Source organism: Nocardia sp. NPDC052254 (assembly GCF_040679495.1).
GTDB lineage: Bacteria > Actinomycetota > Actinomycetes > Mycobacteriales > Mycobacteriaceae > Nocardia.
The window spans coordinates 881,110-936,605 of sequence record NZ_JBFAUW010000002.1; the positions used below are offsets into that span (position 1 = coordinate 881,110).

57 protein-coding genes, 1 tRNA gene, 2 pseudogenes and 1 riboswitch (2 of these 61 only partly in view) are annotated in these 55,496 nt (G+C 67.4%); of the genes and pseudogenes, 27 read left to right on the plus strand and 33 right to left on the minus strand.

The window, feature by feature from the left end; genetic code table 11:
- On the plus strand, positions 1–83 hold the 3' end of the coding sequence (locus AB0L57_RS08915; protein ID WP_364959119.1) for a TetR/AcrR family transcriptional regulator. It extends 547 nt beyond the left edge of the window; the window shows 83 of its 630 coding nt (coding positions 548–630); its start codon lies off the left edge, out of view; the stop codon is at positions 81–83.
- A 41-nt stretch (positions 84–124) separates the two neighbouring features.
- On the opposite strand, the gene AB0L57_RS08920 is transcribed toward AB0L57_RS08915, so the two are convergent.
- Positions 125–856 carry an SDR family oxidoreductase gene (locus tag AB0L57_RS08920; RefSeq protein WP_364959121.1) on the minus strand — a complete coding sequence of 244 codons (732 nt, stop codon included), beginning with the start codon at positions 854–856 and terminating at the stop codon, positions 125–127.
- A gap of 231 nt (positions 857–1,087) precedes the next feature.
- Here AB0L57_RS08920 and AB0L57_RS08925 point away from each other — a divergent pair, with 231 nt between their 5' ends.
- Together AB0L57_RS08925 and AB0L57_RS08930 are read left to right on the plus strand one after the other, a co-directional pair.
- Positions 1,088–1,225, plus strand: a complete 138-nt coding sequence (locus AB0L57_RS08925; RefSeq protein WP_364959122.1) for a hypothetical protein — start codon at positions 1,088–1,090, stop codon at positions 1,223–1,225.
- Between the two features lie 107 nt (positions 1,226–1,332).
- Positions 1,333–1,405: transfer RNA gene (locus tag AB0L57_RS08930), tRNA-Glu, on the plus strand.
- Positions 1,406–1,463: 58 nt separating this feature from the next.
- Here AB0L57_RS08930 and AB0L57_RS08935 read toward each other — a convergent pair.
- From AB0L57_RS08935 to AB0L57_RS08960, 6 genes are all read right to left on the minus strand, one after another.
- Entirely contained in the window at positions 1,464–3,311 is a 1,848-nt protein-coding gene (locus AB0L57_RS08935) for a glycosyltransferase family 39 protein (RefSeq protein WP_364959124.1), read from the minus strand.
- Complete coding sequence (locus AB0L57_RS08940; protein ID WP_364959126.1) at positions 3,308–4,573, minus strand: bifunctional glycosyltransferase family 2/GtrA family protein; 1,266 nt, start codon at positions 4,571–4,573, stop codon at positions 3,308–3,310. The genes AB0L57_RS08935 and AB0L57_RS08940 overlap by 4 nt, the downstream gene beginning before the upstream one ends.
- Positions 4,574–4,644: 71 nt before the next feature.
- Complete coding sequence (locus AB0L57_RS08945) at positions 4,645–5,142, minus strand: nitroreductase/quinone reductase family protein (RefSeq protein WP_364959128.1); 498 nt, start codon at positions 5,140–5,142, stop codon at positions 4,645–4,647.
- Positions 5,143–5,194: 52 nt separating this feature from the next.
- Positions 5,195–6,481 carry an NERD domain-containing protein gene (locus AB0L57_RS08950; RefSeq protein ID WP_364959130.1) on the minus strand — a complete coding sequence of 429 codons (1,287 nt, stop codon included), beginning with the start codon at positions 6,479–6,481 and terminating at the stop codon, positions 5,195–5,197.
- Positions 6,482–6,605: 124 nt separating this feature from the next.
- Positions 6,606–7,451: a bifunctional hydroxymethylpyrimidine kinase/phosphomethylpyrimidine kinase gene (gene thiD / locus AB0L57_RS08955; RefSeq protein ID WP_364959132.1), complete on the minus strand. Its 846-nt coding sequence runs from the start codon at positions 7,449–7,451 to the stop codon at positions 6,606–6,608.
- Positions 7,452–7,533: 82 nt separating this feature from the next.
- Entirely contained in the window at positions 7,534–8,667 is a 1,134-nt protein-coding gene (locus AB0L57_RS08960) for an epoxide hydrolase family protein (RefSeq protein WP_364959134.1), read from the minus strand.
- Positions 8,668–8,755: 88 nt separating this feature from the next.
- On the opposite strand from AB0L57_RS08960, the gene AB0L57_RS08965 reads away from it, so the two are divergent.
- Positions 8,756–9,403: a TetR family transcriptional regulator gene (locus tag AB0L57_RS08965; RefSeq protein ID WP_364959136.1), complete on the plus strand. Its 648-nt coding sequence runs from the start codon at positions 8,756–8,758 to the stop codon at positions 9,401–9,403.
- Positions 9,404–9,545: 142 nt separating this feature from the next.
- On the opposite strand, the gene AB0L57_RS08970 is transcribed toward AB0L57_RS08965, so the two are convergent.
- Complete coding sequence (locus AB0L57_RS08970; protein WP_364959138.1) at positions 9,546–11,081, minus strand: FAD-dependent monooxygenase; 1,536 nt, start codon at positions 11,079–11,081, stop codon at positions 9,546–9,548.
- Between the two features lie 89 nt (positions 11,082–11,170).
- Here AB0L57_RS08970 and AB0L57_RS08975 point away from each other — a divergent pair, with 89 nt between their 5' ends.
- A complete protein-coding gene (locus AB0L57_RS08975) occupies positions 11,171–11,809 on the plus strand; it encodes a TetR/AcrR family transcriptional regulator C-terminal domain-containing protein (protein WP_364959140.1) in 639 nt (212 codons plus the stop codon).
- A gap of 111 nt (positions 11,810–11,920) precedes the next feature.
- Here the strand turns inward: AB0L57_RS08975 and thiC are convergent, their stop codons facing one another.
- Both thiC and AB0L57_RS08985 read right to left on the minus strand, forming a co-directional pair.
- Positions 11,921–13,552: a phosphomethylpyrimidine synthase ThiC gene (gene thiC, locus AB0L57_RS08980; RefSeq protein ID WP_364959142.1), complete on the minus strand. Its 1,632-nt coding sequence runs from the start codon at positions 13,550–13,552 to the stop codon at positions 11,921–11,923.
- Positions 13,549–13,676: riboswitch (TPP riboswitch) on the minus strand. Its footprint overlaps the gene before it by 4 nt.
- Before the next feature lie 167 nt (positions 13,677–13,843).
- Positions 13,844–14,011 (minus strand): hypothetical protein, encoded by a 168-nt coding sequence (locus AB0L57_RS08985; RefSeq protein ID WP_364959359.1) that lies wholly within the window; start codon positions 14,009–14,011, stop codon positions 13,844–13,846.
- 40 nt (positions 14,012–14,051) lie between these two features.
- Between AB0L57_RS08985 and AB0L57_RS08990 the strand changes: the two are divergent.
- From AB0L57_RS08990 to AB0L57_RS09000, 3 genes and pseudogenes are all read left to right on the plus strand, one after another.
- Positions 14,052–14,318: pseudogene (locus AB0L57_RS08990) on the plus strand (hypothetical protein); the annotation flags it as partial.
- Between the two features lie 126 nt (positions 14,319–14,444).
- Positions 14,445–14,912, plus strand: coding sequence for a hypothetical protein (locus AB0L57_RS08995; protein WP_364959144.1), 468 nt, complete (start codon positions 14,445–14,447; stop codon positions 14,910–14,912).
- Positions 14,899–15,264: a hypothetical protein gene (locus AB0L57_RS09000; RefSeq protein ID WP_364959146.1), complete on the plus strand. Its 366-nt coding sequence runs from the start codon at positions 14,899–14,901 to the stop codon at positions 15,262–15,264. The genes AB0L57_RS08995 and AB0L57_RS09000 overlap by 14 nt, the downstream gene beginning before the upstream one ends.
- Here AB0L57_RS09000 and fahA read toward each other — a convergent pair.
- From fahA to AB0L57_RS09015, 3 genes are all read right to left on the minus strand, one after another.
- Entirely contained in the window at positions 15,261–16,442 is a 1,182-nt protein-coding gene (gene fahA / locus AB0L57_RS09005) for a fumarylacetoacetase (protein ID WP_364959147.1), read from the minus strand. The two genes, AB0L57_RS09000 and fahA, sit on opposite strands and share 4 nt — an antisense overlap.
- The gene (locus tag AB0L57_RS09010) at positions 16,439–17,647 is read right to left on the minus strand and encodes a homogentisate 1,2-dioxygenase (protein ID WP_364959149.1); all 1,209 of its coding nucleotides are present in this window, start codon (positions 17,645–17,647) and stop codon (positions 16,439–16,441) included. Before AB0L57_RS09010 ends, fahA begins: the two co-directional genes overlap by 4 nt.
- Before the next feature lie 288 nt (positions 17,648–17,935).
- Positions 17,936–18,559 (minus strand): TetR family transcriptional regulator, encoded by a 624-nt coding sequence (locus AB0L57_RS09015; protein ID WP_364959151.1) that lies wholly within the window; start codon positions 18,557–18,559, stop codon positions 17,936–17,938.
- Positions 18,560–18,850: 291 nt separating this feature from the next.
- On the opposite strand from AB0L57_RS09015, the gene AB0L57_RS09020 reads away from it, so the two are divergent.
- Together AB0L57_RS09020 and AB0L57_RS09025 are read left to right on the plus strand one after the other, a co-directional pair.
- Positions 18,851–20,677 (plus strand): acyl-CoA dehydrogenase, encoded by a 1,827-nt coding sequence (locus AB0L57_RS09020; protein ID WP_364959153.1) that lies wholly within the window; start codon positions 18,851–18,853, stop codon positions 20,675–20,677.
- 110 nt (positions 20,678–20,787) lie between these two features.
- Entirely contained in the window at positions 20,788–21,426 is a 639-nt protein-coding gene (locus AB0L57_RS09025; protein ID WP_364959155.1) for a hypothetical protein, read from the plus strand.
- On the opposite strand, the gene AB0L57_RS09030 is transcribed toward AB0L57_RS09025, so the two are convergent.
- From AB0L57_RS09030 to AB0L57_RS09040, 3 genes are read right to left on the minus strand one after another with little or no spacing between them, the layout of a single operon-like run.
- Positions 21,427–22,260: an exodeoxyribonuclease III gene (locus AB0L57_RS09030; protein ID WP_364959157.1), complete on the minus strand. Its 834-nt coding sequence runs from the start codon at positions 22,258–22,260 to the stop codon at positions 21,427–21,429.
- A 28-nt stretch (positions 22,261–22,288) separates the two neighbouring features.
- Positions 22,289–23,287, minus strand: coding sequence for a GNAT family N-acetyltransferase (locus AB0L57_RS09035; protein WP_364959159.1), 999 nt, complete (start codon positions 23,285–23,287; stop codon positions 22,289–22,291).
- On the minus strand, positions 23,277–23,867 hold the full coding sequence (locus tag AB0L57_RS09040) for a peptide deformylase (protein ID WP_364959161.1): 591 nt from the start codon (positions 23,865–23,867) through the stop codon (positions 23,277–23,279). The genes AB0L57_RS09035 and AB0L57_RS09040 overlap by 11 nt, the downstream gene beginning before the upstream one ends.
- Before the next feature lie 127 nt (positions 23,868–23,994).
- Between AB0L57_RS09040 and AB0L57_RS09045 the strand changes: the two genes are divergently transcribed.
- From AB0L57_RS09045 to AB0L57_RS09060, 4 genes are all read left to right on the plus strand, one after another.
- Complete coding sequence (locus tag AB0L57_RS09045) at positions 23,995–24,354, plus strand: DUF3263 domain-containing protein (protein WP_364959163.1); 360 nt, start codon at positions 23,995–23,997, stop codon at positions 24,352–24,354.
- Positions 24,355–24,393: 39 nt separating this feature from the next.
- A complete protein-coding gene (locus AB0L57_RS09050; protein ID WP_364959165.1) occupies positions 24,394–24,954 on the plus strand; it encodes a LytR C-terminal domain-containing protein in 561 nt (186 codons plus the stop codon).
- A gap of 116 nt (positions 24,955–25,070) precedes the next feature.
- The gene (locus tag AB0L57_RS09055; RefSeq protein ID WP_364959167.1) at positions 25,071–25,757 is read left to right on the plus strand and encodes a superoxide dismutase family protein; all 687 of its coding nucleotides are present in this window, start codon (positions 25,071–25,073) and stop codon (positions 25,755–25,757) included.
- A 13-nt stretch (positions 25,758–25,770) separates the two neighbouring features.
- The gene (locus AB0L57_RS09060; RefSeq protein ID WP_364959169.1) at positions 25,771–26,916 is read left to right on the plus strand and encodes a glutamate--cysteine ligase; all 1,146 of its coding nucleotides are present in this window, start codon (positions 25,771–25,773) and stop codon (positions 26,914–26,916) included.
- A 13-nt stretch (positions 26,917–26,929) separates the two neighbouring features.
- Here the strand turns inward: AB0L57_RS09060 and AB0L57_RS09065 are convergent, their stop codons facing one another.
- A complete protein-coding gene (locus AB0L57_RS09065; RefSeq protein WP_364959171.1) occupies positions 26,930–27,589 on the minus strand; it encodes a TetR/AcrR family transcriptional regulator in 660 nt (219 codons plus the stop codon).
- An 82-nt stretch (positions 27,590–27,671) separates the two neighbouring features.
- Here AB0L57_RS09065 and AB0L57_RS09070 point away from each other — a divergent pair, with 82 nt between their 5' ends.
- Complete coding sequence (locus tag AB0L57_RS09070) at positions 27,672–28,616, plus strand: oxygenase MpaB family protein (RefSeq protein ID WP_364959173.1); 945 nt, start codon at positions 27,672–27,674, stop codon at positions 28,614–28,616.
- 10 nt (positions 28,617–28,626) lie between these two features.
- Here the strand turns inward: AB0L57_RS09070 and AB0L57_RS09075 are convergent, their stop codons facing one another.
- Positions 28,627–29,403: an alpha/beta hydrolase gene (locus AB0L57_RS09075; protein ID WP_364959175.1), complete on the minus strand. Its 777-nt coding sequence runs from the start codon at positions 29,401–29,403 to the stop codon at positions 28,627–28,629.
- 43 nt (positions 29,404–29,446) lie between these two features.
- A complete protein-coding gene (locus AB0L57_RS09080) occupies positions 29,447–30,094 on the minus strand; it encodes a TetR/AcrR family transcriptional regulator (protein WP_364959176.1) in 648 nt (215 codons plus the stop codon).
- 126 nt (positions 30,095–30,220) lie between these two features.
- On the opposite strand from AB0L57_RS09080, the gene AB0L57_RS09085 reads away from it, so the two are divergent.
- Positions 30,221–31,240: an aldo/keto reductase gene (locus AB0L57_RS09085; RefSeq protein ID WP_364959178.1), complete on the plus strand. Its 1,020-nt coding sequence runs from the start codon at positions 30,221–30,223 to the stop codon at positions 31,238–31,240.
- Between the two features lie 19 nt (positions 31,241–31,259).
- Positions 31,260–32,135, plus strand: a complete 876-nt coding sequence (locus AB0L57_RS09090; RefSeq protein WP_364959180.1) for an LLM class flavin-dependent oxidoreductase — start codon at positions 31,260–31,262, stop codon at positions 32,133–32,135.
- A 13-nt stretch (positions 32,136–32,148) separates the two neighbouring features.
- Here the strand turns inward: AB0L57_RS09090 and AB0L57_RS09095 are convergent, their stop codons facing one another.
- The gene (locus AB0L57_RS09095) at positions 32,149–32,454 is read right to left on the minus strand and encodes a hypothetical protein (RefSeq protein ID WP_364959182.1); all 306 of its coding nucleotides are present in this window, start codon (positions 32,452–32,454) and stop codon (positions 32,149–32,151) included.
- Positions 32,455–32,655: 201 nt separating this feature from the next.
- Here AB0L57_RS09095 and AB0L57_RS09100 point away from each other — a divergent pair, with 201 nt between their 5' ends.
- Positions 32,656–33,939: a DUF5933 domain-containing protein gene (locus tag AB0L57_RS09100; protein ID WP_364959355.1), complete on the plus strand. Its 1,284-nt coding sequence runs from the start codon at positions 32,656–32,658 to the stop codon at positions 33,937–33,939.
- A gap of 13 nt (positions 33,940–33,952) precedes the next feature.
- Here the strand turns inward: AB0L57_RS09100 and mnhG are convergent, their stop codons facing one another.
- The 11 genes from mnhG to AB0L57_RS09155 form a co-directional block, all read right to left on the minus strand.
- The gene (mnhG, locus tag AB0L57_RS09105; protein ID WP_364959184.1) at positions 33,953–34,309 is read right to left on the minus strand and encodes a monovalent cation/H(+) antiporter subunit G; all 357 of its coding nucleotides are present in this window, start codon (positions 34,307–34,309) and stop codon (positions 33,953–33,955) included.
- Entirely contained in the window at positions 34,306–34,566 is a 261-nt protein-coding gene (locus AB0L57_RS09110) for a monovalent cation/H+ antiporter complex subunit F (RefSeq protein ID WP_364959186.1), read from the minus strand. The genes mnhG and AB0L57_RS09110 overlap by 4 nt, the downstream gene beginning before the upstream one ends.
- Positions 34,567–34,634: 68 nt before the next feature.
- Entirely contained in the window at positions 34,635–35,159 is a 525-nt protein-coding gene (locus tag AB0L57_RS09115; RefSeq protein WP_364959188.1) for a Na+/H+ antiporter subunit E, read from the minus strand.
- Positions 35,156–36,772, minus strand: a complete 1,617-nt coding sequence (locus AB0L57_RS09120) for a Na+/H+ antiporter subunit D (protein ID WP_364959190.1) — start codon at positions 36,770–36,772, stop codon at positions 35,156–35,158. The genes AB0L57_RS09115 and AB0L57_RS09120 overlap by 4 nt, the downstream gene beginning before the upstream one ends.
- Positions 36,769–37,152: a Na(+)/H(+) antiporter subunit C gene (locus AB0L57_RS09125; RefSeq protein WP_025353198.1), complete on the minus strand. Its 384-nt coding sequence runs from the start codon at positions 37,150–37,152 to the stop codon at positions 36,769–36,771. Before AB0L57_RS09125 ends, AB0L57_RS09120 begins: the two co-directional genes overlap by 4 nt.
- The gene (locus tag AB0L57_RS09130) at positions 37,149–40,004 is read right to left on the minus strand and encodes a Na+/H+ antiporter subunit A (RefSeq protein WP_364959192.1); all 2,856 of its coding nucleotides are present in this window, start codon (positions 40,002–40,004) and stop codon (positions 37,149–37,151) included. Before AB0L57_RS09130 ends, AB0L57_RS09125 begins: the two co-directional genes overlap by 4 nt.
- Positions 40,005–40,113: 109 nt before the next feature.
- Positions 40,114–41,448, minus strand: coding sequence for a hypothetical protein (locus AB0L57_RS09135; RefSeq protein ID WP_364959194.1), 1,335 nt, complete (start codon positions 41,446–41,448; stop codon positions 40,114–40,116).
- Positions 41,449–41,497: 49 nt separating this feature from the next.
- A complete protein-coding gene (locus tag AB0L57_RS09140) occupies positions 41,498–43,702 on the minus strand; it encodes an AAA family ATPase (protein WP_364959196.1) in 2,205 nt (734 codons plus the stop codon).
- A gap of 39 nt (positions 43,703–43,741) precedes the next feature.
- Entirely contained in the window at positions 43,742–44,638 is an 897-nt protein-coding gene (locus tag AB0L57_RS09145; protein ID WP_364959198.1) for a phosphatidylcholine/phosphatidylserine synthase, read from the minus strand.
- Positions 44,635–45,351: a phosphatidylserine decarboxylase gene (locus tag AB0L57_RS09150; RefSeq protein WP_364959200.1), complete on the minus strand. Its 717-nt coding sequence runs from the start codon at positions 45,349–45,351 to the stop codon at positions 44,635–44,637. Before AB0L57_RS09150 ends, AB0L57_RS09145 begins: the two co-directional genes overlap by 4 nt.
- A gap of 149 nt (positions 45,352–45,500) precedes the next feature.
- Positions 45,501–45,773: a GlsB/YeaQ/YmgE family stress response membrane protein gene (locus tag AB0L57_RS09155; RefSeq protein ID WP_364959202.1), complete on the minus strand. Its 273-nt coding sequence runs from the start codon at positions 45,771–45,773 to the stop codon at positions 45,501–45,503.
- 261 nt (positions 45,774–46,034) lie between these two features.
- Here AB0L57_RS09155 and AB0L57_RS09160 point away from each other — a divergent pair, with 261 nt between their 5' ends.
- Positions 46,035–47,084, plus strand: coding sequence for a beta-ketoacyl-ACP synthase III (locus tag AB0L57_RS09160; protein ID WP_364959204.1), 1,050 nt, complete (start codon positions 46,035–46,037; stop codon positions 47,082–47,084).
- Positions 47,085–47,159: 75 nt separating this feature from the next.
- Here AB0L57_RS09160 and AB0L57_RS09165 read toward each other — a convergent pair whose 3' ends face one another.
- Both AB0L57_RS09165 and AB0L57_RS09170 read right to left on the minus strand, forming a co-directional pair.
- Positions 47,160–47,849, minus strand: coding sequence for an SIMPL domain-containing protein (locus AB0L57_RS09165; protein ID WP_364959207.1), 690 nt, complete (start codon positions 47,847–47,849; stop codon positions 47,160–47,162).
- A 76-nt stretch (positions 47,850–47,925) separates the two neighbouring features.
- Complete coding sequence (locus AB0L57_RS09170) at positions 47,926–48,375, minus strand: SRPBCC family protein (protein ID WP_364959357.1); 450 nt, start codon at positions 48,373–48,375, stop codon at positions 47,926–47,928.
- A gap of 256 nt (positions 48,376–48,631) precedes the next feature.
- Between AB0L57_RS09170 and AB0L57_RS09175 the strand changes: the two genes are divergently transcribed.
- From AB0L57_RS09175 to AB0L57_RS09210, 8 genes and pseudogenes are all read left to right on the plus strand, one after another.
- Entirely contained in the window at positions 48,632–48,829 is a 198-nt protein-coding gene (locus AB0L57_RS09175; protein WP_364959208.1) for a hypothetical protein, read from the plus strand.
- Positions 48,830–48,908: 79 nt separating this feature from the next.
- Complete coding sequence (locus AB0L57_RS09180) at positions 48,909–50,582, plus strand: FAD-dependent oxidoreductase (protein ID WP_364959210.1); 1,674 nt, start codon at positions 48,909–48,911, stop codon at positions 50,580–50,582.
- Positions 50,583–50,594: 12 nt separating this feature from the next.
- Positions 50,595–52,070, plus strand: coding sequence for an ATP-binding protein (locus AB0L57_RS09185; protein ID WP_364959212.1), 1,476 nt, complete (start codon positions 50,595–50,597; stop codon positions 52,068–52,070).
- Between the two features lie 144 nt (positions 52,071–52,214).
- Positions 52,215–52,646 carry a hypothetical protein gene (locus tag AB0L57_RS09190; RefSeq protein WP_364959214.1) on the plus strand — a complete coding sequence of 144 codons (432 nt, stop codon included), beginning with the start codon at positions 52,215–52,217 and terminating at the stop codon, positions 52,644–52,646.
- Between the two features lie 116 nt (positions 52,647–52,762).
- A complete protein-coding gene (locus AB0L57_RS09195; RefSeq protein WP_364959216.1) occupies positions 52,763–53,044 on the plus strand; it encodes a hypothetical protein in 282 nt (93 codons plus the stop codon).
- Positions 53,045–53,104: 60 nt separating this feature from the next.
- Positions 53,105–53,995 (plus strand): RNA polymerase sigma-70 factor, encoded by an 891-nt coding sequence (locus AB0L57_RS09200; protein ID WP_364959218.1) that lies wholly within the window; start codon positions 53,105–53,107, stop codon positions 53,993–53,995.
- 106 nt (positions 53,996–54,101) lie between these two features.
- The gene (locus AB0L57_RS09205) at positions 54,102–55,199 is read left to right on the plus strand and encodes an FAD-dependent oxidoreductase (protein WP_364959219.1); all 1,098 of its coding nucleotides are present in this window, start codon (positions 54,102–54,104) and stop codon (positions 55,197–55,199) included.
- A gap of 52 nt (positions 55,200–55,251) precedes the next feature.
- Positions 55,252–55,496, plus strand: a pseudogene (locus AB0L57_RS09210) (Clp protease N-terminal domain-containing protein); its annotated part runs 442 nt beyond the window's last position; the annotation flags it as partial.

Genomic DNA, 55,496 nt, shown 5'->3' on the forward strand with positions numbered 1-55,496 from the left:
TCACCGACGACTCGGTCCGCCGCAAACAGATCGTGCAGCAATGGGCGGCCACCTTGCACATGGGTCTGCACGCCCCGCGCTGATCGGCGTTCGATCACCCAAGGCGGCCTGCGCCATTCGACACTCAGCCCTGCCGGGTGGGCCGGATGGTGATGTCGCCGATTTCGACATCGTCGGGCTGTTCGACGGCGAATGCGATGGCGCGCGCCACGGCGTCGGGGGAGATGCCCATCGTCCGCATGGCTTCCTGGGCCTGAGCCCGCAGATCGGGGTCGGCGACGTTGTCGACGAGTTCGGTGCGGACGTATCCCGGTGAGACCGAGGTGGTGCGGATGACGCCGTCGGTGGACTCCTGGCGCAATGCCTCCAGCAGGGTGCGCACGGCGTTCTTGGTGCCCGCGTAAACAGCCTGTGTGGGAACGATTTTCAGGCCGGCGGTGGAGATCGTGGTGACGAAGTGCCCGCGGCCTTGCCGGCGGAACACCGGCAGTGCGGCCGCGATGCCGTGCAGCACACCGCGCAGATTGACGTCGATCATCGCCTCCCAGTCCGCGACGGCGATATCCGACATCGGGGCGGTCCGGGCCACTCCGGCGTTGCTCACCAGGACATCCAGCCGCCCGAACCGGTGCACCGCCGCATCCACCAAGGCCTGGAGATCGGCCCGCTCGGTGATGTCGACCGCCACCATCTCCGCACGTCCGCCCTCGGCGCGGATCTCGGTCACCATCGATTCGAGCCGATCGGTCCGCCGCGCACCCAGGACGACCGCCGCACCCCGCCGTGCCAGTTCCCGTGCGGTCGCCGCGCCGATTCCGCTGCTGGCGCCGGTGATTGCGATGATCTTGCCGTCCACTGCGGCCTCCTCGTAGTCGGTCCGGCGTCGACACTAGGGACCTGGAGAGCGCTCCAAGCAAGAGCTCGGCGCATCGATCCCGCGCCGAGCCGCGCCACGCCGGCGATTCGTATGGCGTTGTCGGCGAGTCATGACCTGGGCTTTCCGGAACCTTCCGGCGGTGGGGACCGCCTCCCGCTGCGGTACGGTAACCGGACAAAATTTCATCAGCTTTCGAGCAGGGAGTCGATCATGGATTCAGGTTCTGCCGGCGCTCTCGAAGGTATCCGGCAGGGGTATCTCAACGGTGACCCCGTCGCTACCGCGCTGTTCATCCCGCTGTTCTTCATCGCGGGGGTATTCGGTCTGATCACGGGCCAGCCCTTCTAGTCTCCTCGCCCCGATCCCGTGGCCGGAGACCTGAGCACCGGATTTGGTGAGACCGCTGGTGGCCGATAAGCTGTTCGGGTTCCGGTTTTCCGGAGTTCGAAGTTCCTGGCCCCGTCGTCTAGCGGCCTAGGACGCCGCCCTCTCAAGGCGGTAGCGCGGGTTCAAATCCCGTCGGGGCTACCCATCGAGTGATGCCCGTCCCTTCATCGGGGCGGGCATCACTCGTTTCCGGGCCGGTTCAGCGCGGTGTGGTCAGATCGTAGATCGGTACTCCGTCGACGGTCTGCGCGGTGAAATGCTGTTCCACCCACGCGGTGATCCGCGCCGCCGAGTCCTGTCCGGCCGCGCGGTCCGCGCCGCCGATGAAGTAGTGGATCTCGCCCGCCGCCACCCGATTTCGGAACCGATCGAGGGTCGGTGACGGGTCACCGCCGCTGAATCCGCCAACTGCCAGCACCGGGAGTTGGGTCGCGAGCTGATAGGTGGCCGCGCGATCGGAGCCGACGGTGGCCGCGATCCAGGTGTAGGCGAGTCCGTCCCGATTCAGCAACACTGTCAGATCTTCGCTCGGCGCCGAGATCTGCGGAGATTCGCCGGCTCCGGCCGGCTCCGCGCCGGAACTCGCCGGCAGGCGCGGTCCGGCGCTGGGAACGGGGCCGGAATGCGCGGTCGCCAGGGTGTCGGCGGAGTACGCGACCGGACCTGCCACACCGATGAGGCACGCCGCGGTTGCCAGCGCCAGGCTCGCCCGGCGCGAGGTCCGCGGCAGCAATCCGATCGCTACCGCGATGCCGGTGAGAAGGACCGTCCAGCGCAGCCAGGGCACGAAATCCGTACTGCGGGACAACAACATCCACGCGGTGGCGGTGGTGGCGGCGAGGGTGGCCGCCGCGACCGGTCGCACCCACAGCCGCTCGCGATGCGACCACAGCATCGTCACGCCGGCACCGGTCAGTGCCGCGATCGCGGGGGCCAGCGCCACGGTGTAGTACGCGTGGAAGATGCCCCGCATCCCGCTGAACACCAGTCCGGTCACCAGCAGCCAGCCGCCCCACATCAGCAGCGCCGCACGCCGAGAGTCCGTGCGTGCCGCTCTGGCGCACAGGATGATTCCGGCCACCAGCAGGATGAGCGCTGCCGGAAGCAACCAGGCGATCTGCCCGCCCTGGGCAGGCTCGAACAGGCGGGTGATTCCCGACTGCCCCCAGAATCCGGCCATATCGCCACCCGAGCCCGGACTTCCGCCCTCCGCGCCGGTCAGCCGGCCGAGGCCGTCATGCCAGAAGGTGAGTTCCCATATCGAATTGTTCGATGAGCCACCGAAATACGGTCGTGAATCCACGGGCCACAGTCCGGCGGCGGCGATCCACCACCCCGCGGCGGCAATCGTCGCACCTCCGGCGGCGAACAACTGCGCGATCCGGGTCCGCAGCCGGGGTGGGCCCGCGATCAGATAGGTGATCGCCAGTCCGGGTACGACCAGCAGGGCCTGCAATTGTTTTGTCAGGACGCCGAATCCGACCAGGGCGCCGCACAGCAGGAGCCATCGCCACCGCCCGTCCTCGACCGCGCGGGTCATCGCCCAGCAGGCCGCGATCAGCAGCAGGACCAGCAGCGCATCCGGGTGGTCGTATCGGAACATCAGGGCCGCAACGGGAGTCACGGCGAGCACCGCACCGGCCAGCAATCCGGCGACCGGGCCGAACGGCCGCCGCACCGTCGCCCACAACAGCGCGACCGCGGCCACGCCCAGCAGCACCTGCGGTATCAGCAGCGTCCAGCTGTTCAGGCCGAAGGCCTGGACGAACAGATCCATCGGCCACAGCCCCGCGGCCGGCTTGTCGACCGTGATGGAGTTCGCGGCATCCGCGGAGCCGAAGAAGAGGGCCTTCCAGGACACCGCACCCGCCTGTGCGGCAGCGGCGTAAAAGGAATTCGCCCACCTGTTGGCATCGAGATTGCACAGGTAGGCGACTGCGGTGGACAGGAGCAGCACGGTCAGTGCGCGCCGCTCCCACGGCGATCGTCCCGCGGAGGCCGGCTCCGGCGTTGCCGCCGGTGTCGGCCTCCTCAGGGTCGTGGTCATGGGGTGTCCGGTTTGGGCGCCGAGATATCGGTGACGGGAGTCCCGGAGACGGCGTTGCGGAACACCCACCGCAGGCCGACGAATCGGGTCAGCGTCGCCACCAGATTGGCGACCACCAGCACGAACAGTTCCAGATGGACCGAGGCGCCGGGCGCCCAACGGTGCAGCGCGAACAGTGATCCACTGGTGAGCACCCAGGCGAAGCCGAAGATCAACAGGCCCTGGAAGTGATGCGACACCGCGTCGCCGGACCCGCGTACCCCGAAGGTGAACGCGCGATTGGCGGCGGTGTTACCGATCGCGGTGATCAGCAAGGCGGTGAAGTTCGCCGCCTGCGCGCCCATCACGGCCTGCAGGAGCACATAGAGCAGCATGTAGGCCAGCGTCGACAGCGCACCGATGATGCCGAAGCGCACCAGTTGCCCGACCATCCCCAGCGGCACGCCGTCCACCAGCGGCTCGCGGCCGATGGCCGCGCGCAGTTCGTTGATCGGCAGGGTGCCCGTGGTGAGTCCGCGGCCGACTCGCCAGACGCCGAGCAAGTCCTTGCGCGCGGTGTCGACGATGTCGACCCGGCTGTCCGGATCGTCGATCCAGTCCACCGGCACCTCGTGGATGCGCAGCCCGGCCCGTTCGGCGATGACCAGCAATTCGGTGTCGAAGAACCATTCACCGTCCTCGACCAGCGGCAGTACCCGGCGCGCCACATCGGTGCGCATGGCCTTGAACCCGCACTGGGCGTCGGAGAACCGTGCCTGTAGCGACGCCCGCAGGATCAGATTGTAGCAGCGCGAGATGAACTCGCGCTTCGGCCCGCGCACCACCCGCGAGGACTTCGCCAGCCGGGTGCCGATCGCCAGATCGGAATGGCCGGAGACCAGCGGCGCCACCAGCGGCAGCAATGCGTTCAGGTCCGTGGACAGATCGACGTCCATATACGCGACGACCTGTGCGTCGGAGGCCTCCCAGACCGCGCGCAGTGCCCGGCCGCGGCCCTTGCGATCGAGGTGCACGACCTCGACCTCGGGCAGCTCCTCGGCGAGTTCATGGGCTACCGAGAGGGTCGAATCGGTGGATGCGTTGTCGGCGACGGTGATTCGCGCCGAGAACGGGAAGCCGTCACGGAGGAACGCGTGCAGCCGGTGCACACACCCGGCGAGATCGCGTTCCTCGTTGTACACCGGAATGACGATCTCGAGCACCGGGGTGCGCTTCGATTCGGGGGCGGTGGCCGCCTGGACTGCTGTCGCTGTCTCGGACATGCTCCCAATCTCGGCTACCAGGCTTGGGCACGGCTTTGTCCAAGCTGGGAGCTTGCTGGGAGCACGAAATATCACACGGGATCGCCGAGATCCAAAACGACCAGCGGCACCGGCCGGGGTGAGCGGGACTGGAAATCGGCCAGCAGGGGATTGTTCGCCAGTGCCCAGGCGGCGAACTCGTCGTATTCCGCACCCTCGAGCACCCGCCCGCGTGCCTGTTGGGTCCGGGTGCCGATTTCGACCTGGACCTGCGGATTCGCCTTGATGTTGTGATACCAGGCCGGATACTTCCCCTCGATGAACGAGCTCAGATACGGCGTCTCGTCGCGATGGAGCAACCCGAGCGGGACCACATGCGGCCTACCGCTGCGCGCCCCGGTGGTGGTGAGCAGCAGCAGGTTCGCCCCCTCATAGGAGCCGCCGACCTTTCCTCCGTTGGCGCGGAACTCCTCGATGACCGGGCTGTTCCAGTCCCGGATGTCCCCCTCGGCCGCGGCCTGGTTCCAGGGGGCATCCGGATCGTCGTAGGAGGTGATGTCGCGCCGGGCTGTCGCATCGGATTCGCTCATACCGCCAGTATGCCGAGGGGGTACGACAACTCACGCGGCCGCGCGATGTCGGTCAGCAGTCGAGTTGGAACGGATAGCAGGCCCGCGCGTCCTGTGGAAACAAACCCGAATCCTGTTGTGGTGCGGGTACTTCGGCGGTGGCCGGGGCGGCCGGTGCGGGAAGGATTCGCGCCGCCGGTATCGGGGCCGGGGGCGGCGTGCCGGCGGTGGAGGTGGGGGCGGGTCGATTACCGGCGTCGGTGTGCTGGGACCGATTGCCGGCGAAATACCAGACGAAACAGATGAGCACGGTGGCCAGCGCGCCGATCACCACGACGGCCTCGACCCGGTGCCGGGCGGGGCGGCGTGACGGTGCGGGGGTCGACCAGTCCTCCTGGTCGGGCTCCGGTTCCCGCCGGGCGAAGTCCACCACGACGCGTGGTTCGGCGGCCGCGGGTTTCCGGAACGGCAGTGGTCGCGCGGCATCGTGCGGTGGCGGCGCGGCCGCGGCCGGGTGCTCGGTGAGCGGGCGGTCGAACGGCTCGGTAGGGGCTTCCTCGGCAGCGGGTGCCGCGGGGGTGTCCGGTTCCGCCGCATCGGAAGGCGCGGCAGGAAGGTCGGGTTTCGTGGGCGCGGGCGGATCCGGCTCGGTGACGGCCGGTGTCTGCGGGACCGTGGCCGCGACGGCCTCGGGCACCGTCTCCGATGGCTCGGCCGGAAAACCCTCGCGGATCAGGGCGGCGCGCAGTGTTGCGGCCTCCTCCGGCCGATGGGCCTGATCCACTCCGGCCGCCGCCAGTACCGCGATCACCAACTCCACTGTCCACGGGTCGGTCCGGGCGCGGAACGCCTTGCGGTTGAGCCACTTCCACAACTGCGAGGCGTCGCCGCCGAGCAGCACGTCCCGGCCCGGGGGCAGCGCGCCTTTGGCCAGGGAGACCGAGGTGCCGGGGTGGGGGACGACCAGGACCAGGCCGTCGACGAACAACTCCCGGCCGGGCTCGAGTTCGGTGGCCAGATTCCTCAGGTCGGACATCGGATCGGCCACCCCATGCAGCGGATTGATGTCGTGACCGCGCGGGTGCGCCGGATCGCCCTCGATTCCGGGCATCGACCAGCGGCCGTTGATCGGGCAGGAGAGCGTGCCACCGACCCGTTCGGGAATGTCTTTCACCGCGATGACCGCGGCCGCGAACGGCGTGAAGACGACCACGTCGGCCTCGGTGGTGCGGCGGTGGTGCCGATCGGGGATCTGCAGGCCCGCGACGGCGATGCCAGGATTGGAGCTGTAGTCCCGCAGATATCCGAGCGCCTGCTGCTCGGTGCTGGGGTTCCTGGTCTCGGCGTTGATGATCAGCATGGTCGACTCCTCGTCCCGGCTTCGAGTTGTGGCCCGCGATCTATATAGTACTGCGCCACAACAGCTTTCACGATTCCGCGAAAGCCGGAAGGTTGCTGGAGCCGGTGGGCGGTGCGCGGCGCAGTCAGTTCCCGCGTAACCGCCACAACGGGGAGACCGGTCCGTGTCCGGCACCGAGATCGTAGGCGGCCTTCAGGCACCGGGTGGTCCACTCCTTGGCGAAGGCCACCGCCTCGGGCACCTCGTAACCGTGCGCCAGGGCGCAGGCGGTCGCGGCCGCGAGGGTATCGCCGCCCCCGTGATCGTTGCCGGTGGTGATGCGCGGCGCGGTCAGTTCGTGGAAGCGGTCGCCGTCGTAGAGCAGATCGGTGCTGAACTCCGAGGAACGCAGATGGCCACCCTTGACGATCGCCCAGCGGGGGCCGAGTGCGATGAGCGCCTCGGCCGCCTTGCGGGCGGTGTGGTCGCTGGTCACCTCGATGCCGGTCAGTAGCCGGACCTCGTCCAGATTGGGGGTCACCAGGGTGGCGCGCGGTACGAGGACCGACCGCAGGGCGTCCAGCGCCTCGGCGTGCAGCAGCGGATCGCCGTGCATCGAGGCTGCCACCGGGTCGACGACCAACGGAATCGTGCCGTCGCGCCCGATGCCCACTTCGCCGCACACCTGCGCCACCGCCTCGATGATCGCGGTCGAGGCCAGCATGCCCGTCTTGGCGGCGGCGATGCCGATGTCGCCGGTCACCACCCGCACCTGATCGGCGACCGTCTGGGGTGGGATCTCGTGGAATCCGCTGACGCCCACCGAGTTCTGCACCGTCACCGCGGCCACCGCCACACAGGCGTGCACCCCCAGCAAGGCCATGGTCCGGGAATCGGCTTGGATCCCCGCGCCACCTCCGGAATCGGTTCCGGCGATGGTCAGCACTCGGACCGGGGTCGCGCCCTCGTCCGGTAACGGCAGCAGTTTCACGGATCAGACCCTACGACGCACCCGGACGAGAACCGGTGGGGCCCGTGTCGAGCAGCCGGGCCGGACCCCTCAGCGGCCGGGCTCACCGCAGCTGTGCGAAGAACCTCCGGATATCGCCGACCAGCACCTCGGGTGCCTCGTGTGCGCTGTAGTGGCCGGCCGCGTCGTTCTGCCCGCCGGTCACCGCCCCCACATCGTAGGAATTCCAGCTGACGATGTTCTCGTGATCGCGTTCGGCGAACCGGCGGATCGACTGGAAGTCCCCGGCGAACATGGCCAACGCGGTCGGTGTGGTGGTCGGCTCGGTGGGCTGGTCGGTGGCGTGCGCGTTCTCGTAGTAGAACCGGATCGAGGAGCCGGCGGTGCCGGTGAGCCAATAGAGGGCGATATTGCCGATTACGAATTCGGGGTCCAGGCTCTCGCCGAAAAGCTGTGCGTTCCAGCCCAACAGCCCCAGCGGGGAATCGCTGAGCGCGTAGGCCAGCGTCTGGGGTTGCTGGCTGCACAGTGTGTTGAACGCCATCTTGTTGTCATGGAACCACTGCAGGTGCGCCAACGCCGCCAGATCCGCCTCCGGCAGTCCCTCGAATTCGGCCGGATCGCCGGAGGGGAACGAGAACAGTTGTGTCACATGGACGCCCACGACCCGGTCGCCGGCCAGGCGGCCGATCTCCGGCGAGATCATCGAGCCGCCGTCGTTGCCGATCGCGCCGAAGCGCTCGTAACCCAGGCGATCCATCAACTCCGCCCACGCTCGCGCCGTCCGCTGGGTTCCCCAGCCGGTGCTGCGGGTCGGTCCGGAGAAGCCGAATCCCGGTAGCGACGGCAGGACCACGTGAAATGCCGGGTCCCCGGGGGATTCGGGTGTGGTGAGGGCCTCGATCACATCCAGGTACTCCAGGACCGATCCGGGCCAGCCGTGGGTCAGGATCACCGGCAGCGCATCCGGTCGTGCCGAGCGCACGTGCAGGAAGTGGATGTTCTCCCCGTCGATCTCGGTGCGGAACTGCGGGTACTCGTTCAACCGCGCTTCGACTGCCCGCCAATCGAATTCGTTGTACCAGTAGTCGGCCAGCGCACGGACCCGATCGCCGGGTACGCCGTAGGAGTCGGCGACACCGGGCAATTCGTCCGGCCACAGCGCCCGGCGCAACCGGTCGGCGAGGTCGTCCAGCCGCGCCTGCGGGACGTCGATGCGGAACGGGTGGATGGTCATCGTCGATCTCCTAATTGGAACGGAATGATTTGTTCTGTTCGAACTCTAACAGAACGGATTATTCCGTTTCAAGTGTTAACCTGTCGACATGGCCAACTCGCCCGATGTCCCAGCTCACAAGCCCCTCTCCGGCCGGAAGGCGCAGGCCGCGCGCAACGACGGGATCATCCTCGATGCGGCTCGCGCGGTGTTCCTCGCGGATGCCACGGCCCCGGTCGCGGCCGTCGCCGAGCGGGCCGGCGTCGGTATCAGTGCCCTGTATCGCCGCTATCCCAGCAAGGAGGTGTTGCTTCGTACGCTGTGCTTTCAGGGGTTGAGCCGCTACAACTCCGAAGGCGAAGCGGCACTCGGGACCGACGATGACGCGCGGGTGCTGGACGACTTCCTGCACCGGGTCGTCGACGCGGATGTGCATTCGCTGACCGTCCGGCTGGCCGGAACCTTCACGCCGGACGAATCCTTCGCCCCCCAGGTCCGGCGCTCGGCCGAACTGAACACGGAAATACTGCGCCGGGCAAGATCTGCCGGAGCGGTGCGAGACGGAGTGACGATCACGGACTTCAGCCTGATTCTGGAAGCCTGCGCGGCTGTCGCCCTTCCCGATGCCACCCGCACCGCCGAGCTGCGCCACCGCATGCTCGCCCTGCTGCTCGACGGTTTGCGGACCCCCGGCGAACTGCCCGGCCCCGCACCGCGACCCGAGGATTTCGCCGCACGATGGCAGCCGCGAAAGTGACTGCGCGGCAGCTGCTGCGAGCGTGAGAACGGGTCCACCGTTGCAGCGGTGGACCCGCCCGTGTGCCGGTCCGTCCCGGTCGGGAAGACCGGAACGAGCCGTTGTGAGGTGCGCGGACTTCGTGGGTGCCCGTACCTCGGAGTCAGTTTCGGTGTTGGACGGCGCTGTCGTCCAGTGAATTCTCACCGGTGAGAAAGCCCCTGTGCTCCGGGCCGGCCCACGCGGTGAGCGCCGCGGTGAGGCCGCTCGCTCCGGAACCGTCTGCCGCCCACGCGATGTATCCGTCCGGGCGGATCAGCGTGCAGGCCGGGGCGGCGACCGCACCCACGCCGGGCGCGGTCCATTCGACGTTCGTATCCTGCGCGCACACCACTTCCACCCGGTCCTGCCAGCCCGCGAGATCGGGAATGCCGGTTCCGTTGCGCACCAGCAGGATCGGCCGCGCGCACCGGAGCAGTTCGTACATCCGGACCGGCCCCGTGGCGGTGACGAGGTCGACGTCCGGTATCCGCCGTCCGGTCAGCGGATGATCGCCGGTGCAGTCGTAGCGGATATCGAGTGCGGTGATCATGAACCCGAGCCGGTGTCGCACCGAGTCCGTGCCGATCAGCTCGGACAAGGTGTCGCGCAATGCGTCCGTGTGCGCGCCGGGGCGTTGCAGTGCGGTCTGCGCGCGGGTGTTCTGCAGGACCCGCGCCGCGACCGGGTGCCGCTCGGATTCGTAGGTGTCCAACAGCGTGTCGGCGGCGTCGTGGCGCAGGACCGCCGCGAGCTTCCAACCGAGGTTGGCCGCATCCTGCAGTCCCAGATTCTGCCCCTGTCCACCGGCCGGATAGTGGATGTGGGCGGCATCGCCGGCGAGGAATACGTGGCCCGCGCGATACCGCTCGGCTTGGCGGGCCGCATCGCTGTAGTGCGTCACCCAGCGCGGACTGTGCATTCCGAAATCCGTGCCCGCGAGTTCGGTGAAGGCGCTGCGGAACTGTTCGAAGGTCAGTTCCGATCCGCGCGGGAGCACCCGGTCGTGACATTGCGCCATCAGCCGGTACCACCCGGGCTCGAACTCGATCGCCGAGAAGTCGCCGGTGCTGCCGCGAGTGCCGAAGAACGACCGAGCCGGCGGCGCGGCCAGTTCCACATCGGCGAGCATGCCGGTGACCGTCGCATCCGTACCGCCGAAGCCGATGCCCGCGAGCTTGCGCACCGTGCTGCGCCCGCCGTCGCAGCCCACCAGATATCGGGCGCGAATCCGGCGGGGCCGACCGCCGCCGACGTCGATCAGCACACCCGCCGCATCGTCCCGGAATCCCGTGACGGGTGAATCCCATCGCACCGGTGCGCCGGAAGCCGTTGCCGCGAGATCCAATTCGGCCTCGATGCGCGACTGGAGTACGGCGAGAGTGAAGGGGTATCGGGTCGGGAAATCGCCGAAGTCCAGCGGAATTCCGCCGAAGTGGCCCGAGTCGACGCGGCGGCCCTGTGTCAGCAGGCCGTCGAGCAGGCCGCGCTGGTCCAGCAGCTCCATGGATCTGGCATGGATACCGCCGGCGCGGGATTCGCCGGTGCGCGCGGGGAGTGCGTCGAGCAGTTCCACAGCGATTCCGGCCAGTCGCAGCTCGTGGGCCAGCATCAAGCCCGTGGGTCCGCTACCTGCGATTACCACCTCTGTCGTGATCACGACAATCTCCTTAACGATGTTAAATTCTTTAACGATGTTAAGGAGACCAGAACATTGTTAAGCTGTCAAGGAATGAACGAGGAGATGCGATGAAACTCGATGCCGAGGTCATCGGTGCGGCGGCGCTGGAGCTGCTGGACCAAGGGGGCCTCGACGGCCTGACCATGCGCAAGGTCGCGACAGCGCTGAATGTGCAAGCACCCGCGCTGTATTGGCATGTGAAGAACAAGCGGGAGCTGCTGGACGTGATGGCGCGCGCGGTCTTCGTCGATGCCGTCTCCGGGGTCGAGGCCCCGCGCCGGGACGTGTCCTGGCAGGACTGGACCGCGGAACTGGCGGCCCGGCTGCGCACCGCGATGTTGCGGCATCGCGACGGTGGCCGGCTACTGGCCGGAACCAATGTCAGCGACGATTCCATGTGGCGGACAACGGAATTGACGTTGCGCACTCTGGAGGACGCGGGTTTCACGGCCGTCGACGCCGGTCGTGTGTTTCCGATCGTGCTGCATTACACGATCGGTTTCGTCATCGAGGAGCAGGCGCGCACCGGTGTGGACTACGGTGCCGACAACCCCTACACGCAGATCGGGCAGGTGGTCGACGCCGATCGCTATCCGCGCACCGCGCAGATGGTGATCGGTCAGGCCACCGCGGAGCCCGATGCCGAATTCGGCCACGGCCTGCGGGTCATCCTGGCCGGCATCGGGGCACTCACCGATATCGCGTGATCGGCGCGGGCGGCGCCGGGCACCACATCTGCCGCGCCGACGCCCGCCGTGGCGGCGGCAGGCGTCGACGCGAGCAGCGCAACGGCTTTCGCCGCTACGGCTGGGGAAATATCAGGACACGACCGGCAGGTAGACCTTGCCGCCCGCATCGGCGAACTCCGCGGACTTCTCCGCCATACCGGCCTCGATCGCCGCCACATCGGTGAGGCCCTGCTTCTCCGCGTACTCGCGCACATCGGCGGAAATACGCATCGAGCAGAACTTGGGGCCACACATCGAACAGAAGTGCGCGGTCTTGGCCGGTTCGGCGGGCAGGGTCTCGTCGTGGTACTCCCGCGCGGTGTCGGGGTCCAACGACAGTGCGAACTGGTCGTGCCAGCGGAATTCGAAGCGCGCCTTGGACAACGCGTCGTCGCGCTCCTGCGCACGGGGATGCCCCTTGGCGAGATCGGCCGAGTGCGCCGCGATCTTGTAGGTGATCACGCCGACCTTCACATCATCGCGGTTGGGCAGGCCGAGATGCTCCTTGGGTGTGACGTAGCAGAGCATGGCGGTACCCGCCTGCGCGATGATCGCCGCGCCGATCGCCGAGGTGATGTGGTCGTAGGCGGGAGCGATATCGGTCGCCAGCGGGCCGAGGGTGTAGAACGGCGCCTCCTCGCACCATTCCTCCTCCAGCCGCACGTTCTCCACGATCTTGTGCATGGGCACATGGCCGGGGCCCTCGATCATCACCTGCACGCCATGGGATTTCGCGATCGTGGTGAGCTCACCCAGGGTGCGCAGCTCGGCGAGCTGGGCCGCGTCGTTGGCGTCGGCGATCGACCCCGGGCGCAGACCGTCACCCAGGGAGAAGGTGATGTCGTAGCGCGCCAGGATCTCGCACAGCTCGGCGAAATTCGTGTACAGGAACGATTCCTGGTGATGGGCCAGGCACCACGCCGCCATGATGGATCCACCGCGCGACACGATGCCGGTCACACGCTTGGCGGTGAGCGGGACGTAGCGCAGCAGGACGCCCGCGTGCACGGTCATGTAGTCCACGCCCTGCTCGGCCTGCTCGATGACCGTGTCGCGATAGATCTCCCAGGTCAGCTGGGTCGGGTCGCCGTTCACCTTCTCCAGCGCCTGATAGATCGGCACCGTGCCGACCGGGACCGGGGAGTTGCGCAGGATCCACTCGCGGGTCTCGTGGATGTTCTTGCCGGTGGACAGATCCATGATGGTGTCGGCGCCCCAGCGCGTGGCCCACACCATCTTCTCGACCTCCTCGGCGATCGAGGAGGTCACCGCCGAATTACCGATATTGGCGTTGATCTTCACCGCGAACTTCTTGCCGATGATCATCGGCTCGGATTCGGGGTGATTGTGGTTGGCCGGGATCACCGCGCGCCCGGCTGCCACCTCATCGCGCACCAGCGTGGGCGAAACCCCTTCGCGGGCAGCGATATAGCGCATCTCGGCGGTGATGATTCCGGCTCTGGCCCAGGCCAGTTGGGTACGCGGTCCGGCACTCTCGGGTTTGGCCCAGCCGTCCCGCAACTTCGGCAGACCCGCGTCGAGGTCGATGGTGGCCGAATCATCGGTGTACGGGCCCGAGGTGTCGTAGACGTCGAAGTGCTCGCCGTTGGTGAGGTTGATTCGGCGAACGGGAATGCGCAGCGTCGTCGCATCCGCTTCGACCTGCGCATAGTGTTTGACGCTGCCCGCGATCGGGCCGGTGGTGACATGGTTCGACGACATGTGAGATCGATCCTCCCTACGCCGGCATTACCCGGTCAGGTTCGTACGGTCGACGGCCCTGTATCCGCCCGAATGGGCTAGCCGTCCTCTCAGCCCGCTGGTGCGAGCCCCCGTTGGCAAAATGTTGTTCCGGGCCGAGGGTACTCCGCACCACCCGGAGGCGTCACTCGCCCTCGAGCTGCGGCGGGACGAGAAACCGCAGGCAGCGGGCTCGGCTCGTCCGCGGGATCGTCCGGAAATATGGATCGCCGGTATGTCCGGGATGCGAGGCTGTCGATCGAGCACATGTGATCATCGGACGATGACTCGACTAGCTGTGTTCACCGCGATAGCCGCACTGTCGCTGTTCGGCGCCGCGTGTTCGAACGACTCGGCATCGGAGACCACGACCACCACCAAACCCGCACCGACGACAACCGCGGCGGCGACCACCACCGCCGGAAACACCGGAACACCCACGACCGCAAAGAATTCCGATCAGCAGCCCGCGCCCACCACTCCCTGTGAGGGCACGATCTGTACGAACCCGAATCATGGTGCGGGTCCGAATCCGGATGAGAACGGCGGGAATACGATGCCGAATCCGAACGGGGACGGTTCGGTGGTGCCGTGTGAGGGGACGATCTGTACGAACCCGAATCATGGTGCGGGTCCGAATCCGGATGAGAACGGCGGGAATACGATGCCGAACCCGAACGGGGACGGTTCGCAGGTGCCGTGTGAGGGCACGATCTGCACCAACCCGAATCACGGTGCCGGCAACTGATTTCGCGGCCCGGCCGGATATTCGATAGGCGTATGTCGCCAACCGGTCTATGCTGTTCGGTGTGATCACCGCAGGGGGCGTGATCACACCGAACAGCACCGTTCGGTGCTCGATGGGGGAGTCGATATGAAGATTCGCGCATTCGTCATGGCCGCGGCAGCGTTGGTCGCTCCGATGGTTCTTTTCGCTCCGGATCCGGTGGCGCACGCCTCGTTTCCCTGGGGTGCCTGTGGGATCAGCACGAACGAATCGAAGGTGGTCACCACCTACGGCAACTGGAAACTGCTGTGCGGGAACAAGGATTACGGATATCGGCACATTCAGGACAGGCATATGGCCGAGTGGGAGGGGCTCGCGGATATCGAAGGTCGAAATTGGCGCGACATCGCCGATATGGCGATCGCCAAGGCGCACGACGCCCCCGACTGGCACGGCCCGCAGGGCTCCGGCAAGTACTGTTACACCGGCCAGATCTATCTGGTCAACCATGTCACCGGAGCGATCGTGAAGACGGTTCAGCCCACCGTGATCGTGGCCGAGAACGGCCAGGTGATCACTGCGTTTCCTGGAGGAGCATGCCGTGGACAAGTCTGAACCCAGTGCCGATGAGCTCATCGAGTCGGTGATTCGCGCCGGTACGGAAGCCGGGTACCGGATCGACCGGGATGATGCGCGGCGATTGCTGATCACGGCAGTCGGTGGGGAACCGGTCGAACCCCCGTTGGTGTTCGCGGTGACCGAACAGCAGTTGCGCGATTACTACACCCGGTTGTCGGCGAATTCCGGCGGGCCGTTGGGGGCGGGAACGCCTTGGCAGGCATGGATGCTGTTGATGTCGACCCATCTCGACGAGGCCGTCTACGAGGCCGGACGGTTGGACAGCCCGGGCGTGATCGTGATCGAGGAAACGGGCTTCCGGACGGTGGCTCGACCGGGTACCGGCTAGCAGCGCCGGGCGGTGAGGACATGCCCGCTGACCTCGCCCAGTGCGATCCGTGCTCCGGCCGGGCCGGGAGCCGTGGCGGTGATGGTGACGGAGTCGCCGTCGGCCAGGAAGGTGCGTGCTTCGCCGCCCACCTCGATGGGTTCGCTTCCGTTACCGGACAATTCGATGAACGAACCGCTCTGCCGGCGCTCCGGCCCGGAGATCGTTCCGGAGGCGAACAGATCTCCGGGCCGGACGGCGGCGCCGTTGACGGTCAGGTGGGCCAGCATCTGCGCGGGGGACCAGTACATCGAGCGATACGGCGGGGTGCTGACCTCGTGCCCGTTCCAGTGGACGCGAAGATCGATATCCAATCCCCAGTCCCGTCGGCCGCGCAGGTAGGGCAGCGGTTCGGGGGACTGATCCGGTAGCGGAACCCGCGCGGATTCCAGCGCCGCCAGCGGGGTGATCCACGCCGACATCGTGGTCGCGAACGACTTCGCGAGAAAAGGCCCCAGCGGCTGACTCTCCCACGCCTGGATGTCACGGGCCGACCAGTCGTTGACCAGTGCCACCCCGAATATGTGTGCGCCGACATCGTCCACCGCGATCGGCGTACCCGGTTCCGAACCGGCCCCCACCACGAATCCGAGTTCGGCCTCGATATCCAATCGCCGTGACGGCGCGAATTCCGGCGCGCCCGAATCGGTTCGGAGCTGCCCCCGGGGCCGGATCACCGGCGTGCCCGACACCACCACACTGCCGGCCCGGCCGTGATATCCCACCGGTAGATGCCGCCAGTTCGGCAACAGCGGTGCGCCGCCGGGGCGCAGGAACCGGCCCAGCCGGGTGGCGTGATCGATACTGGCGTAGAAATCGACGTAGTCGCCGATCGCGACGGGCAGCCTCAGGCTCACCGAATCCAGCGGATGAATCACGCTCGCGGGCAACGGACCCCGCACCAGGTCCCGCAATCGCTGCCGCACCGTGTGCCAGCGCACCGGGCCCTGCGCGAGAAAGGCATTGAGATCCGGTTGCGCGAAGGTCGAATCATCCAGCAGCGCGGCGAGATCCAGTACGGCGGAGCCGAAGCGCACACCGGTGCGGAATTCGCCGCCCGCCGGTGCGAACACTCCGTAGGGCAGATTGTCGGGCCCGAACCGGTCGTCGTTCCCCAGCTCCAGCCGCAGTGTTCTCACGCGCGCTCCGAGTCCGGCCCACGCCCCGACCAGGTCCACGGGTAGGCAGGATCCTCGCAGGCCAGGGCGCCCTCGCCGAGTCCCAGCGGTCGGAAGGTATCGACCATCACGGCCAGTTCGTCGAAATGGTCCACGCCGATACTGCGTTCATATGCCCCCGGCTGCGGCCCGTGCGCATAACCGCCGGGATGCACCGATACCGAACCCTGCCCGATCCCCGAACCGCGGCGTGCCTCGTAGTTTCCGCCGCAGTAGAACAGGATCTCATCGGAATCGACATTGGAGTGGTAATAGGGCACCGGAATCGACAGCGGGTGGTAATCGACTTTGCGGGGGACGAAATCGCAGATGACGAAATTGTTGCCTTCGAAGGCCTGGTGCACCGGCGGCGGTTGATGGATCCGTCCGGTGATCGGTTCGAAATCGTCGATATTGAATGTGTAGGGGTACAGGCAGCCGTCCCAGCCCACCACGTCGAACGGATGGGTCGCGTACACCATGCGTGTGCCGGCGATCTCCCGGCCCGGCCGGTGTTTCACCAACACCTCGATCTCGGTGCCGGACTCCTGCAGTGGTTCGGCCGGACCGTGCAGATCCCGCTCGCAGTACGGCGCGCTCTCCAGGAACTGGCCCAGCCGCGACAGATATCGCCGCGGCGCGGTGATGTGCCCGGTGGCCTCGATGATGTAGCCGCGCAAAGGTTCCGGCCCCGCCGGCCGCCAGCGATGGGTCGTGGCGCGGGGCAGCAGCACCTGATCGCCGGTGCGGACCGGGACCCGTCCGAACACGGTGTCCACCACACCGGAACCGGATTCGACGTAGACCAGCTCGTCACCGATCGCGTTGCGGTACAACGGCGATTCCCGCAGCGCCGCGACGTAGGAGATGCGCACATCGTCGTTGCCGAGAATCAGCCGCCGGCCCGTGACCACATCGGTCTCGGCCGATGCCGGTTCCGGAAACAGTTCGTGCAGACGAAGGTGCCGGTGCCGCAGCGGATGGTTGGGAACGGTCCGTGGATTCGGTGGATGCCAGACCGTGGAATCGACGATCGCGGGCGGCAGTCCGCGGTGATACAGCAGCGCGGAATCGCCGGAGAAACCTTCCTCGCCCATCAGCTCCTCATAGAACAGCCGCCCTTGATCGTCGCGATGCTGAGTGTGCCGCTTCGGCGGTAGAGACCCCAGTTGCCGATAGAACGCCATACCGCTCTCCCGCCGGTTCGCTGGTCGAATGGTCGCCGATTTCCATCGTAGCTAGCCGGATTGCCGGTCAGGGCGAAGTTTGCTTGGCAGATCCGCCCGGTGACGCTGCGCTGCCGCCTCCGCGCTCTGACCCGTCAGGCTGTGTTCGATGTGGCCTGGGCGGGGAGCCCTGCGTGGTGACGCTGCGCTGCCGCCTCCGCGCTCTGACCCGTCAGGCTGTGTTCGATGTGGCCTGAGCGGGGAGCCCTGCGTGGTGACGCTGCGCTGCCGCCTCCGCGCTCTGACCCGTCAGGCCGAGCGCAGCGCGCGGTATACCGCGGCGCCGACGAAGGCGCCGAGATCCTGGGGATTCCAGTTCTCGGAGGCCATCAGGGTGCGCACCGCGCCCTCACCCGCCGACACCCACAGCTCGACGAGGGCCGGAAGTTTGTGTTCGGCGTCCGCGATGCCCCAGGCTTCGAGGGTGGGCCGCAGCCGCCGGGTGCATCGCTCGACGGCGAAGCGGCGCCCGCGCCCGAATGAACTCGCCACGGCCGGATCGGGATTGCCGTACAACAGCTTCCAGGTGTCCGGGCGTTTGGTCACGGTCTCGAGCAGTGCGCGGAAACCGTCGACGAAAACCTCCTCGTCGGCCTCGACACGGCGTCGCGGCAGCGTATCGACGATGCCGCTGAGCAGGTAACTCTCTTCCCGCTGGATCAGTGCGTTGATCAACTCGACGCGATCGGCATAGCAGGCGTAGACCACCGGACGGGTCACCTCGAGGCGATCGGCGATGGCGGCGATGGTCACCGCGGCGACACCGTCGTCGACCGCGATCCGCAGTGCCGCGTCCAGGACCTGCGGGCGCCGGCGTTCGGGACCGAGATGTTGGGCCCGTTGACGCGGCCGCACTGCGGAGTCCGAAGCCATGCCGATCAAGATAGCAGTGGTAGAGGTATGTACCGGGGCCGGATCGTGCCGCTGTGCTGGGGCTGGTGGTGATCGGTGCCGGAGTGCGACCACATCTCGATTGCGGGCATATTCCTGGCAAATTGGCCCGAATCGTCGTGTATTTGTGGAAAGTGAACGCAGAATGGAGTGGGCCGACCGTATAAGTTATGGAGAATTCTACAGCTCCAGCCTAGTTACGGTTGCGTAAGTGAACGCCGGTACGGCAACCTCCGATCGACAACATCAAACAATTGCGAGGAGGCCGGGAGCGTGTCGCATTACAAGGCGAACCTTCGGGATATCGAGTTCAACTTGTTCGAGGTGTTGGGCATCGGCGCGCTCCTGGATGGGGGCGCGTACGGGGATCTGGATACCGAAACCGCGCACGGAATGCTGTCGGAGGTGCTGCGGCTGGCGGAGGGCCCGGTCGCCGAATCGTTCGCCGACGCCGATCGCAATCCGGTGCAGTTCGATGCGGCCGCCCACGAGATCGTGGTGCCCGACTCGCTACGTAAAACCGTCGCCGCGGTCAATGAGGCCGGCTGGTCCGCATTGGGTATGCCCGAGCCGATGGGCGGCGTCGACGCGCCCTCGCCGCTGATCTGGGCCACTCAGGAAATGCTTGTCGCGGCGAACAATTCGGCCAGCTTCTTCAATATGGGCCCGCTCATGCATCAGGTGCTCCACCGCGAGGGCACCGAGGAACAGCAACGCTGGGCCACCCACGCCTGGGAAAACCGGTGGGGCGGAACGATGGTGCTCACCGAGCCCGATGCCGGTTCCGACGTCGGTATGGGCCGTACCAAGGCGGTGCAGCAGCCCGACGGCACCTGGCATATCGAGGGCGTGAAGCGCTTCATCTCCGGCGGTGACGTCGGCGATACCGCCGACAACATCTTCCACCTCACCCTGGCCCGGCCCGAAGGCGCCGGTCCCGGCACCAAGGGCCTGTCGTTGTTCATGGTGCCGAAGTATCTGTTCGATCCGCAGACGATGACTCTCGGTGATCGAAACGGCGTCCTGGTGACCAACCTCGAGCACAAGATGGGTATCAAATCCTCACCCACCTGTGAGCTGACCTTCGGTGGCGACAAGCCGGCCGTCGGCTACCTGGTCGGTGACGTGCACAACGGGATCGCGCAGATGTTCAAGGTCATCGAGAACGCGCGCATGATGGTGGGCGTGCTGTCCTCGGGCACACTGTCCACCGGATATCTGAATGCCCTGGAATACGCCAAGTCTCGCGTCCAGGGTGCGGATCTGACGCAGATGGCCGACAAGACCGCGCCGCGCGTCACCATCACCCACCATCCCGATGTGCGGCGCAGTCTCGCCCTGCAGAAGTCCTACGCCGAGGGGCTGCGGGCGTTGTATCTGTACTGCTCCGCGTATCAGAATGTCGATGTGGCACAGGCGAATTTCGGTGCCGATGCCGAACTCGCCGCGCGGGTGAACGATCTGCTGCTGCCGATCGTCAAGGGGGTGGGCTCCGAGCGCGCGTACGAGACTCTCACCGAGACACTGCAGACCTTCGGCGGTTCCGGCTATCTGCAGGACTATCCGATCGAGCAGTACATCCGCGACGTGAAGATCGACTCGCTGTACGAGGGCACCACCGCGATCCAGGCGCAGGATTTCTTCTTCCGCAAGATCGTTCGCGACAAGGGGGTGGCGCTGGCCCATGTCGCGGGCCTGGTGCAGCAGTTCGCCGAATCCGAATCCGGCTCGCTGGCCGCGGAGAAGGCACTGCTGGGAGCGGCGCTGGCCGATGTGCAGGCGATGGCGGCGACTCTCACCAACTATCTGATGGCCGCCCAGCAGACACCGGAGGAGATCTACAAGGTCGGCCTGGGCTCGGTGCGATTCCTGCACGCCACAGGCGATCTGATCATCGGCTGGCTGCTGCTGCGGCAGGCCGAGATCGCGCAGGCCGCGCTGGCCGGTGAGGTGTCGGAGAAGGACCGGCTGTTCTACACCGGAAAGATCGCCGTCGCATCGTGGTTCGCCAAGAACCAGCTGCCCCTGCTGAGCGGGGTGCGGGCCGTGGTCGACAATCTCGACACCGACATCATGAAGCTCGACGAAGCGGCCTTCTGAGCCGCGGGCACACCGCCTCGCTCGGGGCCGGCCGGGAATTCCCGGCCGGCCCCGAACTTTTCGCACCATGAGGTGCGCTAGGTGGCGGATTCGGGGGTACAACTATCGACATGGTGTTTCCGGTGGCCTTCGGCTGGATTCAGGCCGGGCTGGCGATCCTGTTCGTGGTCGCGATCGCGCTGTTGATCACGGCTGTGCTCCGCGCGCGGAAGGCCGGGTGGCGCAGGCATATCGGCCGCGGCGCGAGCGGGCTGGTCGTGTTGCTGGTGGCGGTCGTGCTGCTGTGGGCGGTGACCCTGCTGCAGACCTATCTGGGTCTGACCGGCGAGGTCAAGGCCGCGCACGTCGTCGCGAAAAGTGTTGCGGGCAAGGACCACACCCTCGATGTGGAGCTCACCCTCTACGGCGACGGCCACCACGGCGAGACCCGGCAGACCTACCGTATCGAGGGCGATCTGTGGGTACTACAGGCCGATATCGTCGAACTGGAACCCTGGGTCAACGCCCTCGGATTCCACTCCGGCTACAAGGTCACCCGCCTCTACGGCCAGCGGCTCGACGGCGATGCCGTGCGCCAGCACCAGACCATGCTGAACGGCGGCGACGGTGACTTCTTCACCGAAATGCGCGAACACAGCTGGTATACCGAACCGTTCATCCGCTCGGCCTACGGCAACGCCGTGATCGCGATGCCCGGCAGTTACGACGTCTACATCTCCCACGACGCGATCAAGACCCGGCAGACCTGATCACGGGAAAGTCGCTCGGTCACCGGAGAATTCGATCACGACCGGTGCGTGATCGCTGGCGCCCTTTCCCTTTCGCTCCTCGCGATCGACCATGGCATCGGCCGCACGCGCGGCGAGTGCCGGGGAGGCGAGTACGAAATCGATGCGCATCCCCTCCTTGCGCGGGAAGCGCAGCTGGGTGTAGTCCCAGTAGGTGTAGACGCCGGGGCCGGGCGCGAACGGTCGCATCACATCGGTGAATCCGGCCGCCACCACCGCATCGAAGGCCGCGCGCTCGGCATCGGAGGTGTGGGTCTTGTCGGTGAAGAACTCCGGCGACCACACATCGTCGTCGGTGGGCGCGATGTTCCAGTCCCCGCACAGCGCGATCTGCGCGGACGGATCCTCGCGCAACCAGGAGACGCCGTTGTCACGCAGTGCCGCGATCCATTCCAATTTGTAGGTGAAGTGCGGATCGGTGAGCGAGCGACCGTTGGGCACATACAGACTCCACACCCGCACCCCCGCACAGGTGGCGCCGATCGCCCGCGCCTCGACCACCGGCGCGCTCAGCAGCGAGGTCTCGGCTTCCTTGTCGAAGCCCGGCTGCCCGGCGAAGGCGACCTCGACATCGTCGATCCCCACCCGGGAGGCGATCGCCACCCCGTTCCACTGGCTGAACCCGGTGTGCACGACCTCGTAGCCGGCCTCCTCGAACCGCTCCGCCGGGAACTGATCGTCCCGGCATTTGGTCTCCTGGATGGCCAGCACATCGATGTCGGAGCGATCCAGCCACGAGACGACCCGATCCAGTCGGGACCGGATCGAATTCACATTCCAGGTAGCCAGGCGCATAGGGGGAGATTAGTGGTCCCGCGTCTTCTCACTGCGCGCGGTATTGCCCCGCATTCGGATTCGGTGCGGCATAACGATAGTGGTGGTGCTCGACGAAACCCATCTCCCGATACATCGCCAGCGCGCCGTTGTTACCCGCCTCGACCTGGACGTAGGCGTGCGTGGCGCCGCGCTTGTGACCCCAGCGGATCAGCTCGGCGCAGACCAGGGTGCCCAGGCCGTGGCGGCGATGCGGGGAAGCCACCGCGATACAGCTCAGCCCGACCCAGCGGCGGCCGTCCGGGGCCGTGGTCACCGCGGCGCGGCCGATGGCAAGAGGCTGGGGCAGGCCCAGGCCCGCGAACCCGACGGCGCCCTCGTGTACCGAGGTGAGAACCGCCACATCCGGCGGTGGTTCGGCCTCGTCGACGGTGTCCTCACCGCGCTGGCGGTGCAGTTCCAGCCAAGCCGGATGCGGCTGCTGGTCGATGCGGACCATCGAAGGCCCGTGGGGGAGTACGAAATTGGTGATATCCAGGCCCAGGACCAGGGTCTCGCCCCAGACCAGCCAGCCCGGGGGCACCGGGGCCAGCCGGTCCGGCAGCCGAAGTCGCAGCCGCAGTCCCTGTCCGGCGTACCACTGGCCGATGGCCTGCAATGTCCGCATGTCCAGCGCCGCGCCCCGCCCGGAACCGCCCAGTGGCACGGCGGTATTCGCGCGCAGCGTGTAACCGTTGCCGACGCTGCACAGCCAGCCGTCGAACCAGGCGCGCTCCAGCCCGGGCCAGCCGTCGATGGAAGCGGCCTCCAGCGCTCGGATCTCACCGATGCGAATCGGCCTGGGGCCCAGTGCTTTCGCCGCCACCAGCCGGTCGGCCGCGACCGTCACGGTCGTGCCGTCGGCGGCGCGCACGCGCACCGGGTCGTGTGCGAGCAGTTCGCCGATCACGTCGGTGAACTGCTGCGGCTCGCCCTCGGGCAGGCGATACCGCACCACCACCCGGTGGCCGAGCGGAATTTCGGGAATATCGGGAACCTCAGTCGTCATATCCGAACGGATCCGGCACCTCGCCAGGCACCCAGCTCAAACCCGGTGTGCCCCAGCCGTTGCGTTTGATGGCCTTTTTCGCGGCCCGGGCATTGCGGCCGATCAGGACGTCGACGTACAGGTATCCGTCGAGGTGGCCGACCTCGTGCTGCAGCATACGGGCGAAGAATCCCTTGCCCTCGATCGTGACCGGCTCGCCCTTTTCGTCGGTGCCGGTCACCCGCGCCCAGTCCGCGCGACCGGTGGGGAACTGCTCGCCGGGAACCGACAGACAGCCCTCCTCGTCGTCGTCGGGGTCGGGCATGGTCTCGGGGAGTTCGGAGGTTTCCAGGACCGGATTGATCACCGCGCCGCGCCGGCGCTCCACTGAACCGTCGGCCTGTACGTCCGGGCAGTCGTAGACGAACAGCCGTAGCGACTCGCCCACCTGATTGGCGGCCAGCCCCACACCGTTGGCGGCGTCGAGGGTTTCGTACATATCCGTGAGCAGTTGCGCGAGCTCGTCCGGTGACTGCGACACCTGCCGGGTCGGATTGTGCAGAACGGGATCGCCGACGATGCGGATCGGGAGAATCGCCATGTTCGCTTACTTTACGCGGCCGGGCGTGTACCGGCCGACACGCCGTACAACGCCTCGATGATCCTCCGGGCTCCGTGGTTGAATGAGCGACAACTGTCGTCCGGTGTTGATTCGGCGAGGGAGCGATATGGACAGCGCAGCGGCCCGAAATCTATCCGCAAGCGAGGACAGCTCCGCGAGCGAAGAGATCGCGGCAGCGGTCGAAGGATCTCCAGGGGAGGGAAACGACGCGGTCGCGGGTCTGTCCCGCCGCGAACTCGACATTCTCGATTTCGAACGCAAGTGGTGGAAGTACGCGGGCGCCAAGGAAGAAGCCATCCGCGAGTTGTTCGGACTCTCGGCCACCCGCTACTACCAGGTGCTCAATACCGTCGTCGACATGCCGGAGGCGCTGGCCGCGGATCCGATGCTGGTGAAGCGGCTGCGCCGGTTGCGGGCCAGTCGCCAGAAATCGCGTGCCGCCCGGCGCCTGGGCTTCCAGGTCTGATGCGCGCACCCACTCCGTCGTGCGACTAGGGTCGAGACCGTGAGCAACCCGAATCCGCCCTCCGGTGGACCGCCGCTGCGAGCACTCGCGATGGTGCTGATCGCACTGGCGATCGTCTTCGCGGGCCTCGGCGCCATGGCGCTGTCGAATTCGTCGTCCGATTCCGCGGCCGCCGAGACGTCGGAGACCTCGGAAGCCGAGTCCTCTGCCGCTCCGGTGCCCACCAGCGCGGCCGGGGCGGCAACGGCCGAATCGACCACCGACGCATCGTCGACCACGCTCACCACGACTGCGTCGCCGACCAGCACCACGGGCGCCGTGGACAAGACGATTCCGGTGCGGGTGCTGAACAACAGCACGGTGTCCGGCCTGGCCGCGCAGACCGGAAATCAGCTCACCTCCGCCGGGTTCGATGTCACCGAGACCGGGAACTATCCCGGCGGAGTGATCACGAAAACCACCGTCTACTACGGGAATTCACCGCAGGAGAAGGAGACCGCCCAAGCGATCGCGAAGGAACTGGGCATTTCGGCCGAACCGCGATTCGCCGGAATCGCGGACTCGGGGCCGGGCGTCATCGTGATCGTCACCGGAAACTAGAACCCAACCGAGCCCCAGCAGTTCGGTGCACAAGCGCTCTGGCATCATCTTGAGCGGTAAGGAATCTGTTCAACCAGCACTGCTCGTAAACTCGGTACTCGTAAAGGAGTTCTCCGATGGCCCCCTCGACAACTCGTCGCCCCTCTTGGCGGATTGTGACCCCGGTGCTCGCGATCGCGGCTTTCGGCCTGGTCGCATGCAGCAACAACCAGGAGTCGAGCGAAGTCAAGGGGACCACCCCACCGGTGTGGACGGGGAGTCCCGCCGCGGAGGGGACCGCCGGCAACACCGAGCAGAACGCCCCCTCGGGTGATTCGGTCTCGGTGCAGTTGAAGGATCCGGCGGGCGCGCAGGTCGGCACCGCCACCATTGCCAAGTCGGGTGAGCATGTCGAGATCACCGTCGAGGCGCACGGTCTGCAGCCCGGTTTCCACGGTCTGCACGTGCACCAGTACGGCAAGTGCGAGCCCAACTCCACCGCCCCGGCCGGTGGCGCGCCCGGCAACTTCCTTTCCGCCGGTGGACATCTGCAGGTCGGCGGCAACACCTCGCATCCGGCCAGCGGTGATCTGACCTCGCTCGAAGTTCGTAAGGACGGCACCGCGAAGCTGGTCACCACCACGGATTCGGTCACCCTGGACGAGTTGAAGGGTAAGGCGCTGATGATCCACGCCGGCGCCGACAACTTCGCCAACATCCCGAACCGGTATCTGCAGGCCAACGGCGGCGCGCCCGGTCCGGATGCCGAAACTCTCGCCACGGGCGACGCGGGCGCGCGTGTCGCCTGCGGCGTCATCGGCTGAGCGACGGCCCGTCATGGGTGGGGCAGGTTCTCGGACCGTTCCCTGGAACGGATCGCCCCGCCCGACCCTGGGCGTCGAATGGGAGATCGCGCTCGTCGACAAGCAGACGCGCAATCTGTCCAATACCGCGGCCGAGGTCTTCGACGCCGTCGGTGATCTGCGCGCGCCCAACGGTCCGCCGCATGTCACCAAGGAGTTGCTGAAGAATACGGTCGAGCTGGTCAGCGGCGTGCACGATACGGTCGGCGAGGTCGTCGACGAGCTACACACCACGATGGACACCGTGCGCCTGGCCGCCGACGGTGTCGGGGTGGATCTGTTCTGCGCCGGTACCCATCCGTTCGCGCAGTGGTCGACCCAGCAGCTCACCCGCACCGAGCATTACGACGAGTTGATCAGCCGTACCCAGTGGTGGGGGCGGCAGATGCTCATCTGGGGTGTGCACGTGCACGTCGGGGTCTCGCACCCCGAGAAGGTTTTTCCGATTCTCAACACGTTGCTGCTGTCCTATCCGCATCTGCTCGCGCTCTCGGCGTCCTCGCCGATGTGGGCCGGTCTCGACACCGGCTACGCGAGTAACCGGGCGCTGATGTTCCAGCAGTTGCCGACGGCGGGATTGCCGTTTCAATTCGAGAACTGGTCGCAATTCGAATCTTTCGTCCACGACCAGATGAAAACCGGTGTGTTCGAACAACTCGGCGGTATGCACTGGGACATCCGCCCGGCGCCGAAATGGGGGACCATCGAGGTCCGGGTCTGCGACGGGGTGCCCAGCCGCTTCGAATTGTCGGCGATCGTGGCGTTGATCCACTGCCTGATCGTCGATCTGGATCGTCGGGTCGAGGCGGGGGAGACCATGCCCACGCTGCCGCCCTGGCATGTGCAGGAAAACAAGTGGCGCGCAGCGCGTTACGGCCTGGATGCCATCATCATCACCGATGCCGACAGTAACGATCGGCTGGTCACCGATGATCTGGCCGATCTGCTGGACCGGTTGCAGCCCACCGCGAAACTGCTGCGGTGTGAGACCGAACTCGCGCGGGTGTCCGATATCGTCGAGCTCGGCGCGTCCTATCAGCGACAGCGCCGAGCCGCGGCGGCCGCGCAGGGTGATCTGGTCGCGGTGGTGGACGCGCTGGTCGAGGAACTGAAGCGCTGAGCGGCTCGGCGCACTACTGGGGCTCTGCGGTGATGGCGGTTCCGGCCAGCAGCATCGCGGCCATGAGTTCGGTGAGATGTGTTCGAGTGGTGCGGAATTCGCCGCGAATCCAGGCCGCCACCAATTCGAGGGTGCCGCTGACGACGGTGTAGGCGGTCATCTCCAGGTCGAGCGGGTCGGTGCCGGGTGCGGGCGGGCGTAGTTCCCGGACCACCGCCGCCATGGCGGCGGTGATATCGCGCTGGGTGCCCAGCCGGGCGCGCTGCAGGGTTTCATCGGAGTGCGAGGCCAGCAGCAGACTGTGGCGGCGGGGATCGGTGGCGAGAAATCCGACCGCGGCGTCGGCGGCGGCGCGCACCTGTCCGCGCAGATCCGGACCGGCGGCGAGGGTGGCCGAGACGACCGCGGCGATACCGTCCGCGGTGAGCTGCGCGGCCAATGCCTCGAGCAGCACGTCGCGATCGGCGAAATGTTCGTAGAAGTAGCGGTCGTTCAGGCGGGCGCGGGCGCACACCGCGCGTTTGGTGACCGCACCCGCGCCACCCTCGGCGAGCAGGTCAAGGGCGGCGTCCAGCAGCGCTGTCCGGCGGCGTTCGCGGCGTTCGGTGGCGCCGACCCCGCCATAGGTGCGGGTGGTGCCGCTGCCGGATTCCGCATTCACGATCTTGACCACCGTTCTATTTTGGTGCAATCTGACACCAGAATATTTGTGGTGCCGCGTGACACCACACTAATCGGAACAAGGGAGTTCTGCGATGACCTGCCCCGTGGCGCACGAGACGCCGGCTCCGGATGTCGCGGCGGTGCGCCCGCACGGCGTATCGGCGGCGGTCGAACGATTCGAACGCTTCGGCGGATCGGTCTTCGCCGGCCTGTTCGGCGTCGGACTCTACGACCAGACCATGCTCCCGGCGGTCTCGGCGGCGCTCGAGGCCACCGGCAGGATCCGCAACGAGCCGTGGGGCCGGGCGCGTCGCACGGCCGCCTCGGATCAGCTGATATTCCACGGGGAGGAAGCCGACCGACTGGCCGAGTCGCGGCGTTTGCTGCGGCTGCACCGGGATGTGAAAGGGGTGAGCCCGGATGGAATCCGGTATTCGGCGCTGGCCCCCGAAGCATGGAACTGGATTCTGTACTCGAGCTTCTTCGTGCAGTATCACGCCTACCGTGCCGTGACCGGAGACAACCCCGCGGACGCGGAGAACCAGGCGATCTGGGATTGCTTCCGGGCCCGTACCGCCGGCCTGCACCTGCCCGGCCGGTCGAAGCCGATCGACGACTTCCGTGAGCTGGTCGCGCACTACGACACCGTGGTCGCCGGACAGCTGCGCCGCACGCCCACGCTGGCCGCGGCCATCGGCGCCATCGATGCCGCGCCGCGCCCGGATTTCCTGCCACCGATCGCGGACCCGGTCTGGCGGGCGGGTGCACCGCTCATCCGGCACGTGATCGTCCTGCTCGGCTGCGGCATCATGCATCCGCGGGTGCGCGAGCTCATGCCCTACCAGTGGACCGGTCGCCACGATCGTGAATTCCGGGCTCTCACAACGTTGTTGCGAGTGGCCTATCGCGGCCTGCCGGCGGCGGTCACCGATACCGCGCTGGCGCGCAACCGGCGGCGGTACCGCAAGCTGGCCGGGCGGTATCGCGGGATGGGCCTGGCCACATTCGTCCCCGATCCGCTGTTCGCACGACGCTGATCGGCGGCGTCTAGTCCGTGCCGACCGGCAGCAACCGGCCGGCCCGGTCGGCCTTCAGGAAGTCCAGGAGCAGTGTGTTGACCACCTCGGGCTTCTCCAGTGGCAGCGCGTGCGAGGTGCCGGGGACCACGGCGAGCTGGGCATCGGCGACCGTGCGGGCCAGTAGTGCGCTGTGTTCGACGCGCACCCAGTCACCGTCGCCCTGCATGATCAGCGTGGGTGCGGTGATGCGAGCGACATCGGTGAGCGGGATCTCGGGCTCCTCGCGCCAGAGCCGCATCAGTTTGTCGTAGACGACCGGAAAATGGGCAGGCCCGTCCGGTGACAGCGGCCCGTGCACGGCCTCGAACATCGCCCGGGTATCGCCGTCGGCGGCCATCTCGTCCAGTGCCGCGCGCGATGACGGCCATTCGCCGTCCAGTGACAGATATTGGCTGATGACAACCAGTTTGCCGACCAGTTCCGGCCGGGTGATCGCCACCAGCGCGGCGACCGCAGCGCCGTCACTCCAGCCGATCAGATGCGCTCCGGTCAGCGACATCGCCTCGAGCCAGGCCGCGGTATCGGCCGCCATCGCCGCATAGGTGATGGGGCCCTCGACATCGGCGGTACGCCCGTGGCCGCGCCGTTCGGGCACGTACACGCGATGGTGCTCGGCCAGATCGGGCACCTGCCGTGCCCAGGATTCGGCGGTGGCCAGCCCGCCGTGCAGCAGCACCACCGGATCCCCCTCGCCGTGCACCTCGTAGTAGGTGCGCAGCCCACCCGCATCGATGTATTCACCCATCCGTGCAGTCTGGCTTGCGCGCCCGGGGCCGGCCGCGGTGGCCTCACTTCGGTCCGGCGGCAACGGGTTTCGGGCCCCTGGGACGGTTCGTTTCAGCGGGGCCCAGGCCGGTGATCAGGATGGTGACCAGGCGGCGAGCGTCGTACCGCGCGTCCGACTCGGCGCCGACGCACAGGTTGCCGACCCCGCGCATCAATGGGTACGGCTCGATGTCGACGCCGATCTCGCCCGCCGCCCGCGCCGCGGCCAGGAGCTCGGCGCAGACGGGGAGCAGGCGGTCGATGAAGTAGGCGTGCAACGCGTCGAAGGTGCTGTCGTCGGACTGCAGCGCGCCGGCGAGGCCGTGTTTGGTGACCAGGAAATCGACGAACATATCGATCCATCGCGCCAGCGCCGCATAGGGAGAATCGTTGTCGGCCAGCAGCGCGGGTCCGGCCGCGGCGCAGGCCTCCACCTGATGCCGGTACACGGCGACGATCAGATCCGCCCGAGTGGGGAAATGCCGGTAGATCGTGCCGACGCCGACACCGGCCCGCTTGGCGATGTCGCGGACCGGAACCTCGACGCCGGAGGCGACGAATGCCGCGGCCGCCGCGTCCAGCAGGACCTGTTCGTTGCGCCGGGCGTCGGCCCGTTTCCGCGGCGCCGGCGGGGCCGCGGCTGTGGGGGCGGCTGATTCACGCTCGGACATCGCGCCGTCGACCTCCCTCTTGTAAAGCGGAACAATGTTCCGTATGTTGATTATCGGAACAACGTTCCGCTTTCAGCATGGCAGATCGTGCGTTCGAAAACCACTTCGCTTCCCTGGAGGAATCCCATGCAGTACCGCACATTGGGCCGGACCGGCGTACAGGTCGGCTCGCTGGCCCTGGGCGCGATGAACTTCGGCGCCATCGGCCACACCACTCAGGACGACGCGACCGCCATCGTCGACGCCGCCCTCGAGGCCGGAATCAATGTCATCGACACCGCAGACCGCTACGGCCAGGGCGAATCGGAGCAGATGGTCGGCAAGGCCATCGCCGGCCGCCGCGACGACATCGTGCTGGCCACCAAGGCGAATTCGCCGATGGGTACCGAACGCAACCATCAGGGCAGCTCCCGGCGCTGGTTGATCACCGCCCTGGAGGACAGTCTGCGCCGGTTGAATGTGGACCACGTCGACCTGTATCAGATCCATCGGTGGGATCCGTGTACCAGCGATGAGGAAACGCTGTCGGCGCTCACGGATCTGCAGCGCGCGGGCAAGATTCGCTACTTCGGCTCCTCGACCTTCCCCGCCTATCGCATCGTTCAGGCGCAGTGGGCGGCGCGGGAGAACCGCTCGGGCCGCTACGTCACCGAACAGCCCGGTTACTCGATTCTGCAGCGCGGCATCGAAACTCATGTGTTGCCGGTGACCGAGGAGTACGGGCTGGGCGTGCTGGCGTGGAGTCCCCTGGCCTCGGGCTGGCTGTCGGGGGCGGTCCGGCGGGACCGGGAGATCACCACCCACCGTGCCGCGGTTCTACCGGAGCGGTTCGATCCGAGTGTGCCGTCGAATCAGGCCCGGATGGATGCCGTCGAGCGGCTGGCGGTACTGGCCGAGGAGTCCGGGCTGACCATGATCCAGCTGGCGCTCGGATTCGTCACCGCGCACCGAGGCGTGACCAGCGCGATCATCGGACCCCGCACGCTCGATCATCTGCGATCGCAACTCGCCGCGGCGGATACCGTGCTGTCGCCCGAGATCCTCGATGCCATCGACGAAATCGTCCCTCCCGGAGTCGATCTCGCGCCTCAGGAGAAATTCGACACCCCACCGTCCCTGCTCGACCCGGCGTCGCGCCGGCGTTGATCGATCGAAAGGACCTGTCATGACCCCGCGCCCGAGTTTCGGCATCATGACCGCCCCGATGCAGGTGGACTACCGCGACATCGTCGAGGTGTGGCGGGAAGCTGATGCCATCCCGGAGATCGAGCACGCCTGGTTGTTCGACCACCTCATGCCGATCGGTGGTGATCCCGCCGGCCCGATTCTCGAAGGCTGGACACTCCTGTCGGCCCTCGCCGCGCAGACCGAACGGCTGCGGCTGGGAGTGCTCGTCTCCAGCAACCGATTCCGGCCACCCGCCATGCTGGCCAAGATCGCCACCACCGTCGATATCGTCTCCGGCGGCCGGCTCGATGTCGGTATCGGCGCGGGATCGCGACCGAGCCATCCTCTCGCCCGGCGGGAGTACGACGCGCACGGCCTGCCCTACCTGGACGCCGACGGGGCAGTGGACCGCCTCGCCGAATCGCTGACGGTGATCCGCCGGTTGTGGACCGAATCCGAACCGTTCGATTTCCACGGTCGCCACATCGATCTGACGGGCGCATTCGGCAATCCGAAACCGGTGCAGCGACCGCATCCCCCGATCATGATCGGGGGCCGCTCCTCGCGGGTGCTGCGCCTGGTCGCCGAGCACGCCGACCTCTGGAACATTCCGGGCGGCGGCGATATCGCGGAACTCGCCGAGCGCAGTGCGCTGCTCGACCGCTACTGCGCCGAGATCGGCCGCGATCGCGCGACCATCACCCGCTCGATCCACCTGCAGGTCTCCTACGACCACCCCGAAACCACCAGAGCCGCGATCGCCACGGCCGTCGGCGCCGGGTTCGGTCACATCGTGCTGGGCCTGCCGGACCCCTATCCGGCGGGAGTCGCCCGCTGGGTCGCCGACGAACTGGTCGCGCCGGAGCTTTCGTAGTTCGCGCGGCTGCTCACGAGTGCTGTGCCGTGTTCTGGTATTCGCGCCACGCCTTCTGTGTCTCGGTCAGTTTCGGCCGCGGCGTCCGGTTGCGGAAGAAGTTCACCACCATCATCACCGGCACGATGAACGCCTGGAAGAAGATCAGATACGAGCCGCCGTCGAAGAGGAAGGCGAGATAGGCCGCGTAGCCCAGATACACGGCACCGAAGATGAGGTTCAGCGAGCGGGACGCAGTACTCTGCCCGTTCTTCACCGAAGCCAGAGCGATCATGATGATCCCGCTGATCGCGAGCAGGGCGACATACCAATTGAACATGGATCGACTGTGGCCGCCGGGCATTGGCATTCACTTACGGAAAAGTTGTCGTGATGGCGCAGATCACACTCGTCGCTGGTCCTTCCGCTGCTCGAGGGCTGGAATTCATCGCCCGTTTACGATGATCGGGTGTTGCTCGATGATCCGCGCTCCGACCTCGATGGTGCCCGCCGGCGCCGGGCCTGGGCGGTCACGCCGCAGCTGAGGACGGCGGCGCTGATCACCGCGGTGATCGCGCTCCTCGTCGGTCTGCAGATCGTGGCCTCCCACAACGGTTTCGAAGGTCCACTGCACAGCCTGTGGGAAGACTTCGCGGGCACACCGAAATCGGTATCGGTGCCGTGGGCCGGGCTGGCGCTGGCACTGGTCGGGTTGTCGTGGCGGTGGCGATTCATCACCCTGGGGGTGGCGGTCGCGGTCGACGCGATCTGTGCGCTGATCCGCGTCCTGTCCGGTGGGCCCATGACCGTCGGCAACGGCGCGGTGATCGCCCTGGCCGGAGTGGCGCTGACGGCCTGGCTGGGCTGGGAGGGTGCGGCCAAACGCAATGCGCTGCGCGCCGCCGCGCTCGGCGCGCTGTTGATCCTGGCCACCAAGATCGGCGACGTGTGGTTGCACTTCACCGTGATGGCCGGGCCGAACGTCCGGGACCGCTATCTGGTGCTGGCCGACCACGCCTTCGGGGAACCCTCGTGGGTGATGGGCCGGGTGATCGACGCACTGGGGCCGGCGGTCTATGGCGTATTGCATTGGGTCTACATCGAATTGCCGGTGGCGGCGATGGTGGTGGCGGCGTGGCAGCTGCGCAAGGTCGTCCCCACCGGGATATGGCCCGGCCACTACCTGGTCCGCACTTTCCTGGTGCTGGGCCTGCTCGGACCGGTGGTGTATCTGATGTTCCCGGTGGTCGGGCCGATGTTCGCCTTCGGGCACGACGGTCACGGTCTGCAGGTCGGCAACTACTGGCCGCATATCGTGCCGCCACTGGACTACCACCCCACGCCGATGCCCTTCGACAATGCCACCCCCCGCAACTGCATGCCGTCCATGCACACCGCGTGGGCGACCACGGTTTTCCTGCATTCGCGCCGCGCCGCCGACGGCACGCCGGCGCCGCGCTGGTTGCGCTGGGGCGGAATGTTCTGGCTGCTGGCGACGCTGACGGCGACGCTGGGATTCGGCTACCACTACGGCGCCGATCTGCTGGCCGGTGCGGTACTGGCGCTGACCGTCGAATCCGCGTTGCGCGCACCCGAACGGGGCTGGGATCGAGGCCGGATCGCGCTGGTCGCCACCGGATTCGGGCTGCTGACCGGGCTGCTGCTGGCATATCGGTATCTCGCGGTGCGGATGGCTGAATATCCGGTGCCCGCCGGAATCATCGCACTGGGACTGTTCGCGGGCTTCGTGTCGGTTTTCTACTACACCTGGTTCGCGCGGCGCACCGAGGCCCCGGCGCCCGTGCCGGTGGCGGTGGGAACCTGAATCTGCCCGCGGCTCAGTCCTCGTCGTCGATACCCTCGTCGCCCAACTCGTTGACCAGCAGCAGACCATCGCGGTGGCGCTGTTCCCGGTAGGCGGTGCGGCCGATCAGATGAGCGATGGCCGGTGCGGTCACCAGCGTGAACAGTCCGGTCAGCATCAGCATCCAGACGTTGGGATGACCGCGCAGATGGATCGCCGCTCCGATGAGAATCAGAATCAGACCGGTGACTTGTGGTTTCGTCGCCGCGTGCATCCGGGTCAGGGTGTCGGGAAAGCGCACGATGGCGACGGCGGCGGTCGCGGCGAGGAATCCGCCGACCAGGATCGCCACATACGACACCCAGCTCAGCACGCTGTCGAGGGCGCTCATCGGTCGTCCCGGACCCGGTATCGGGTGACCGCGGCCGAACCCAGGAATCCGACCAGCGCCAATGCGACGATGCCGGGCACCACCGCGGTGTCGTCGCTGTACGCGGCCCACACCGCCAGCCCGGCCGCCGCGATACAGACCAGTGAATCGATACCCACGACGCGGTCCAGCGTGCCCGGCCCAGCCAGTACCCGGTAGGAGGTGAACACGGCCGCCATACCGAGCAGTACCCCCGCGATGATCGCGACGACGGTCATGACGCCTCCTGTTGTTTGCGGGACACCCGCACCCGGTCGGCAAGGGTGAGTGGCTGCGCGATTGTCACTCACCCTGCCTCCTGTGTTTCCTCGCCCCGTCGTTCGAAGGCACTGATCAACAGCCCTTCCAGTTGCCGGGTGATGCGATAGAACTTCTCCACCGCCGCCTCGCTGCCGACATCGAGGACGTGTACCCAGGCCAGCCCGGCCGTGCGGTCCAGCTCCAGCACCATCGTGCCCGGAATCAGGTTGAGCACGTCGGCGCACAACACCAGCACCAGGTCCGAGTCGATCGCCATCCGCACCCGCAGCACCCCGGAGACCGGCGCACCGGCCGGGCGCACCGCGAACCAGGCGATCTGGAAGCTGGATTCGACCGCGTAATACGCGGTCAGCACAACCACTTTCAGCAGCGGCAGCAGATGTAGCCCGCCCTTCACCGGTACCCGGGGCAACGGCAGCAACACCATGATCAGGACGCCGATCACCAGGCCGCCGATGAGATTGGCCGCACTGGCGGTACCCCACAGTGCGGTGTAGACCACCGCCAGCCAGATCAGCACCCCGATCCGGACCGCCAGATCCCGGCTCATCGGTCACCTCCCGACTGCCACGTGGCCGGCGGCCCCAGAACGGTTTCCAGATACCGATGCGGATCGTTGAGGTCCTCGGCGGCGTGCCGGCAGATGTTCAGGATCGGCCCGGCGAAGACGGTCAGGGCCAGGCCCACCGCGATCAGCGCGACCGTCGGCGCCACCATCAGGCGCGGCATCCGGCCCGGATCGTCGCGGTCGTCGAACAGCACATCGGTGGATTCGTCGATCAGCGCGGAGGGAGCGGCATGTGCCAGCGCGCCCTCCGGCGCCTGTACCCGCGGCCGCCAGAACGCCTTGCTCCACACCCGGGCCATCACATAGAGGGTCAGCAGGCTGGTCATCACGGCACCGGCGATCAGAATCCAGGACAGCACGCTGCCGTCGGCGGCACCGGCCTGCAGCAGGCGGACCTTGCCGATGAAACCCGAGAACGGTGGAATACCACCGAGATTCAGCGCCGGAATGCCGAACAGCAGCGCCAGCGCGGGGCTGGCGGCCAGCAGCCCGCCCAGCCGGCTCAGCGACGCCGAGCCCGCCTGACGTTCGATCAGGCCCACCACCAGGAACAACGTGGTCTGCACCAGAATGTGGTGCACCACGTAGAAGACCGTTCCGGTGGTGCCGCCGATCGAATTCAATCCGACCCCGAACATCAGATAGCCGATGTGGCTGACCAGGGTGAACGACAGCAGTCGCTTGATATCGCTCTGCGCGATCGCGCCCAGGATGCCGATCACCATGGTGAGCAGGCCACACACCAGCAGCACAGAGTCGAAGGTGGTGCCCGGCAGCAGCAGTGCGTGCACCCGGATGATCGCGTACACACCGACTTTCGTCAGCAAACCGGCGAACACGGCGGTGACCGGCGCGGGAGCGGTCGGATAGGAATCGGGCAGCCAGTTCGACAGCGGGAACACCGCGGCCTTGATCCCGAAGGCCACCAGCAGGACGGCGCAGATCGCACTACGCGTCCCCAGCGGCACGGTCGCCATCCGGACCGACATGTCGGCGAAGTTCAGGGTGCCCGTCGCCGCGTAGGCCAGTGCGATACCGGTGAGGAAGATCAGCGACGACACCATCGAGACCATCACATACGACACCCCGGCCCGGACCCGGTCGGCGCTGGCGCCCAGCGTCAGCAGTACGAACGAGGCCGCGAGCAGCACCTCGAACCCGACGAACAGATTGAACATGTCACCGGCGAGGAAGGCGATCGAAACCCCCGCGCTCAGAATCAGATACGTCGGCTGGAAGATCGAGGTCGGCTGCCGTTCGGTGCCGTCGCTGATACCCTGCCCGACCGCGAAGATCAGCACCGCGAGCAGCACGATCGACGACACCAGGAGCATGCCCGCCGACAATCGGTCGACCACCAGGGTGATGCCGATCGGGGTGTCCCAGCCGCCGACCTGGACCGCGCCCATGCCGTCACGATCGGCCAGATACAGCAGCACCCCGGAGATGGCGACCACGGCGGTCAGTGCGGCGATCGAGATCACCTGCTGTACCCGTTCCTTGCGGCCGACGATCAATGTCGCGGCCGCGGTGAGCAACGGAATCAGCACCGGGAGCGGGCACAGTACGGGCAGCAGGCCTGTGGACAAGGTCATTGTTCGGGATCCTCGCCTTCGCGCTGCGCGGCGACCTTCACATCCTCGGGGTCGTCCTCGACCCGTTCGGTGGTGGTCAGGGCGAAGGCCCGGTAGGCCAGGGCCAGGACGAAGGCCGCCAGGCCCATCGTGATGACGATGGAGGTGAGGATCATCGCCTGTGCCAGCGGATCGGCGGTTTCGTGGTGGCGCCGATCGGATTCACCGATGATCGGCGGGCGCCCGTCCGGACCACCGAGGGTCAGGATCAGCAGATTCACCGCATTGCCGAACAGGATCAGTCCCAGCAGCATCTTCGACACCGCGCGTTCGAGCACCAGGTACACCCCGCAGGCGACCATGATCCCGATCAGGGCCAGCATGGTGATGTTCGCGCTCATCGCCTGTCTCCCTTCACCGCGGGCATCGGTCCGGAAGTCGCGGCGTCACCGAGGAATTCGGTGTCGAGCCGGGCGCCGAGACTGCGCAGGACATCCAGCACCAGGCCCACCACGATCAGATACACGCCGAGGTCGAACAGCATGGCGGTGACGAATTTGATGTGCCCCAGCACCGGCAGGGTGACCTCGATGATCGCCGAGGACAGCGGCGGTGCGCCCAGCAGCAGCGATCCGGTCGCGGTGCCGGCCGACAGCGTGAGCCCGGCGCCCAGCACGTGTCCCGCGTCCACCGGCAGCGCCTCGGCCAGTTCGTAGCGCCCGCCCGCCAGATAGCGCAGAACCAGTGCCAGCCCGGCGGTGAGCCCGCCCGCGAAACCACCGCCGGGTGCGTTGTGCCCGGCGAAGAAGAAGTAGGCCGACAGCACCATGATGGTCGGGAACAGCATGCGCGTGGTCATCGCCAGCACCATCGAGCGATGCCGCGGGGCCACCAGCGGACTGGCCCGCAGCCAGTACGACCGGTCCGGATCGGGGTTGTAACCAGGCGCGTCGGACACCCGGGGCAGAGTGCCGAACCGGCGACTGCGGAACATCAGCGAGGCGACACCGGTGGCGGCGACCAGCAGTACCGAGATCTCGCCCAGGGTGTCCCAGGCGCGGATATCCACCAGCAGGACGTTCACCGCGTTCTTGCCGCCGCCGAAGTTGTATGCGGCCGCGGGGATTCGATGCCAGATCGGCTCGGCGCTGCGGGCCGCGATGGCGAAGGCGGCGACGATCACCACCGCCGCGCCGACCGCGACGGACAGGATCGCGCGGCGTACCTTCAGCGCCGCGGTGCGGTCGGTTTCGATCTCCGCGGAGAACTTGCGCAGCACCAGCACGAAGATCACCAGAGTCAGTGTCTCGACCAGGAATTGGGTCAGTGCCAGATCGGGGGCGCCGTGCAGTGCGAACAGCACACCGCAGCCGTATCCGGTGACGCCCACCAGCAGCACACTGGCGAGTCGATTGCGCATCACGGTGGCGCCCAGCGCCATCGATGCCATCACCGCGCCGATCACCAGCTGCAGTCCGGAATCCCAGGCGCGCACCGAAATCGGAGCCCGCGCACCGGCGAACAGCATCACCAGCGGTAACACCACGACGGTGACCAGGATCAAGCCCTGGTTCAGGGTCAGTGAACCGCGCTGGGTCGCACCGGTCATGCGCAGCGAGAGTTGATCCATCGCGCGCAGGGTGGCGTCGTAGACCCGGTCGGCGTTGCCGAGGCGTGGTGTCACCGATTCGCCGATACGGTCGCGGATCTCGAACAGCACCAGACCGCAGGCGATCGCGATCAGTGTCAGCGTCAGAGGTGTGCCCCAGCCGTGCCACAGCGCCAGATGCGCGTCCAGTGGTCCGAGCGTGCGTGCGTAGGGCGACAGCAGCCGATCCATCCACGGCGACGCGAGTCCGGTGGCCAGCGATGCGGCCGCCAGTACCGCCGGCGGCGCGAGGAACAACCACGTCGGGCGATGCCACGGCGGTTCCGGTTCGGACACCCCCTCGGTGGAACGTTTGGTGCCGAAGGCGCCCCAGATCATCCGGGTGGTGTAGCCGACGGTGAACATCGAGCCGATCACGATGCCGAGGGTGACGGCGAGCTTGACCGGGCTGCTCAGGTTGTCCGCATCGAGTTCCGCCGCGAACGCGCTCTCCTTGCCGACGAATCCGAACAGTGGCGGGATCGCGGCCATGCTCAGCGCGGCCGTCACCGCGATCGCGCACAGGGCCGGTGCGCGGCGGCCGAGCCCGGACAACCGGCGCAGATCACGCGTGCCCGCGCTGTGATCGATGATGCCGACCACCATGAACAGGCAACCCTTGAACAGGGCGTGCGCCACCAGGAGCGCGGCGCCGGCCAGGGCCGCCTCCGGCGTGCCGGTGCCGACCAGTACCAGCAGGAATCCGAGCTGACTGACGGTGCCGAACGCCAGCACGAGTTTCAGGTCGTAGACCTGTAGCGAGCGCAGGCCGGCAAGCACCATCGACAGGATGCCGAGGGTGAACACGATCGGATGCCACACCGGGGTCTCGGCCAGTCCCGGGGACAGTCGCGCCACGAGATAGATACCGGCCTTCACCATCGCGGCGGCGTGCAGGTAGGCGCTGACGGGTGTGGGGGCGATCATCGCGCCGGGCAACCAGAAGTGCAGCGGCACGATCGCCGATTTGCTCAGTGCGCCGATCAGGAGCAGCACCGCCGCCACTCCGGTCGACCAGTCGTGCGGATCGGCCCGGGCCACCACGTCCGAGAGGAGATAACTGCCGCACCGCTGGCCGAGCAGCACCACGCCGACCAGCATCGCCAGTCCGCCGGCGCCGGTGACCAGTAGCGCCTGCAATGCCGCGCGCCGTCCGACGCTCTGTTCGGCGTGATGGCCCACCAGCAGGAACGACAGCACCGTGGTCAGTTCCCAGAAGGTGAACATCACGAGCATGTTGTCGCTGACGACCAGACCGAACATGGCGCCGGCGAAGGCCACCAGGTATCCGGCGAAGATTCCGAGCCGGGCCCGATCGTCGTCGTCGAAATACTCGGCGCAGTAGGCCAGTACCAGCGCGCCGACGCCGAGCACCAGTACCGACATGATCGAGGCCAGGCTGTCCAGGCGCAGATCCAGATCCATGTGGATCTCGGGCGCCCATTCGATGTGCACCTCGGTGCCGCTGTTCCAGTTGGCGATCACCCATATCAGGCCCGCGAGGGGGGCCAAGGCGATCGGATAGAACCCACGCCTGCCCAATACGCGCACAGCGGGGGGTGCGAGCAGGGCGGCCAGGGCATGGGCGAGCAGAACAGCGAGCAAACGTCACTCCGTCGGTCGGCGGCGGGGTGTTGGCCCGGTCGATCCTACTGCTGACTCGGTGAATTCGTGGCCACGACCGGCCGATACCGGAGGCCTCCAGAGGCAATGGCTATATGTCGGCTACCGCGGTATCGCCGTCGGCGGAGACCTCCCCGGAGGCGACGGGGCGCCGCCAGAAACGTAGGGCGAGCAGTCCTACAACGCAGCCCGCGACGGTTCCCACCGCGGCCCAATAGGGCGTTTGGGTGTGCTGTTCGGGGGTGGGGCACAGATACTGGTAATCGGGATCAATCACACATTTCGGGCGGCTCAGATGGTCGCGCAGTGTGGTCACCACCGTGGGCATGAATACGACGGCGACACCGAATACCCGGGTGGGGTTGTATCGCGGTGCGGCACTGCCGAAGCTGTAACCACCCGTCAGGGCCAGCAACCCGGCGAGGATCGTGGCATGCATGTTGGAGTCGAGCCGATGCTCGGCGAACAAAGCGCAGTAGAGGGCCGTCGCCGCGATTATCGTCATCGCCACCATCGGCGCGGGGCGCCGGAATCCCGCCACCAGGCCGACCGCGATCGCCAGCAGCAGCGGCGCCACCGCCCACACCGACAATCGCGCGGGCACGAGAGCGCCACCCACCGCCGTCCCCGCGGCGGTCAGCAGGATGAGCACCCCGTCGCGACGTGGGAGCAGTAGCGCCGCCACCACGGCGGCGGCCACGGTCAGCGCCACCGCCGCGGCGATATGTCCGGCACTGTCGGCGTGGCGGCCGAGCCACTGGGCGCCGAAGAGTTCGGTGAGCAGGTAGATCAGACCCGCGACGATCGGTGCCATCGGCAGTTCCACCGAGCGTCGCTCGACGGTGTCCAGCCGTCGATTGACGATCGTCCCCGCGGCGACGAGCACCAGGGTCACGATGATCAGCCACAGCGGCGGCAGCGAGTTCGTCGACCATCCTGGGGGGCTGGTCACGCCGCCGCGCAGGGCGCCTGTCGAGGTCGAGCCGAGCTGACCGAAAACAGTCGCAGACAGGGCACCCAGGGTCCAGCCGAACACCTGCAACCAGCCGCGCATCACCGCGACCGCGATGCCGCCGAGCAGAATCCCGCCTGACAGCGCGTCCAGGTAGTTCAGCGTCGCCGGTGCGATGGCGGGTGGGTTGAAATGCGATACCAGATGGGTGACGAACAGCACGGTCACCCCGCACAGCGCCGCACCCCAGGCGGCCAGGGCATGGTTGACCGTGGTGGCGAACACCGCCACGATCAGCGCGATGATGGACCCCGCGGCGACCGCGCGCGGCTGACTGGCCGCGAGCATGTCCAGTTGCAGTACCGAGGTCGGCGAGGTCCAGTGGAAGCCGCTGGGCAGCATCAACGACAGTCCGGCGACCAGGGTGGCCACAGCCGCCGTGATCATCTCCAGAATCTCGCGCTGCAGGCGCACCAGCCGAAAGTACCCGCGATCGGGCCTGTTGCGGGGCAGACCTGCCGGATCAGAGGGCGCGGCGCTCGGCATAGTCACGCAGCGATTCGACCTGAGCCGCGTCCAGGGACGGTCGCACCGTGGCGCGCGCGGCGGCCAGATCCGCGGCGCCGACCGTGGCGGCGTCCACATCGCGGCGCATCGCGGCCAGCGCGGCCTCACGCAACAGGGCGGCACAGTCGGCGGCGGAGTAGCCGTCGAGTTCGGCCGCGATGGCGGTGAGATCCACATCCTCGCCCAGTGGAACGGAACGGCTTGCGGTACGCAGGATCTCGGCGCGGCCCTCGCCATCGGGCGGCGGAACGAAGACCAGGCGTTCGAGGCGACCGGGACGCAGCAGGGCGGGATCGATCAGCTCGGGCCGGTTGGTGGCGCCGACCACCACCACATCGCGCAGCGGCTCCACCCCGTCGAGTTCGGTGAGCAGCGCCGCGACCACGCGATCGCCGACCCCGGAGTCGCTGCTCTGCCCGCGCCGCGGCGCCAGGGCATCGACCTCGTCGAGGAAGATCAGCGACGGCGCGGAGTCCCGGGCGCGCTGGAACAACTCGCGTACCGCGCGCTCCGACGATCCGACCCACTTGTCCATCAGTTCGGCGCCCTTGACCGCGTGCACACTGAGCTGACCGCTACCGGCCAGCGCGCGGACCAGGAAGGTCTTCCCGCAGCCCGGCGGCCCGTAGAGCAGCACGCCGCGCGGCGGATCGATCCCCAGGCGCGCGAAGGAATCCGGGTGCCGCAGTGGCCACAGCACCGCCTCGGTGAGGGCCTGTTTGGTCTCGGCCATATCGCCCACATCGTCGAGGCTCAGGCTGCCGATCGCGAGTTCCTCGGTGCCCGAACGCGACAGCGGCCGGATCACCTCGAGCGCGCCGAGCAGATCGGGCTGGGTGAGGACGGGGTCGGTGTGGTCGTGGCTGGCGCGGGAGGCGGCGCGCAGAGCGGCCTCCCGGCACAGCGCGGCGAGATCGGAGACGACGAAACCCGGTGTACGGGCGGCGATCTCCTCGAACTCCAGGTCCACGGTCGGTACATTGCGCAGCAGCTGCTGCAGCAGTTCCGCGCGGATCGCGGCGGTCGGCAGTGTCAGCGCCACCTCGCGATCGCAGAGATCCGGTGCGCGCAAACGGGTGTCGACGTCGGCGGGGTGGGATGTGGTGGCCAGGAATGCGACTCCGGCGGCGGCGACCGCGGCCCGTAACTGATCGAGGATCAGGGTGGCGACCGGCTCCGGATTCACCGGCAGCAGTGCGTCGATATCGGTGATCAACAGGATTCCGCCGGCGCCGGAACAGATTTCCGAGACCGCCAGCGCGACCTCGCGCAGGCGGGCCCCGCTCTCGGCGGCGCCTACCGTGGGGCCGTCCAGTTCGACGATCCGCCGCGGTGCCGACACCGCGCGCGCGAGGGTGGCCTTGCCGGCCCCCGCCGGTCCGGTGATCAGCACCCCCAAATGCGGTGGCGCGCCGAGCGTCCGGAGAAGTTCGGGCTCGTCCAGGGCCAGGCTCAGCCATTCCGACAGTTTCGCCGCCGGCGCGCGCACCCCGGCCAGATCGGCCACCGGGACCGGTGCGGGGCGTTCCCGGATCAGCATCCGGCTGCCGGGCCGATCCGGTTCCAGTGCGCCGCGCGGATCGTGTGAGGAGGAGGCCGCCGGTGCGGCCGCACCCCACACCACCGCGCTGTTGGGCTGCACGCTCACCGGACCGCTACCCGGATCGGTGGCGGTCACGGTGAGAAGTTCCGAGGTCCACGCGATGGCGAACGTACGCGAAAGCGCCTGTGTCGCAGCGGCGGAACTGGTGCCGGGGCCGAGATCGCGGGGCAGCAGCGATACCGCGTCCCCCACGGTCACCACCTTGCCCAGCAGTGCCTGCCGCAGCGTGGATTCCGCGATCGCGCCCTGCGCCGCGGCCGATCCGGTCACCGACACGTGCTTGGCGCCGTACACGGTGACGGGCGCGACGACCACCGTGGCATCCTCGCGGATCCCGGCATTGGACAGCGTCACATCGTCGAGCAGAGCCACGCCCGCCGGCGTATCCGCGGGCGCGCGACCGACCACCGCGGCCGTCCGCCGGGAGCCGAATACGCTGATCCCGTCCCACTCCCGCAGTCCGAGCGCCGCCAGCGCCTCGGCATGCAGGCGGACCACTCCGCGCCGCGCATCGGCGGCCGAGCGGTTGAGGCGAGCGGTCAGCGACAATTCAGGCACGTCTGCCATTCTGCCTGTGCCCCTTCCCGGATGCGGGGCTCAGCGACCCCCCGGCCGGCGCAACCGCAGCCGGGCTTCCCCGATGGTGGGCCGCCGCAGCCGCACACGAGACTCCCCGACGGTGGGCCGCCGCCGATCGGCCCGGCGTTGTGCCCGGCGTTCGGAGGGTTTGTGATGCCAGGTCTCCGGCCGTGCCGCCACCCAGCGCTGCGAGCGCCACGCGAACGGAATGTGCACCAGATACAACCCGATCAGCACCATGAGCAGAATCAGCGGATAGGTGATCAGGGCCGCGGCGGTCAGCGCCACCAGCACCAGCAGTAGCGCCGCCGCCTGTGGTGCCACCGAGACCGATTTCATCGCCAGGGTCGGAATGGTGCTCACCGCCAGCAGCGCCGCGAACACCGTCCACGCGGCGACCACGGGGAAGGTGTTCCACCAGCCGCTGTGGAATTGGCTCTGCATCGCGATCGGCAGCAGTGCGATCAGCGCGGCGGCGGGCGCGGGCACACCGGTGAAGTACTCGCGCTCCCAATCCGGGCGGTTGTCGTCGTCCATGATCGTGTTGAACCGGGCCAGCCGCAGCACGATGCTGACCGCGTAGATCAGCGCGATGATCCAGCCCACGCTGTCCTGTCGCAGCGCGGTCACGTAGAGCACCAATGCCGGTGCGACACCGAAGGATATGGCGTCGGCCAGTGAATCCAGTTCGGCGCCGATCTTGGTGGTGGCCGACAGCATCCGGGCCAGCCGGCCGTCCAGGGTGTCGAGGACGGCGGCCGCGCCGATCATCGCCAGTGCGATGTCGAGGGAACCGTCCAGGGCGAATTTCACCGACGACAGTCCGGCGCACAGCGCCATGATCGTCACGATGCTGGGCAGCAGGCGGATCGTGCGGCGGCGGCGACCGTGTTCGGTCACGGTGTTCTCGATCATGTCAGCAGTTCGGCCAGTACCGTCTCCGCGCCGATCGTGCGCTGGCCGGGTTCGGCCAGCAGTTGGGTTCCGGCCGGGAAGTAGGTGTCGACCCGGGACCCGAACCGGATCAGCCCGTAGGTCTCACCGATGCTCAGCCCGTCGCCGACCTTGGCATCGCAGACGATGCGGCGGGCCAGCAGTCCGGCGATCTGCACGACGGTGACCAACTGCCCCGAGGCGGTCTCGATGACCATGCTGTTGCGTTCGTTGACCGAACTGGCCTCCGGCAGATCCGCCGAGCGGAACTGGCCGCGCTGGTAGGCGATGGTGCGCACGGTGCCCGAGACGGGGGTGCGCTGCACGTGCACGTCCAGGACCGACAGGAAGATGCTCACCCGTGGCAGCGGGGCGTCACCGAGGTTCAGCTCGGCCGGTGGGACCGCGCTGTCGACCAGCGCGACCTCTCCGTCGGCCGGTGCGACCACGACATTCGCCCGATTCGGCGGAACCCGGTGTGGGTGCCGGAAGAAGGCGGCGCAGGCCGCGGCCGCGGCGAACCCGGTACGGCGCAACCAGCGGCGCCGCCCGCCCACGACCGCGACTGCCAGCGGTGCTGCCACGAAGGGCAGGCCGGCGGGATGCAGCGGTGGAACGGCTGCGCGGACCAGGTCGGCGACATGACCGAGCCCGGTACGTTCGGGCGTACCGGGCGGGGTGGGACGGCGGGCCACTGACTCCTCTTTCGTGCGCGGACGACTGTCGGTCCGGACTGCTCCAGGGACCGCGCTCACACCTTACGGGACGGTGCATCACCGTGGCGTGGTCGCGATCGGACCGGACCGGATGGACCGCCGCGCCGCGCGAAGCGGACGGTCCGCGCTCAGCCGACGCGTTTGCGTCCCGTGGCCAGCCGCACCAGCCACAACAGGATGACCGCGCCGCCGAGGCAGGTCAGGAAGCTGAAGAAGAAGCCGCCGCTGTGCACGTCGACGCCGAACAGGCGCAGGATGAAGCCGCCGATCAGTCCGCCGACGACACCGACGACGATATTCAGCAGGATGCCCTGCTGGGCGTCGGTGCCCATGAATTTGCTGGCTATCCAGCCCGCCAATCCACCGATGATGATCCAGCCGATGATTCCGAGACCGAGCATGGTGACCTCCAGGACACTCGTCGGAATGGACCGGTCGCCCGGGTTTCGGTATCCCTACCGATCGGCGAGCCGGTGATACACCCTTCGATTGTGACAATACCCACCCTGGGGGTTAGCATTCCGGCTAATATGAGGGGGCCTCATGTCTACGCGCTCGTAGGACAATGGATCGCAGGTCCGCACCTGCGAGTGCCGGCCCTGGGGGGATGAAGCAACGTTCGACTCGCACGTGCGTCGAACCAGGTACAGAGGAGATGCGAGATGGCTGCTCGACTCGCCCAGATCACCGGGGTGGAGCACACGGCGATGCTCGGGCTCGGCGTGTACCGCCCGGCTCGGGTCGTAACCAATGAGGAGATCGCCGGAGCGATCGACTCCAGTGACGAATGGATTCGGACGCGCTCGGGCATCCGGACGCGGCGGTTCGCCTCCGAATCCGAGACGATCGTCACGATGAGTGCCGCTGCGGCTCGCGATGCCATCGCGGCCGCCGGAATCACCCCCGAACAGGTCGACTGCGTCATCGTGGCGACCTCCACGTGGCTGTTGCTGACCCCGGCGGCCGCACCGCAGATCGCCACCGAACTGGGTATGAACCATCCGGCGGCCTTCGATATCTCGGCCGGCTGCGCCGGTTTCTGCCATGCCCTGGCGCTCGCCTCGGATCTGGTCAAGGGCGGGACCGCCGGACATGTGCTGGTCGTCGGCGTCGAGAAACTCACCGATGCGATCAACCCGGCCGATCGCGGCACCGCGTTCCTGTTCGCCGACGGCGCGGGCGCGGTGATCGTCGGCCCGTCCGACGAACCGGGTATCGGCCCGACCGTCTGGGGCTCCGACGGAGAACAGCACCATGCCATCCGTCAGGACAAGGACTGGATGGAGTTCTTCGGCGAGATCGATGAGCGGGGCCTCGACGCGGTGCGTCCCTACCTCGCGATGGAGGGCACCGCGGTCTTCCGCTGGGCCGCGCACTCGTTGAAGAAGGTCTGCCTGGACGCCATCGAGCGTGCGGGCCTGACCGCCGGCGAGATCGACGCGATGATTCCGCACCAGGCCAACGGCCGCATCATCGAGATCATGGCGCGTGAGTTGAAGTTGTCGGCCAATTGCGCGCTGGCCAACGACATCGAGGAGACCGGCAACACCTCGGCGGCCTCGATCCCGCTGGCCATGGAAGCGGTATTGCGGTCCGGCGAGAGCAAACCGGGCGCCGCGGCACTGCTGGTCGCCTTCGGCGCCGGGCTGTCCTATGCCGCGCAGGTGGCGAAGCTGCCCAACTGGCAGTCGCCGGCCGGCACCGCGCAATAGGCGCCGACTCCACGAACACGGGGCGGGCCCGGCCGGTTCACACCGGCCGGGCCCGCCCCGTCGTGGGCTAAACCGTCAGCCCATGGTCCAGGTGACCGTCACGGTGAAGGTCACCGTCTGCTGTCCCGGTTCCAACGGCACATCCGGCATCGCGAACTGCGCCTTGGCCTGCGGTGCGGTCGATTCACCGCTGCGGGTCTCGTTGATGGTCTTCACATCCTGCAGTTTCAGCCCCGACAGCACGGCGTATTGATTCGCCCGCGCCTTGGCATCGGCGAACGCGCCGGCCCGGGCATCGGCGAGCAGTTTCGAATTGTCGTCCAGGGCGAACGAGACGCCGCGGATGCGGGTGGCGTCACCGCCGGCCCGCACCGCCGCGGACAGGATCGCCGAGGCCTTGGGCAGGTCGCGGACCACGACGTGCACGGTATTGGTCGCGGTATATCCGGTGACATTGCGATCGGGCCCGTACTGCGGTTGCACCGAGACATCGGTGGTCTGGATGTCCTCGCGTGTGGCGCCCGCGGTCACCATGGCGTCGGTGACGGCCTTCGCCTTGTCGTTGGCCTGGTCGATCGCGGTGGAGACATCCGGCGCGGTCACCTCGACACCGGCGTCGGCGTTGAGGGTGTCCGGCGCCCCGCGCACCTGTCCGGTCCCCACCACCGTCACCTCGCGTGCGGAGTCCGAATCCGAACTGCCGCAACCACTCAGCAGCAAGGTCGCCCCCGCGATCACCGCCACAATGCCCGTGAATCGTCGCATGACGGGCAAACTACGCGGTCGGTGGCGATCTGTCTGCGGGCGCGCCGAACCGGTCGATCGTCAGGCCGGGCGCGGGTCAGCGCTCGGCCGCGCTCTTGATCCGGCCGAGGGTGTCGTTCATGCCCGCTACCAGATCGCTCTCGAATTGCTGTTCGCCGCCGAGCAATTTGTCGATCATCACCCGAACGGGTTTGGTCACGCCGTTGGGAACATCACGGCGTTCGGTGACCCGAGTTCCGGAATCGGTGGCCTCGAGGGTGTAACTCCACACGGTGCTGTTTTCGTTCATGCGGAAGGCGAAGGCTTGATTCGGCTCGTACCGGACGATGCGCGAGGTGGTCGGGTAGATCTTGCGTCCGACCTTGTTGACGTTGATGGTCCAGGTTCCGGCGCGCGGTGTACCCAGCGGGATCATCCGCAGCGTGGTCGGGCTGAACTCGGGCATGCGAGACAGGTCGGAGACCACCGCCCAGACCCGCTCGGGTGCGGCGGCGATATCGATGGTGGCTTCCAGGGGATTCGGCAACACTGCCTCCGAGATCGTCACGGTAATGGGGTCGATGAAAGTATGACCGCCGGTTACAGTCAATTCTAGTGCGGGCTGCCGGACCGGTGAATGTGTGAGCGACGCCACTATGTTGCCGAAGATCAACTAGATCACATTCTGATGTGATCGGTTTCGCTTCACGTAATACCGGACGCACAATGGCGGATAGACATACGGCAGGCAACGAAGCAACCGACTGGAGCCAAGGCTTTAACGTCCCGTGAGGTGATCGGCCGTGAATATTCGAACCATCCTTCACCGCCGTCAGGCGGAATCGGTTCCGCTACTACCGGATTCGGAATCCCCGTCGGCGGTGACGCCGTTCCGTCAGCACGGTCGTCGATCCCGTCGCGACCGTGCCGTACGCGAGGAACGACTGGAACGACTGCTGACCCCGAGCGAGCTCGATCTGGTCCAGCACAGGCAGGTGTGATCGCGGTGCCGCGAGTAGCGAACAACCTTTCAGCGAACAACATCGGCAACCTGTCCGCCGGACGCTCATACTTTTCGATGTGACATCACCAGCTGCCGTCAAACCGGTAATCCTCAGCGTCGACGACGACCCCGGCGTCTCCCGGGCCGTGGTCCGCGATCTGCGGCGGCGGTACGGTGCGGACTACCGCATCATGCGCGCGGACTCCGGAGATTCCGCACTCGAGGTGCTGCGCGAGCTGAAATTGCGCGGCCAGCCGGTCGCGGTGCTGATCGCCGACTACCGGATGCCGGGCATGGACGGTATCCAGTTCCTCGAACACGCGATCGACCTGCATCCCTACGCGCGGCGGGTACTGCTCACCGCATACGCCGACACCAACGCCGCGATCGATGCGATCAACGTCGTCGATCTCGACCACTATCTGCTCAAGCCCTGGGATCCGCCGGAGGAGAAGTTGTATCCGGTGGTGGACGCACTGCTGGAATCCTGGCGAGGTGACGACCGCCGCCCGGTGCACGAAACGAAGATCATCGGGCATCGCTGGTCCGCGCGCGGTTCCGAGGTACGCGAATTCCTGGCCCGCAACCAGCTGCCGTACCGCTGGTATCTGGCCGACGATCCGGAGGGCCGGCGGCTGTTGGAGGCCGCCGGGGCCGATCCCGAACAGTGCCCGGTGGTCATCGATCCCAGCGGCAATGTGCTGTTGTCGCCATCGGACAGTGAGCTGGCCGGATGTGTCGGACTCAGTACCGATCCCAGCGGCGAGTTCTACGACCTGATCGTCATCGGCGGCGGTCCGGCCGGACTCGGTGCCGCTGTCTACGGAGCCTCCGAGGGATTGCGGACGGTGCTGGTGGAGCGCACCGCCACCGGCGGCCAGGCCGGGCAGAGCTCGCGCATCGAGAACTATCTCGGTTTTCCCGACGGCCTCTCCGGCGCGCAGCTGGCCGATCGGGCCCGCCGCCAGGCCGTCAAATTCGGTGCGGAACTCATCACGGCTCGTGAGGTGGTCGGTCTGGAGGTGTGTGGTTCGGCGCGGCGGGTGCTGTTCGGCGACGGTTCGTGCGTCAGCGCGCACTCGGTACTGATCGCGACCGGCGTCAACTACCGCCACCACCCCGCACCCGGCGTGGACGATTTCACCGGCCGCGGCGTGTACTACGGCTCGGCGATGACCGAGGCCGCCGACTGCGCCGATCGCGACGTCTACATCGTCGGCGGCGCGAACTCGGCGGGTCAGGCCGCGGTGTTCCTGTCCCGGCAGGCCGGTTCGGTGCACATCCTGGTGCGTGGCGCCTCGCTGGAACAGTCGATGTCGCACTACCTGATCCAGCAGATCGAGGCGATCCCGAATATCAAGGTGCACACCGACACCGAGGTGATCGCCGCGGATGGCAGCGATCACCTGGAACGAATCGTGTTGCGCAACAACGTCGCCGGGACCGAGGAAAAGGTCGGCGCCGAACGACTGTTCCTGTTCATCGGCGCCGCGCCCGAAACCGACTGGCTGGACGGACTTCTCGTCCGCGACGAGGCCGGGTACCTGCTGGCCGGCCCGGACCTGGTCGTCGACGGCGCTCGGCCACCGGGCTGGGAATTGTCCCGTGCCCCACACCATCTGGAAACCAGCATCCCCGGCGTTTTCGTCGCGGGCGATGTGCGCTCCGAATCGGCGAAGCGGGTCGCCTCCGCGGTCGGTGAGGGCGCGATGGCGGTCATGCTGGTCCACCGTTATCTCGCCAAACAGTAGGAGGTGGGTGCTGTGACCGACAACGTGACCGGTACCGGGACGCTCTGCGACCCCGAGGAACTGCGCACCCTGTTCCTGTTCGAGAAACTCGACGACGAACAGCTCGCCTGGCTGTGCCGCGAGGGCCGGGTCGAATTTTTCGAACCCGGGCCGGTCTATCGCGAGGGCGAGGAGGCCACCTGCTTCTACGTGCTGATGGCCGGCGAGGTCGTGTTGTCCAAGATGTCCGCGGGCGAGGATCTGGAGCTGGTACGCACCGATCATCGCGGTTCGTACGCGGGCGCGTGGACGGCCTACATGGGCGATCGTGCCGACCGGAACTACACCGGTTCGCTGACGGTGACACAACCGTCGAAGTTCTTCGTCCTGGCCGCGGACACCTTCGCGCAGATGATGCGGGAATGGTTCCCGATGGCGTTGCATCTGCTCGAAGGCGTGTTCTTCGGTAACCGCAACACCAACGAGATCATCGGCCGGCGCGAGCGGCTGCTGGCATTGGGATCGTTGTCGGCCGGGCTCACCCACGAGCTGAACAATCCGGCCGCCGCGGCGGTCCGGGCCACCTCGTCACTGCGTGATCGGGTCGCCGGCATGCGGCACAAGCTCAAGATGATGGCGCACGGAAAATTCGACTCCGCCACTCTGGAATCGTTGGTGCAGTTGCAGGAGGAGGCCGCCACCCAGGTCGCCAAGGCTCCGGTCCTGACTCCCATGGAGGCCGCCGACCGCGAGGACGAACTCGGTGACTGGCTGGCCGATCACGGTATCGACGGCGGCTGGGATCTGGCGCCGAACTTCGTCCAGGCCGGCTTCGACATCGATTGGATGGAGCGGGTGTCGGGCACCCTCGGTGAATGCGACCGCGGTGTGTTCGAGGGGGCGATCCGCTGGCTGAACTACACCGTCGAAACCGAACTGCTGATGAACGAGATCACCGATTCGACCGGGCGGATCTCCGCGCTCGTCCACGCGGCCAAACAGTATTCGCAGATGGACCGGGCGCCGTTCCAGGTGGTCGACATCCACGAGCTGCTCGACTCCACACTCGTGATGCTGGCCCGCAAGATCGGCGACAGCGTCACGGTGATCAAGGAATACGATCACGCTCTGCCCGAAGTGCCTTGTTACGCGGCCGAATTGAATCAGGTGTGGACCAACCTCATCGACAACGCGGTGGCCGCGATGTCGGGTACCGGCACCCTCGTGATTCGCACCTACCGGGAAAACGACTGCGCCGCAGTGGAGATCGGGGACACCGGGCCCGGTGTGCCGGAGGAGTTGCGGGATCGGATCTTCGAACCCTTCTTCACCACCAAGCCCGTCGGTGAGGGCACCGGTCTGGGACTGGACATCTCGTTCCGGATCGTGGTGAACAAGCACGGTGGCGACATCCGGGTGGAGTCCCGGCCCGGTGACACCCGGTTCATCGTCCGTCTCCCACTGACCCCCGCCGGCCGGGATGCGCAGGCCGCCGAGACCGGATCCTGAGCCCCGCAATTCGATTCGCGGCCCGGTGTGGGCTGGGTTTTCAATCGCCGGTATGGCCGGTACGCTGCGAGCCGCGCCGGAGGAGATCCGGTGTTCGCGCCGGAGGAGATTCGGCGTCGCCGGACCACACGGGGGTTACGCACGATGAAACGACTGACCGTGGCGACCGTAGCGCTCAGCGCGCTGGTCATCGGCCTGACGGCCTGCGGTAGCGACGACCACTCGTCCGCCGCCGACGCCAACGGCTTGCGCCGGAACGGTTCCGCCGTCGCCACGTCGGCTCCCGCCGCGCCGTCGCCCAGTTCGGCGCCGGCGTCGGCGCCGCCGGAAGTGGCGTCCCCCACCACGGAGTCGGACAGTTCCGTTGGTCTGGCCTCCCGGACCACCTGCGAGGAATTCCGCAAATTGGATGTGGAGGGCGAGAAGTCGCTGATGGATCGCATCCTCGCGGAGAATCCGGGTTCGAAGTTCGATGGCAGCCCGAATGTGGCGCTGGGTACCGCGAAACTGATGTGTCTGGCCAAGAGTGAGGCCGACAAGCCCGTGCCGGTCGCCATCGGAATGATCACCGAATAGTCTCTGCCGACCTGCTGTACTGCGCTTTCAGGTTGCCATACGGGATCGATAAGGGTTGTGCCGCAGTGTGTTCGTGCGCGCCGCGGCACCCGCGGCGCCCGAGCAGGGGAGATCTCGTGCGAAAACAGATCGTTGCCGGGTTGGGGGCGACCTTTGTCGTTCTGGGAGTGTCGGCGGCAGTTGTGGTTGTCTGGTTCACGGCATCCGGTCCGGACCCCGCGGATACGCAGCCCGCCTGCTGCCGCCCGGCCGGCACCACGACCGTCCCCGAGGACGGTGCGGGTCTGCGCCGCAACACTTCGCCGAGTCCGGCACCGACGACCGAGACCGCGGCGCCGCGAATCACGCTGCCGCACATCCCGTGGCCGAACCACGACCCGGGAGCTACCGGCGGGTAGCGTTAACGTCTCGATGCGCGGGGCTGATCGACAGGTATGGCGATCGGGAGGACGAGGCGAATGGACGACACGGGGCTGGCCGAATTCGAACGCCACCGCCCGCGTCTGTTCGCCCTCGCCTATCGCATGCTCGGTGCGGCCGGTGATGCCGAGGACGCGGTACAGGAGACCTACCTGCGCTGGGATGGCGCCGACCGCGAGGAGATCCGCTCCTCGGAGGCCTGGCTCACCACCGTCGTGGTGAATCTCTGCCGAACCTGGCTGGATTCGGCGCGCAACCGCCGCGAAGCCTATGTCGGTCCCTGGTTGCCCGAACCGGTGCCGACCGGGGGCGGTGAGCTGGGCCCGATGGAATCGGCCGAGCAACGCGAGCTGGTGTCGTTGGCGGTGCTGACCCTGCTCGAACGTTTGTCACCGGCCGAGCGCGCGGTGTTCGTGCTGCGCGAGGCGTTCGGCTACGCCCACCGCGAGATTGCCGACATGCTCGAGGTGAGCGAGGCCAATTCCCAGCAGCTGTATCGCCGGGCCCGGCAGCACGTGCGCAGTGAGCGCCCGCGTTTCGACGCCGAACCCGCCCGTGCGCGAGAACTGTTCGAGCGCTTCCTGTCCGCCGCGCGGCGCGGTGACGTCGCGGCACTGGAGTCGATGTTCGCCGCCGATGTCGTATCGGTCGCCGACGGTGGCGGCAAGATGACCGCCGCACGCCATCCGATCACCGGCGCGGCCAGGGTTGCTCGCTATCTGTCGGGCCTGTTCCACCGCGACGTCGAGGGCCTCGAACTGACCGTCGAGGAGGTCAACGGCGCACCGGCGGCGGTGGCCCGCGTGTCGGGGCAGATGCTCCTGATCGGCGCGGTCGACGGTGGCGCCGAGGGGATTTCGGCCGTCCGGCTGATCGTCAACCCCGACAAACTCGCCTATTTCGGCCGGGCGGCGGTGCGAAACGCGTAGCGAACCCGGTGATCTGCCCGCCACGTGACACGGCACACAGCGCGGGATTGTCAGGGATCGGTGGGCTGTCCGGTCTGAAGGGTGTCGGCCTCGAAAGGAGTCACCCATGACCGAGCAACAGACCGCACCGCATCGCATCCTCGTCCTGGGAGCCGGATATGCCGGACTGGCGGCGGCGGGCACACTCTGCCGTCGCCCGCACGGCGCCCTGATCACGGTCGTGGACGCGCGCACCGAGCTGGTCGAGCGGGTGCGCCTGCATCAACTGGCCGCCGGTCAGGCGATTCCGAGGTGGGACCTGCGGACCCTGCTGGAAGGCAAGGGGGCGCAGTTCGTCCAGGGGCGTGTGATCTCGATAGATGCCGCAGCGCAACAGGTTTCGCTAGCCGACGCCACCGTGCTCGGATACGACACACTGATCCACACGCTCGGCAGCGCGGCGGACGTGGACAGCGTCGCGGGGGTGCGGGAGAACGCGTATCCGATCGCGACGCTGGAAGATGTCGCCGCACTACCACCGTTGGCGGGGCAGGTGGCCGTCGTGGGCGGTGGTGCGACCGGTATCGAGACGGCCGCGGAACTGGCCGAAGCCCATCCGGAACTGTCGGTGGCGCTGGTGAGTTCGGAGCAACCCGGGCACTGGCTGTCCGGTCGCGCGCAGCGGGGTATCGCCACCGCACTGGGCCGCCTCGGGGTGGAGGTGCGCACCGGCGTCAAGGTCGTCGAGGTCACGCCCACCGGATTGGTAACCGCGGACGGCGACCGGATTGCGGCCGCAACCGTGCTGTGGACAACCGGTTTCACGACCGGCGACCTGGCCGCCCGCGCCGGTCTGGCGGTCGACTCGCACGGACGCGTCCTGGTGGACGCCACGCTGCGCACCTCCGATCCGCACATCTACGCCGCGGGCGACTGTGCGGCGATCGCCGGTCCCGGTGGTCGCGAACTGCGAATGGCCTGTGCGACGGCGCTGCCGACCGGTGCCCGGGCGGCGTCGGCGGCACTCGCCCGGATGCGCGGTGCACGGCCGGACGAACTGCGGTTCCGTTATGTCCTGCAGTGCATCAGCCTGGGCCGTCGCGATGCGGTGGTGCAGTTCGTGCGCGCCGACGACGTGCCCGCCCCGCGCGCGCTGACCGGTCGCCCGGCGGCCCTGATCAAGGAACTGATCGTGCGCGGCGCGAGCCGGACGGCTCGCCGATAATGACGTCAACTTCCGGTTGACTATCGACTTATAGTCAACCTATCGTTGACGAATGACATCACGCATTCGCCTCGACGATCTGATCGACGGCATCAAACTCGCCCGCCCCGACGACGTGCTCCAGCAGCTGTCCGAGGCCGTCGTGGTCGCGGGACACATGAGCGAGGTGGCCGATCATCTGATCGGTCACTTCGTCGACCAGGCCCGCAGCTCGGGCGCCTCCTGGACCGATATCGGACAGAGTATGGGCGTCACCAAACAGGCGGCGCAGAAGCGATTCGTTTCCAAACCGGGTGA

Bases quoted from the DNA above. Each gene is read 5' to 3' on its own strand.
- AB0L57_RS08925 (WP_364959122.1), top strand. From the start codon at position 1,088: ATGGATTCAGGTTCTGCCGGCGCTCTCGAAGGTATCCGGCAGGGGTAT.
- AB0L57_RS08935 (WP_364959124.1), bottom strand. From the start codon at position 3,311: ATGACCACGACCCTGAGGAGGCCGACACCGGCGGCAACGCCGGAGCCG.
- AB0L57_RS08940 (WP_364959126.1), bottom strand. From the start codon at position 4,573: ATGTCCGAGACAGCGACAGCAGTCCAGGCGGCCACCGCCCCCGAATCG.
- AB0L57_RS08945 (WP_364959128.1), bottom strand. From the start codon at position 5,142: ATGAGCGAATCCGATGCGACAGCCCGGCGCGACATCACCTCCTACGAC.
- AB0L57_RS08950 (WP_364959130.1), bottom strand. From the start codon at position 6,481: ATGCTGATCATCAACGCCGAGACCAGGAACCCCAGCACCGAGCAGCAG.
- AB0L57_RS08960 (WP_364959134.1), bottom strand. From the start codon at position 8,667: ATGACCATCCACCCGTTCCGCATCGACGTCCCGCAGGCGCGGCTGGAC.
- AB0L57_RS08965 (WP_364959136.1), top strand. From the start codon at position 8,756: ATGGCCAACTCGCCCGATGTCCCAGCTCACAAGCCCCTCTCCGGCCGG.
- AB0L57_RS08975 (WP_364959140.1), top strand. From the start codon at position 11,171: ATGAAACTCGATGCCGAGGTCATCGGTGCGGCGGCGCTGGAGCTGCTG.
- thiC (WP_364959142.1), bottom strand. From the start codon at position 13,552: ATGTCGTCGAACCATGTCACCACCGGCCCGATCGCGGGCAGCGTCAAA.
- AB0L57_RS08995 (WP_364959144.1), top strand. From the start codon at position 14,445: ATGAAGATTCGCGCATTCGTCATGGCCGCGGCAGCGTTGGTCGCTCCG.
- AB0L57_RS09010 (WP_364959149.1), bottom strand. From the start codon at position 17,647: ATGGCGTTCTATCGGCAACTGGGGTCTCTACCGCCGAAGCGGCACACT.
- AB0L57_RS09015 (WP_364959151.1), bottom strand. From the start codon at position 18,559: ATGGCTTCGGACTCCGCAGTGCGGCCGCGTCAACGGGCCCAACATCTC.
- AB0L57_RS09025 (WP_364959155.1), top strand. From the start codon at position 20,788: ATGGTGTTTCCGGTGGCCTTCGGCTGGATTCAGGCCGGGCTGGCGATC.
- AB0L57_RS09030 (WP_364959157.1), bottom strand. From the start codon at position 22,260: ATGCGCCTGGCTACCTGGAATGTGAATTCGATCCGGTCCCGACTGGAT.
- AB0L57_RS09035 (WP_364959159.1), bottom strand. From the start codon at position 23,287: ATGACGACTGAGGTTCCCGATATTCCCGAAATTCCGCTCGGCCACCGG.
- AB0L57_RS09040 (WP_364959161.1), bottom strand. From the start codon at position 23,867: ATGGCGATTCTCCCGATCCGCATCGTCGGCGATCCCGTTCTGCACAAT.
- AB0L57_RS09045 (WP_364959163.1), top strand. From the start codon at position 23,995: ATGGACAGCGCAGCGGCCCGAAATCTATCCGCAAGCGAGGACAGCTCC.
- AB0L57_RS09055 (WP_364959167.1), top strand. From the start codon at position 25,071: ATGGCCCCCTCGACAACTCGTCGCCCCTCTTGGCGGATTGTGACCCCG.
- AB0L57_RS09060 (WP_364959169.1), top strand. From the start codon at position 25,771: ATGGGTGGGGCAGGTTCTCGGACCGTTCCCTGGAACGGATCGCCCCGC.
- AB0L57_RS09070 (WP_364959173.1), top strand. From the start codon at position 27,672: ATGACCTGCCCCGTGGCGCACGAGACGCCGGCTCCGGATGTCGCGGCG.
- AB0L57_RS09075 (WP_364959175.1), bottom strand. From the start codon at position 29,403: ATGGGTGAATACATCGATGCGGGTGGGCTGCGCACCTACTACGAGGTG.
- AB0L57_RS09080 (WP_364959176.1), bottom strand. From the start codon at position 30,094: ATGTCCGAGCGTGAATCAGCCGCCCCCACAGCCGCGGCCCCGCCGGCG.
- AB0L57_RS09085 (WP_364959178.1), top strand. From the start codon at position 30,221: ATGCAGTACCGCACATTGGGCCGGACCGGCGTACAGGTCGGCTCGCTG.
- AB0L57_RS09090 (WP_364959180.1), top strand. From the start codon at position 31,260: ATGACCCCGCGCCCGAGTTTCGGCATCATGACCGCCCCGATGCAGGTG.
- AB0L57_RS09095 (WP_364959182.1), bottom strand. From the start codon at position 32,454: ATGTTCAATTGGTATGTCGCCCTGCTCGCGATCAGCGGGATCATCATG.
- mnhG (WP_364959184.1), bottom strand. From the start codon at position 34,309: ATGAGCGCCCTCGACAGCGTGCTGAGCTGGGTGTCGTATGTGGCGATC.
- AB0L57_RS09110 (WP_364959186.1), bottom strand. From the start codon at position 34,566: ATGACCGTCGTCGCGATCATCGCGGGGGTACTGCTCGGTATGGCGGCC.
- AB0L57_RS09115 (WP_364959188.1), bottom strand. From the start codon at position 35,159: ATGAGCCGGGATCTGGCGGTCCGGATCGGGGTGCTGATCTGGCTGGCG.
- AB0L57_RS09120 (WP_364959190.1), bottom strand. From the start codon at position 36,772: ATGACCTTGTCCACAGGCCTGCTGCCCGTACTGTGCCCGCTCCCGGTG.
- AB0L57_RS09125 (WP_025353198.1), bottom strand. From the start codon at position 37,152: ATGAGCGCGAACATCACCATGCTGGCCCTGATCGGGATCATGGTCGCC.
- AB0L57_RS09145 (WP_364959198.1), bottom strand. From the start codon at position 44,638: ATGATCGAGAACACCGTGACCGAACACGGTCGCCGCCGCCGCACGATC.
- AB0L57_RS09155 (WP_364959202.1), bottom strand. From the start codon at position 45,773: ATGCTCGGTCTCGGAATCATCGGCTGGATCATCATCGGTGGATTGGCG.
- AB0L57_RS09160 (WP_364959204.1), top strand. From the start codon at position 46,035: ATGGCTGCTCGACTCGCCCAGATCACCGGGGTGGAGCACACGGCGATG.
- AB0L57_RS09165 (WP_364959207.1), bottom strand. From the start codon at position 47,849: ATGCGACGATTCACGGGCATTGTGGCGGTGATCGCGGGGGCGACCTTG.
- AB0L57_RS09190 (WP_364959214.1), top strand. From the start codon at position 52,215: ATGAAACGACTGACCGTGGCGACCGTAGCGCTCAGCGCGCTGGTCATC.
- AB0L57_RS09200 (WP_364959218.1), top strand. From the start codon at position 53,105: ATGGACGACACGGGGCTGGCCGAATTCGAACGCCACCGCCCGCGTCTG.
- AB0L57_RS09205 (WP_364959219.1), top strand. From the start codon at position 54,102: ATGACCGAGCAACAGACCGCACCGCATCGCATCCTCGTCCTGGGAGCC.